Below are 46,604 nucleotides of genomic sequence, written 5' to 3' on the forward strand. Positions count from 1 at the left end.
TCGACGTCGTCTTTCCTATCCGGGTCGCCGCTATGTCAGCGTAGGCATCGGCTCACGCCCAGAGATGCCACACCAGCGGCAGCACGATGGCGGTGAAGGCGCCGGTCAGACTCATGCCCAGGGAGGCGAAGGCGCCGGCCTGGTGGCTGATCTCGAAGGCGCGCACCGTGCCCAGGGCGTGGCCGTTGATGCCCAGGGCGAGACCGATCAGGCGCTGATCGCGGATGCGCATCCAGCGGCTCAGCCACTCGACGCCGAAGATCGCGGTGATCCCGGTGGTCATCAGTGCGCCCATCAGCAGCGCCGTGGAGCCGCCCAGCTCCTGGGTCAGGCTCAGTGCGATCGGCGAGGTCACCGATTTCGGCGCCAGCGAGGCGAGCACCTCCCGCGGGGCGCCCAGCAGCCAGGCGATCAGCACCGCGTAGCAGGAGGCCAGCGTGGCCGACAGCGGCAGTGTCAGCACGATCGGCTTCCACAGCGCACGGATCTGCCCCAGCTGCTGGTAGAGCGGTACCGCCAGCGCCACCGTGGCCGGCCCGAGCAGCAGCATCAGCCAGGCGGCGCCGCGGTTGTAGTCGTCGATGCCGATCGGCAGCAGCGCGATCACCGCGGCGATCAGCAGCGCGGCGATGATCACCGGTGGGCACCAGCTGGGGTGGCGCAGCAGCTTGAACAGGTGCACACCGAGAAAGTAGGCGGCCAGGGTCAACGCGATGGCGCCGATCGGTGTGGCGAACCACGTCTGCGGCAGTGCCGCCAGGGACATGCCCAGCTCACTCATGCGGGGTCTCCGGCGGCAGGCAGCGGCGCATCAGCCACAGGCTGGAGGCGACGCTGGCGAGGGTACCCAGCAGCAGTGCGCTGAGAATGGCACCGGCCTGATCGGCGAAGCGCCCGGCGACGAAGAAGATCTCGACCACACCGGGCATGATCAGCAGCGCGAGCATGGCGATCAGCGGCTGGCTGATGGCGACCACATCGGTGTTCATGCCGCCGCGCTGGCAGAACCACAGCGTCAGCAGCAGCATGCCGATCACCCCCGCGGGCAGGGCGATGGGCAGCCACAGGGCGATAGTCTGGCCCAGCAGGAAAAAGGCGAGGAGCCACAGAAAACCCCGCAGCACGGACATGGTGCATCTCCGAAAAGGCGGAACAGCCGCTGGTAAAAGCCGCTAGCGTAGCAGATCGCGTCGTGATCCCACTTTCCGATGACGATTTTCAGCCCGCGTCGTCGCGCCGCTCGTGACACGCTATGGGGCCGTCGTTGCCAAGGCCCGCGCGGCGTCAGCGAATGGCGACAGCCGAGACAAGTCGTGCGCAAGGCGTGAACTGAGCCGCGTTGTCGCTTATTCTGGGCCCGTTCGACCGCGCTCGAGGCGTCGTGACGGAGAGGGGGCAGCCGTCGAGCGCGCGGTGGACGCCTCCGGCGGGGCGAGGAACCCGGCGGTCCGGCGTCGCCATCACCGTCTTGCGAGCCGTTGCCCCGGGCAGCGGCAGGGAAGCCGTACCCGTCGAGACTCCCCGACGTACCATCTGAGGACAGAGGAAACGCACCATGACCGATATTGCCAAGCTGCTGGGCGACGAGGCCGACAGCCTGCTGAGCTACACATGTAGCGGGTTCAAGAAAGAGGATCTGTACCTGCCCGGCCCGGACTTCGTCGATCGCGTCTTCGCCGACAGCGACCGCAGCCCGCACGTCATGCGCAACCTGCAGACGCTGTTCAACCATGGCCGCCTCGGCGGTACCGGCTACGTCAGCATCCTCCCGGTGGACCAGGGCATCGAGCACTCCGCCGGCGCCTCCTTCGCGCCCAACCCGGCCTACTTCGATCCCAAGAACATCCTCGAGCTGGCGCTGCAGGGCGGCTGCAACTGCGCCTGCTCGACCCTGGGCGTGCTCTCCTCGGTGGCGCGGCGCTACGCGCACAAGATCCCGCTGATGCTCAAGCTCAACCATAACGAGAGCCTGACCCTGCCGGCGATGTACGACCAGACCCTGTTCGCTCAGGTCGAGCAGGCCCACGACATGGGCTGCATCGCGGTCGGCGCGACCGTCTACTTCGGCTCGCCGGAGTGCCGCCGCCAGATCCAGGAGATCAGCGAAGCCTTCGAGCGCGCCCACGAGCTGGGCATGGTCACCGTGCTGTGGTCCTACCTGCGCAACCCGGCGTTCAAGAAGGATGGTGTCGACTACCACGTCGCTTCCGACCTCACCAGCCAGGCGGTGCACCTGGCGGCGACGATCAAGGCGGATATCGTCAAGCAGAAGCTGCCCGAGAACAATGGCGGCTACAAGGCGATCGGCTTCGGCCATACCCACGAGAAGGTCTACAGCGAGCTGACCAGCGATCACCCGATCGACCTGGCGCGCTACCAGGTCGCCAACGCCTTCATGGGGCGCGCCGGGCTGATCAACTCCGGCGGTGGCTCCAAGGGGCAGTCGGACCTGGGCGAAGCGGTGCGCACCGCGGTCATCAACAAGCGCGCCGGCGGCATGGGGCTGATCTCCGGGCGCAAGGCGTTCCAGAAGCCGCTCAAGGAGGGTATCGAGCTGCTCAACGCCGTTCAGGACGTCTATTTGTCGAAGGACGTCAGCATCGCCTGATCCGACAGGGCGCCTTCACGGCGCTGTCAGCAGTAGGAGCCCGGCCGACAGGCCGGGCTTTTGACGTTCTGGCGCCGGACATCTGCACGGTTCATCGACTTTGGTCTGCCGACCTAAGTTGAATTGTATGACAAAGCCTACCTCTTTTACCGTGGCTGTCGCGTTGAATGATAACGCTATCATTTTCATATCCCGCCGCTGGCGAGACGCCCTGCCTGGCGTTTCGACGCGAGAGCCGGCCGGGGAAAGGGGAGACGCAGCATGAAACCGATCTGGAGCAAAGCTTGCCTGGCGCTGCTGGCCAGCGCCGCCATCGGCCTGACGACCTCGGCCCAAGCCGCCGATGACTGCCCGTTACCGGGCAATCTGCGGGTGGTGATCGGCTCGACCTCGACCGGGGGCGACACCTATCAGAACTCGAGTATCGTGGTCGACCAGTTGGCCAAGAAGCTCGACATCAACGCCAAGGTCGATGCCGTCGGCGTGATGCCGGCCTTTCAGGCGCTCGAGCGCAGCCGTCACGGCAACACCATCATGATCTTCCACGATGGCGCCTATCTGGGGCATCTCTACGGGGTCAACGGCTATCCCGATATCTTCACCAAGTACCTCATCGGGCCGACCATCGCCATCAACCCGGGCAACGCCTATCTGGTGCCCAAGGATTCGCCCTACCAGACCCTCGACGACATCATGGCCGCGGCCGGCAACGGCAAGCAGATCCGAGTCGCGATCCAGCCCGGTGGCGTCTCCGAAATCGGCTTCTCGGCGCTCAAGAACGCGGTGCGCATGAAGTATCCGGGCAAGGAGGGCAATATCGTCGCGGTGAATACCGGCTCCCAGGCGGACAAGAACCAGCTGCTGTTCGATGGTGCCGCCGATGTGATCAACGGCTCGGTGCAGGCCAACGAGCAGTATACCCAGCTGCCGGCGGATGATCAGAAGGCGATGCGCTTCGTCTGGATTACCGCCCGCCATGACACTGTCGCCCAGACCGAAGCGGCGGGCATGGGTGATACCACCCGCGAGCAGCTGCTGCAGTATGTGACGCCCAACGTCGAGGTACCGATGGGCGAGGGCCAGGACTTCACCTTCGATAAGGAGTTCTTCTTCCTCTACAACAAGGACATGGACCCGGCCGCGGTCAAGTGCATCGACAATGCGCTGGCCGACATCTATGACCAGGGCGAGATCCAGAAGCAGCAGAAGCGCTCGTTCTTCATTCCCGACTTCAAGCCATCCGCGCAGGCGGCGACCTATCTCGAGAAGAAGAACGAGGAGTATCGCACCATCATCGACGACCTGAAGGGTTAGGCTTCACGCGAAAACGGCCGACGCTCGTCGACTTTTCGTGCAAACCCTAGGCTCGCTCCCTGGCGTCGGCCATGCCCGGCCGGCGCCTTCGATCCCTTGTCGATCCCACGCTAGACGCCGCCGGCGCATGACCCGGCACAGGAGCCACTCCTCATGGACAGCCACTGGCTATCGCTGTTCGATGTCACCATCGACTTCAGCCAATCCCATCTCTTCTTTCCGCGTATCGTGACCACGCTGCTGGGCATCCTGCTGGTGATGATCCTGGTGACCCGCTATCGCCGCATCATGCCTGCGCTGCGACATGCCGGGCGCGTGGTGGGGGGGCGCGAAGGCAGTTTCGACCGCAAGCGCTTCTTCGGCACCCTGGTGCTGGTGACGCTCTACTTCTATCTCATGGGGGTGCTGAGCGACGTCTTCCCCAATACCGGCTACAGCTTTCTGATCATGTCGGTGCTGTTCGTGTTCTCGCTCTCGCTGCTCTACGCCGAGCGCCTCTCCCGCCGGATCCTGCTGATCATCACCCTCAATGCGCTGATCGCTCCGGCCATCGCCTGGTACGTGCTGGCGCAGCTGTTCCGCATCACGCTGCCCTGACCCGGAGATCCGACCCATGGACATTCTGTCCCATCTCACACCGATGTTCTTCACGCTGATCGCCGCCGGGACGCTGATCGGCATCATCTTCGGCGCCATTCCCGGCATGACCGCGACCATGGCGGTGGCGGTGTGCCTGCCGCTGACCTATGCCTTCGGCCTGGTCAACGGTATTGCGCTGCTCCTGGGGCTCTACGTCGGCGGCATCTCGGGGGGGATGGTGCCGGCGGTGCTGCTCAACATTCCCGGCACGCCGTCATCGATCACCACCACCTTCGACGGTTACCCCATGGCCCAGCGCGGCGAGGGCGAGCGTGCGCTCAAGACCGGGATCGTGGCGTCGATCTTCGGCGGGCTGTTCAGCGCCGCGGTGCTGTTCTTCTTCGCCCCGGTACTGGCGGACTTCGCGATCAAGTTCTCCTATGTGGAGAAGTTCCTGATCATCCTGCTGGCGCTGACGGTGATCGCTTCGCTCTGCTCGAACATGCTGATGGGTATCTTCAGCGGGGTGCTCGGTGTCTGGCTGAGCCTGATCGGCACCTACTCGATCACCGAGGGCGGTAACGGTGAGCCGCGGTTGATGTTCGACTTCATGCAGTACTATCTGATCGATGGCTTCTCGCTGCTGCCGGTGTTGATCGGTATCTTCGGGCTGAGCACCATCCTGCTGGACGCCGAGAACGGCTTCGCCGATGCCCCCGGGCAGGGCCGGATCAAGCTCCAGGGCGGTGCGCGCTTCTCGTTCTCGATCTTCAAGGGGCAACTGGTCAACCTGATCCGCTCTTCCGGGATCGGCACCTTCGTCGGCATGCTCCCCGGGGTCGGTGGCAGCGCCGCCTCGGTGCTCGCCTACAGTCAGGAGAAGAACTTCTCCCGCGACTCGTCGCAGATGGGCAAGGGCGCGACCCAGGGCATCGTCGCCTCGGAGTCATCCAACAACGCGCTCACCGGCGGCGCGCTGGTGCCCCTGCTGTCGCTGGGCATTCCCGGGGACTCGACCACCGCGATCCTGATCGGCGCCTTCACCCTGCAGGGCATCCAGGTCGGCCCGCTGTTCATCGGCAACAACATGGACACCTGGTATCTGATGATCATCGCCCTGGTGGCGGCCAACGTCCTGATGTTCGGCATCATGTACTTTGCCATCCGCCATATCGCCAAGGTGATCGAGGTGCCCAAGTACATCCTCTACCCGCTGATCGTGATGATGTGCGTGGTCGGTGCCTATGCCATCAACTACGGCATCATGTTCGACGTCTGGACGCTGCTGATCTTCGGCGTGTTCGGCTATGTGGCGCAGAAAATCGGCCTGGAAGTGGTGCCGCTGATCATCGGCTTCATCCTCGGCAAGTCGGCGGAGGTCTACTTCGTCAAGAGCATCGAGTCCTACGGCAACCTGACGATCTTCTTCACCAAGAGCCCGATCGCCGTCTTCCTGTGGGTACTGATCGCGGTCTCGGTGGCCTTTGCGATCTATCTGCGGGTGCGCAACCGGCGCCGCGAGGCGAGCAGCCTGGTCGAGTAAGCAGGTCGAGAGAGCGGGGCGAGCCAGCGGTTCGAACTAGCCGCTGCGTCTCGTCTCGACGACGCGCCACATGACGACAAAGCCCACGCCGATGGCGTGGGCTTTGAGCTGTCATGGCGCCAGGCTCTGTGACGCCAGCGCGTAGCGAGTGGTCAGTCGACGCTCAGCTTGCGCACCTGATTGAGATTCTCCAGCGTCGCCAGGCACGCCTCGGCGGCCTCCGCGCCCTTGCTCAGGAAGTGCTCGCGGAAGAAGGCGGTGTGCGCCTCGTGCTCGTGGAAGTGGTGCGGGGTCAGCACCGCGGAGATCACCGGAATCTCCTGCTCCATCTGCAGCGCCATCATGGCGTCGATGACCGCGGTGGAGACGAAATCGTGACGATAGATGCCGCCGTCGACGACGAAGCCCGAGGCGACGATCGCGGCATAGCGGCCGCTCTTGGCCAGCAGCTTGGCCTGCAGCGGGATCTCGAACACGCCGGGTACGCTGAAGGTCTCCAGCTGGGCGGTATCGAAGCCGCGCTCATGGAGGCGCTCGACGAAGGCGGAATGGCAGTTGCCGACGATATCGTCATGCCACTCGGCACGGATGAAGGCAATGCGCTGGGCGCGCGTCTGCGCGGAGAGCTGCGGGGAGGTGGACTGATTCATGGTCGTTTCCTGTGATGGTCGAGGTAACCAGAATCAGGGCTGCGGCGCGCTTGGCGTACGCGAAAGACGGCAGGCACCGTAGCACTCGGCGTGTCAGCCGGGGGCGGTCGGTGGACCGAATCGACATGGGCAAGTGACACCGTTCTCTTTCATCCGGACTGTGACCGTCGGCTTCGGAATCGCACCGAATCTGCTGACCCGGGCAACCAGCGTGGCTCGCTGCCCGGCGCTCGCGGGCTTGGGCAGCCCGCAAGCGCGCTGCCATCACCGCCGGTGGGGACTTCCACCCCGCCCTGAGAACCGATGCCGGCGGGCGTACCCGTCGACATTCGCCCATAGTCTACGCCCTTCACCGCGGGCGCGGAAGGCCGTCGCCGGGGCGCGCTGTGGTATCGTGTGGCGGCATCTTTGGGCGTGCACCGTGGACTCGACCGCCGCCCGCCCCGACTCCCTGACACGCCACCCGGACCGAGACCGCATGAGCGAGCGTAACGACACCGCCGAGATCGCGCTGATGACCGAGATCGCGACCCTCTACTACATCGAGGGGGAGACCCAGGAAGCGATCGCCAACCGCCTGGGCATCTCGCGGGTCAAGGCCGGGCGGCTGCTCAAGCGAGCCCAGGGCGAGGGAATCGTCGACGTGCGCGTGCGCCAGCATCCGGCGGTGAGTGCTGAGATCGAGCAGGCGCTGATTCGCCGCTTCGGCATCAAGCGCGCGCTGGTCGCCCTCGACCACGCCGACCCCGAGGTGCAGCGCGGCAATGTCGCCAGCCTGGTCGCCGACCACCTCTCGCGCAGCCTGAGCGAGGGCGCCATCGTCGCCGTGGGCATGGGGCGCAACGTCGGTGCGGTGGCGGACAACGCCTTCGAACAGGGGCAGCGCAACTGCTCCTTCGTCTGCGCCATCGGCGGCTCGGTGCGGGCCGGCGAGTACATGAACCCGGACCATATCTGCCGGCGCCTGGCGATGAAGTTCGGTGGCGACAGCGAAACCCTCTACGCGCCGGCGCTGGTGCAGAATCTCGAGCTGCGCGACGCCATGTACGACAACCCCACCATCCGCCAGACCCTCGATCGCGCGCGGCGTGCCGATTTCGCCCTGATCGGCATCGGCGATCTGAGCGAGAACAGCAACATGGTGCGCATGGGCTGGTTCTCGCCTCAGGAGACCGCCGAAGCGCGCCTCTCCGGCACCGTCGGCGACATGATGGGCTACGACTTCATCGACATCTACGGACGCCCGTCGATGACGCCGATGCAGGGCCGCGTGATCGGCCTGACCATCACCGATCTGGCGCGGATCCCCGATGTCATCGCCATCGCCGCCGAGAACACCAAGGCGGCGGGTATTCTCGGCGCGCTGCGCACCGGGGTGATCGACACCCTCGCCACCAGCGTCACCAATGCCCACACCATCCTGCGTCTGGACGAGGCGACCCGGGTCGACGACGGCGAGGGCTGATCCGCAGCGCAGTCGCCTGCGCCACGTCACCTGCCGGCCGGCGCGAGATCGTCACCCACTACGAGGCCGAGGTGGCGACGTCGTGCCCTTGGATCCGGTTGCGTCCTTCGTGCTTGGCGCGATAGAGGGCGCGATCGGCGAGCACCATCAGATCGTGAAAGGAGCGGCAGGTGGAGGTGAGCTGGGCGACGCCGATGCTCAGGGTGACCGAGGCCTCGCCCTCGCCGTCATAGGTCGCGACGGTCATGTCGGCAATGCACTGGCGTATCCGCTCGGCGAGCGTCAGGCCTGCCTCCAGCGAGGTCTCGAGCAGCACGATGGCGAACTCCTCGCCGCCGATCCGACCCACCGTATCGATGGCTTCGCGTACCTGTTGCGCGCAGCACTCGGCGACGGCGCGTATCACCAGGTCGCCGGTGACATGGCCCCAGGTATCGTTGACCTGCTTGAAGAAGTCGATATCGATGAGCAGCAGCGTCAGCGGGTGCGCGAAGCGCCGCGAACGTTGGTATTCGCGCTCGCCGATCTCCATCAGGTGGCGTCGGTTGTAGACGCCGGTCAGCGAGTCGCGGGTAGCCAGGGCGTGGAGCTCGAGGTTCATGCGCTCGAGTTGAGCGTTCTGCTCGGTCAGCCGGGTATTCAGCGCCAGCAGCTCCTCCTCGTGGCGCTTCTTGTCGGCGAGACTGAAGCTGACACCGATGAAGCGATCACCAAAGACCGCGTCGTCGATCAGCTTGCCGTAGTTGGCATACCACACCCACTGACCATCCTTGGCAAGGATGCGGAACTCGCTGTAGTAGCGCTCGGTGCGACCCTTGATGTGCTCATCGATGGCCTGTTCGACCGAGGCAACGTCATCGGGGTGCATGAGGGCAAAGATGTCGCCGATTTCGTCGGCCTCTTCCTCTTTGTCATAGCCGAGGTCGGCAAAGATCTTGGTCAGCCCGAAGACCACCTCTCCCGTGGAGAGGTTGTTTTCCCACAGATCGAGCCCGCTGGCTTCGAGGGTCAATTGCAGACGCTTCTTGTAGAGGTCCTGTTCATCCACAGGAAAATCACTCATGCAGGGCCTTTGAGGGGGCCGCCGGCATAACCGATGCGTCGCAGCAGGCCGGCGAAGGAGTCGCAAACACCGGCGGCGTCGCGAAAGGCCGAGGCGGCGCGAATGCTGATGACGCTGACCGGCACACCGGTGCTCTTGCCGGTCTGCCGGTCATGATAAGGCGCCAGATCGTCGAAGGCATTGGAGAAGCCGCGGCCGGTGGCTTCCGAGTAGTAGCAGATCGAGTCCGGCGCGATGATCACGGGGGCGCCATCCTGGGCAGCGTACAGGATCAGGTTTTCATTCATGTTGTAGAGGTAGTGCGTGGAGGTGCTGTCGCGCGGATCGGGGGTGTCATCCAGGCGAATGATGCCGACATCGAGGGAGGCGCCGTTCGTCGACTGCGTGACCTCGGTGATATAGGCGTTGGTGAGCGCACTCGTCGCGCTTCGACCAGTGAGCGATTCGAGCTTGGCGACGATATGTTCGGTGGTGTGCGGGCCGTCGGCGTCCTCCATATACGCCCCCAGCGCTCGGACCTGCTCCAGCGTACCGGACAGATAGTGATCCGTGAGCGCGAAGCCATTGGCCGCGGTGGATGGCCACAGCATGATGCCGGCATAGCTGCCGAACGCAGCGACCACACTGCCCGCCAGGGATTCGACGTCGGCGGCCGTGGCGGCTTGCAGGCGCACCGAGCGTGCGTCCTCGGCACGCTGGGCGTTATCGGCCAGGACGCAGGGGCTGGCGGTGAGAGTCGCGGCTCCGCTATAGAGGGTTTGCGGCAATTCCGGCACCGCGCGTCCACTGCCGTCGCCGTTGACGACCCACTTGACCGGGGTGTCGCCGAGGGCGGCGATCAGTGGGACGAGTGAGTTGATCGGCCCGATTTCGACGGGAATCACACATGTCGGTGCCGTACCGCAGAGGGTCCGGAAGGCGTCTACGGTGTTGTTCATCGCCCGCTGTATCGCCGCCAGGGAGAGATCTTCGGCGGCATCTGGCGATCCCATCATGGCCAGCACGCAGGCGTCGGTGGCGCCGTCGTAATCCTTGATCTCCACGCTGCCGGACCAGCCGCTCGCCTCGAGTTGTTCCAGTACCCGCATCGCGTCGTGGTAACTGCCGCCGCCCCCGCTGGCCATTAGCGCGGCGCCGGTGACGACGTGACGAAAGTCGTCGAGTCCATATTGGAAAGTCATGCAGTTGCTCTCGCTAGGGTGGCGCCAGGCAGGGCCATGACGTTTGCCACGCTGAGTGTTGTTGTTGGTATGGGTGTCGGGGGCTCTGCCGGTCCCGACGCTAAGGCCAGTGGACTGGTCGACACACACGACAGCCATTTCAGGATGATCTAAAGCGATGAGGGAAAGCAAGACGAGAACGGGGCGGGACAGCGGCCGCACACGCAAACGCCCGGCCTTGGCCGGGCGTTTGCGCTGACGTTTCCCGCTCTGGGCGAGGTGACGCCCCGCACGGGAGAACCGGAGGGATCAGGCGTTGGCGAGCAGCTTCTCGGCGCGGGCGACGACGTTGTCGACCGTGAAACCGAAGTGCTTGAACAGATCAGCGCCCTTGCCCGATTCACCGTAGGTGGTCATGCCGATGACGTCGCCGTCGAGGCCCACATACTTGTACCAGGTGGAGGGGATGGCGGCTTCGATCGCCAGACGCTTGCGCACGTCGCCCGGCAGCACCGACTCGCGGTAGGCGGCGTCCTGGGCGTCGAACTCGGTGGTGCAGGGCATCGATACCACGCGCACGCGCTTGCCCTTGCCTTCGAGTTCAGCAGCGGCGTCCATCGCCAGGCCGACTTCGGAGCCGGTGGCGATCAGGATCAGCTCCGGCTTGCCGCCCTCGGCCTCCTTGAGCACGTAGCCGCCGCGACGGATCTGCTTGAGCTGCGCGTCGTCCCGCGACTGCGCCGCCAGGTCCTGACGCGAGAAGATCAGCGCGGTGGGACCCTTCTCACGCTTGAGCCCCTCGACCCAGGCCGCCGCCGTCTCGGTGGCGTCGCACGGGCGCCAGGTGGCCAGCCCCGGCAGGTTGCGCAGGTCGGCGAGCTGCTCGATCGGCTGGTGGGTGGGGCCATCCTCGCCGACACCGATGGAGTCGTGGGTGAAGACGTGGATGACCCGGGTGTGCGACAGCGCCGACATGCGCACGGCATTGTGCATGTACTCCATGAACACCAGGAAGGTGGCGTCGTAGGGGATGAAGCCGCCGTGGGTGGCGATGCCGTTGGCGATCGCGCCCATGCCGAACTCGCGCACGCCGTAGTGCAGGTAGCCGCCGTCGAAGTCCTCCTTGCTGATCGCCTTGGCGCCTTTCCACAGGGTCAGGTTGGAGGGGGCGAGGTCGGCGCTGCCGCCGAACAGCTCCGGCAGGTCCGGTCCGAGCTCATTGAGGACGGCCAGCGAGGCCTTGCGCGAGGCGAGCTTCTCGGACTTCTCCTGGGCCCGCTTGACCAGGGCATCACCGTCGAAGCCGTCGGGCAGCGTACCGCTGTAGCGACGCTTGAGTTCCTTGGCGAGTGCCGGATGGGCCTTTTCGTAGGCCGCCAGCCTGGCGTCGTAGTCGGCTTCCAGCTTGGCGCCGCGTTCCCGCGCATCCCAGGCCTGGTAGTACTCGTCCGGGATCTCGAACGCCGGCGACTCCCAGCCGAGCTGCTTGCGGGCAGCCGCGACTTCGTCTTCGCCCAGGGCGGCGCCGTGGCTCTCTTCCTTGCCCGCCTTGTTGGGCGAGCCGAAGCCGATCACGGTCTTGCAGATGATCAGGGTCGGCTTGTCGCTGACCGACTTGGCCTCTTCGATGGCGCGGTTGATCTGCTCGGCGTCGTGGCCGTCGACGTCACGCACCACGTGCCAGTCGTAGGCTTCGAAGCGCTGGGCGGTGTCGTCGGTGAACCAGCCCTTGACTTCGCCATCGATGGAGATGCCGTTGTCGTCGTAGAACACGGTCAGGTTGCCCAGACCCAGGGTGCCCGCCAGCGAGCACGCCTCATGGCTGATGCCTTCCATCAGACAGCCGTCGCCGGCGAACACCCACACCCGGTGATTGACGATCTCATGGTCGTCACGGTTGAACTGTGCTGCCAGGGTGCGTTCGGCGATCGCCATGCCGACCCCGTTGGCCAGGCCCTGACCCAGCGGCCCGGTGGTGGTCTCGATGCCGGGGGTGAGGCCGTGCTCCGGGTGGCCCGGGGTCTTCGAGCCGAGCTGGCGGAAATGCTTGAGCTCTTCCAGCGGCAGGTCGTAGCCGGTCAGGTGGAGCAGCGAATAGTGGAGCATGGAGCCGTGGCCGTTGGAGAGAATGAAGCGGTCACGGTCGGCCCAGTCGGGATTCGCGGGGTTGTGCTTCAGGTGATCGTTCCACAGCACTTCGGCGATGTCGGCCATGCCCATCGGCATGCCGGGGTGGCCGGAATTGGCCTGCTGCACGGCGTCCATGGAGAGCGCGCGGATGGCGTTGGCTAGCTGACGGCGAGATGGCATTGGCTATCGAATCCCCTAGATCGTAAATGGATGGTGGCGCGATGAATTCAGCGGGCCGCCACCAGCGAGCAGGCTTCGCCGACGACGGCCTCGAAGGCGGCCGGGTCGTGGGCGAAGCGCCCCAGGAAGAGGCCGTCGACCCGTCCGGCGAGCCGCGTCAGCAGGTCCGGGCCGGCACTGCCACCGTAGATCACGCTGGCTGCCGGGTGAGTGTCGAGCTGCTCACGCAGACCCTGGCAGACCGCCGCGATATGCGAAAGCGATGCCGGTTCGGCGGCACCGATCGCCCAGTGCGGCTCGTAGGCGATCACCAGCGGCTGGCGGCGCTGTGCCGGCGTGGCCTGGTCGAGCGCCTGCATGATCTGCTCGCAGCACGCCTCGACCGCGGCCCGCGGTGTACCGCGTTCGGCCTCGCCGACGCACAGCACCGGCGTCAGCGTGTGGTCGAGCGCCACCTGCATCTTGGCAGCGATGCTCGCGGCATCCTCGCCGAACAGGCGCTGGCGCTCGGCGTGGCCGATTTCGACATGGCGACAGCCCATCTCGGCCAGCATGGCCCCGCTCACTTCGCCAGTATAAGCACCGTTTGGCGCCGGATACAGGTTTTGCCCGCCGACGCTGACAGGGGTGTCGGCGAAGATCTCCAGCACCGGCGCGATGGCCGGGAAGCTGGGCAGCACGAACAGCGCTACCCGGCCGTCGGCGACGGCCGGGTAGCGCGGCAGGCAGGCCGCGATCTGCCGACACCAGGCGAGGGTCTGGGCGTAGCCGAAGTACATCTTGAAGCTGATGCCCAGGGTGATCGTCGGCGCGGCCATGGCGTCCTCAGTCGGCGGTGGCGATGACCCGATGCACCGCATCGAGGATCATCGCCAGGGAAATGGCGCCCGGATCGGGCGTGCCCAGGCTCTTCTCCGCCAGCGGGCGGGCGCGGCCGAGCTTGGGCTTCAGTGTCTGGGTGTCTTCGGCGGCGGCCTGGGCGGCCTGGGTGGCGGCGCCCCAGGCGTCGGCCAGATCATCACCGGCGGCGATCCGCTGGCTCAAGGCGTCGCTGAACGGCACCAGCGCATCGACCAGCGTCTTGTCGCCGAGCTTGGCCTTGCCGAATTCCATCACGTCCTGCTTGGCCTTGGCTACCCCGCGGGCATAGTGCTCGGCCTGCGGTGCGGCGTCGTCGCCCAGGGTCAGGCTCAGGGCGTCGAGCATGACGCCCCAGATCGCACCGGAGGTGCCGCCGGCGCGGTCCGACCACGCCTCGGCGGCCTGGCGCAGCAGGGTGCCGGCCCCGGCGCCGCGGGCCAGCGCCTGTTCGGCTGCCTCGGCGGCGGCCACTGCGCCGCGCTGCATGCCGATACCGTGGTCACCGTCACCGGCGATGGCATCCAGCTTGCCCAGCTTGTCGACATTGGCATCGATCACCTCGCGGGTGGCGCGCAGTGCCTGCTCGACACAGCGCGCCGCGGCCCTGGAGGCCTGGCTGGCGGCGGGAATCTCGTCGGCATCGGGAATGTCGAGCGCCGCGGTATCGATCGGCGGCGCCGGATTGAGGCTGCCCTTGCGATAGGCCGGGGTATCGGCGGGGGCGCGCCACAGCCGTTCGAGCTCGTCATCGAGCCAGAACAGGGTCAGCGAGGCGCCGGCCATGTCGAGGCTGGTGACCAGCTCCCCCACCTCGGGCTCGACGATCTCGATGCCCGCTTCCAGCAGCAGGGCATGGACCCGGCGATAGACCACGAACAGCTCTTCGTACTTGATCGCGCCGAGCCCGTTGAGCAGCACCGCGGCGCGGGCGCCGCGCACCGTCTCGATGCCGTCCGGCACCTCCTCGAGCAGATGCGAGACCAGCAGCTCCGCCAGGGCGTCGGCGCTGGGAACGTCCTGCTCGCTGATACCCGGCTCGCCGTGGATGCCCAGGCCCACCGCCATCTTGCCCGCGGGCACGTGGAACAGGGCATCGTCGGCTCCGGGCAGGGTGCAGCCGTCGAACGCCACGCCCATGGAGCGGGTGCGCAGATTGGCAGCGCGCGAGAGGCGGACCACCTCTTCCAGCGAGTATCCGGCCTCGGCCGCCGCCGCGGCCACCTTGAACACGGTCAGGTCGCCGGCGATGCCGCGGCGCTTGTGCAACTCCTCGCGGTCGGCGCTGGAGATGTCGTCGATCACGGCGACGATCTCGCAGGGGATGCCCTCGCGGATCAGGCGCTCCCGGGCCTGGCCGAAGTGCAGCACGTCGCCGGCGTAATTGCCGAAGCTCAGCAGCACACCGCCGCCGTTGTTGGCTGCCTTGCACACGTTGTAGACCTGCTGTGCCGAGGGTGAGGCGAACAGATTGCCCATCACCGCCCCATGGGCCAGCCCCTGACCCACCAGACCGGCGAACGCCGGGTAGTGCCCGGAGCCGCCGCCGATGACGACGGCGACGGTGCCCGGCTCGCTGCGGGTGCTGCGGATGACCCCGCCGGGTACCTGACAGACCCGCTGGGCGTGTGCGGCGACGAAGCCCGCGGTGGCTTCGTCGACGAAGTTCACTGGATCGTTGTAGAGGCGTGTCATGACCGACGCTCCCGAATTGGATGACTGGATAACGGTGCGGCTGGCTGGGCCGAAACGACCGCGGGATCAAGGGTGATATTTTGTTCTGTGTGTGCGCATATGGTTTGGTGCGCCGTTTCAGCTTCATCATAGCGGTGACAGAGGCGGCGGATATGCGACTTTGGTGGCGTTTTTGTGCGGCTTGACGGCCTTTTCAAGGCATATTCCTCGCGCCTAATGGACTGATTTTGCGCAGATGTTGGGAGTCTTTGATGCTTCCAGAGGGTCTATTTTCGATCATATGAATGGTGTTTGTTCATATGAGCGAGCTCGGTCTATGATGTCGCCGTCGACAACCGACGTCAGAGACGGCAACCGGAGGTGAGCGATGGCAGAGCAGTGGCGAGTGGCGGTGGGATGTGACGAAGCCGCCTATGAGATGAAGCAGGCGATGGTCGAGCATGTGCGTGCGCTCGGTCACGAGGTCGAGGATTTCGGCACCCACGATGGCAAGCCGGTCCTCTATCCGGACGTCGCCTTCGAGATCGCCCAGGCGATCGCCGAGGGGCGCTTCGACCGCGGTGTGCTGATGTGCGGCACCGGGATCGGTGTGGCGATCTCGGCCAACAAGGTGCCAGGCATTCGCGCGGCCCAGGCCCATGACACCTACTCTGCCGAGCGGGCGCGCAAGAGCAACGATGCCCAGATCGTGACTCTGGGGGCGCGGGTGGTCGGGGTCGAGCTGGCCAAGGTGATCGCCACGACCTTCCTCTCCAGCGAGTACGAGCCGGGTGGCCGCTCGCAGCCCAAGATCGACCGTATCGAGGCCTACGAGCGAGAGCGGCGCTGACCTCGAAGCAGGCACCTCTCCACTTCGATATCCGCAAGGATCCCGCGCCCGCGGCTCTACAGGAGTCGCGGGCGCTGTCGTTGTGGTTGTCTCCCTGTGGCCGCAGCTCGCTCTGGGTATTCGTGTCGGTATCGCTGGTTTGGGGCTTGGTGTGGCGCGCTTTTGAAAGCGTTATTGAACATATGATCTGTTGAGGATCATTTTGCGCGGCCTGAAATGCCGTTCTTGCTCAGGATCGATCGACAAACTCGCGTTGCAACTTTGGTCTCGGTCGATGGAGTAAGTGGTTTTTAAATCCTTCAATAACAATGGCTTGATTGGCGTTTGGCTAAAGTCTTATGCGCTGAAGCAGCCTCTGTCGTTGATGCGGTTTCGTCGATTGCGCTAAAAACATATGACCGAATGTTGATCATGTGTTTAAGCACCGGAGACGATCATGTCCGACGCTACCGCCACAGCCGCGCAGCACGACGCCAGCGACGCCATCCCCAAGACCATGAAAGCCGTGGTGGCTTACGCCCCTGGTGACTACCGCTATGAAGAGGTGCCGGTACCCGAGATCGACGACAAGGAGATTCTGGTCAAGGTCGAGGGGTGTGGCATCTGTGCCGGCGACATCAAGTCCTATGACGGCGCGCCCAGCTTCTGGGGCGACGAGACCCAGCCCGCTTACATCAAGGCGCCGATGATTCCGGGGCACGAGTTCATCGGGCGGGTGGTCAAGGTCGGCGCCCAGGTCGAGGGCTATCAGCCCGGCGACCGGGTGATCTCGGAGCAGATCGTGCCGTGCTGGAACTGCCGCTTCTGCAACCGCGGCCAGTACTGGATGTGCGAGAAGCACGATCTCTACGGCTTCCAGAACAATGTCAACGGCGGCATGGCCGAGTACATGAAGTTCACCAAGGAGGCGATCAACTATCACGTGCCCGAAGAGCTGCCGCTGGAGCAGGCGATCCTGATCGAGCCCTACGCCTGCTCGCTGCATGCGGTGCAGCGTGCTCGGATCGAGCTGGGCGATGTGGTGGTGCTCTCCGGCGCCGGCACCCTAGGCCTGGGTATGGTCGGGGCGGCCAAGAAGGCCGGTGCCGAGAAGCTGGTGGTGCTCGATCTGTTCGACGAGCGTCTGGAACTGGCCAAGCAGTTCGGTGCCGACCTCACCCTCAACCCCAAGCGCGATGACGTGGTCTCGATCATCAAGGAGATGACCGGCGGCTACGGCTGCGATGTCTATATCGAGGCGACCGGCCATCCCAAGTCGGTGGAGCAGGGGTTGTCGATGATCCGCAAGCTGGGGCGCTTCGTCGAGTTCAGCGTGTTCAAGGACCCGGTCAGTGTGGACTGGAGCATCATCTCCGACCGCAAGGAGCTCGACGTGCTCGGCTCCCACCTGGGCCCTTACTGCTATCCGCTGGTTATCGAGGGCATCCGCAACGGTGATTTCCCCACCGAAGGCGTGGTCACCCACAAGCTGCCGCTGGAGAAGTACGAAGAGGGCTTCGAGCTGATGAAGAGCGGGGCCAAGTCGCTGAAGATCGTGCTGATCCCCTGAACGTGAATGGCCGCCCGTCGGATCGGCGGGCGGCGGCGAACAGCGCCTGACAGGAGGGCTCTGGTCATGAGTACAACCGTTGCAGCCCGGCCGCGCAGGCCCGGCAAGACACGCAGGCGGGTGATTCTGGGGGCTGTGGTGGTGGCGGTCATCGCTGCCATGGCGTGGGATACCACGGTGGTCGAGATCGGCCACGAATCCGAGCTGGCCGGCGGCTTCTCCGCCGCTACCTACGGCAGCGAGCACTTCCCGGCGATCCAGAAGAGCGTGGAGCAGCGCGCGGTGCCGGCCGCTGAGCTTGCCACCGCGGTGCTCGAGGACGCCAGCGCCGCGGGGCAGAAGTATGGCGTCGGCGACGGCTTCGGCCCGGTGGTACCGGTGACCTTTACCGGGGTGGTAGGCGAGGCGCGTTCCGGTATCTACACGGTGGCGGCCGAGGGGGTGCCGGAGGCGATCACGATCCGTTTGCAGACCGGCCCGGCGATCAACGGCACCGACCTGCGCGACGCCACCGGCGAGATCAGCTTCGGCGAGTTCACCAACCAGATCGAGTACCAGAATGCCGGCGCCTCGATCAACGACGCCATGAAAGAAGCCGTGCTGGCGGACATCGATACCGCCGACCTGAGCGGCAGGACGGTGACGGTGACCGGCGTGTTCAAGTTGATCAATCCCAAGAACTGGCTGGTGACGCCGGTGAGGATGGACGTCGAATGAGTCACGTCAACGCCCCCGCGCCGACCTCTGGCGCCGAGACCGATGACGCCCGGCGCGACGACGAAGTGGTGCTCTCGGCGCGCAACGTGGCCAAGTCCTTCGGCAGCGTTCAGGCGCTGAAGACGGTCAACTTCGATGTCTTCCGCGGCCAGGTGACCACCCTGTTCGGCGAGAACGGGGCGGGCAAGTCGACCCTGATGAAGGTGCTCTCCGGGGTGATCCAGCCCACCTCCGGCGAGATCGTGCTCGACGGCGAGCCGGTGCGCTTCGCCTCGACCACTGACGCCACCCGGCTGGGCATCTCGATCATTCACCAGGAGCTGAGCCTGGCGCCCAATCTGAGCGTGCGCGACAACATCTTCATGGGGCGCGAGATCAAGGGCCCGACGGGGATCGACTTCGCCGAGGAGGTGCGCCAGACGCGGGCGCTGATGGAGGCGCTGGACGAGCCGATCGATCCGCTGACGCCGGTGGAGGATCTGCGTCTCGGCCAGCAGCAGATCGTCGAGATCGCCCGCGCGCTGTCGGTCAATTCGCGGATTCTGATCATGGACGAGCCAACCTCGGCACTCTCCGCCTCCGAGGTCGAGGTGCTGTTCCGGGTCATTCGCGATCTCAAGAGTCGCGGGGTGTCGATCGTCTACATCTCCCACCACCTGGAAGAGGCGCTGACCATCACCGATCACGCCGTGGTGCTGCGCGACGGCGTGATGACCGCCTACGCCAAGCGTGCCGACATCGATCTCGAGTGGATCGTGCGCAACATGGTGGGCGACAACTTCGACCTCGGTTCGCCGCCCACCGGGCACACCATCGGCGAGGTGGCGCTGGCGATCGAGGAGGTCAGCGTGGCCGACGTCAACGTGCCCGAGCGCTCGGTGGTCGACCGTCTCTCGCTCGCGGTGCGTGCCGGCGAGATCGTCTGCATCTACGGGTTGATGGGAGCCGGGCGCACCGAGCTTCTGGAGTGCATCGCCGGGCGCGTACCGCTGACCGGCGGGCGGGTGCTGCTGGAGGGGAGCGACATCTCCCGCCTGAGCATTGCCGAGCGCATCGACAACGGCCTGGTGCTGGTGCCCGAGGATCGTCAGCGCGATGGCCTGGTGCAGACCATGTCGGTGGGCGAAAACCTGTCGCTGGCGAGTATCAAGGCCTTCACCAAGGGGCTTCTGACCTCCGGCAGCCGCGAGCGCGGGGTCATCGACGAGTCGATCGCCAGCGTGCACATCAAGACCGACGGCCCCCGCGCCGACATCGGTTCGCTCTCCGGCGGCAACCAGCAGAAGGTGGTGATCGGCAAGATGCTGGCGACCCATCCGCGGGTGGTGCTGCTCGACGAGCCCAGCCGCGGCATCGATATCGGGGCCAAGGCCGAGGTGTTCAAGCTGCTGGCCGAGGGCGCGGCCCGCCAGGGCCTGGCGGTGATCTTCTCCACCTCCGAGGTCGGGGAGTGCTTGAGCATCGCCCACCGCATCGTGGTGATGAGTCGCGGACACATCGCTGCCGAGTTCGGCGCCGATGTCTCCAAGGAGCAGATCATGGCCGCTTCCGGGGAGTCGGTGGTCGCCTGAGCGTCCCACCGCTTCAGGGCTGCCCGGGTGCCGGGTAGCGCCGACAGACGTTCTGGATTTCATGAGGGAGTCGTTTATGTCCAACCATAGCCACACAGCGCGGCGTCAGGGCGGGGGCTTCGATCTGGGGCGCATGCTGCTCGAAGGGCGCGCCTTCTTCGCCCTGATCGCGATCATCGTGATCTTCTCGCTGCTGTCGCCGGTCTACTTCTCGACCGGCAACTTCCTGACCATGTCGTCCCACGTGGCGATCTTCGGGCTGCTCTCCATCGGCATGCTGCTGGTGATCCTGACCGGCGGCATCGACCTGTCGGTGGGCTCGACCCTGGGTCTGTGCGGGGTGGTCGCGGGCTTTCTGATGCAGGGCGTGACGCTGGATGCGTTCGGCGTCACCCTCTATCCGCCGGTGTGGGTGGTGGTGATCCTCACCTGCGCGGTGGGGGCCTTCATCGGCGCCATCAACGGCGTGCTGATCGCCTACTTCAAGGTGCCGGCCTTCGTCGCCACCCTGGGGCTGCTCTATGTCGCCCGCGGGGTCGCCCTGCTGATGACCGACGGCCTGACCTACAACAACCTCGGCGGCGATCCGGCGCTCGGCAATACCGGCTTCGACTGGCTCGGCTTCAATCGGCTGTTCGGCGTGCCGGTGGGGGTCTGGGTGCTGGCGATCGTGGCGGTCGTCACTCTGCTGGCGCTGGCGCGTACGCCGTTCGGACGCTGGGTCTACTCCACCGGCGGCAACGCCCGCGCCGCGGAACTCTCCGGGGTGCCGGTCAAGCGGGTCCAGGTCTCGGTCTATGTGCTCTCGGGTATCTGTGCGGCGATCGCCGGGCTGGTGCTGTCGTCGCAGCTCACCTCCGCTGGCCCCACCGCGGGCACCACCTACGAACTGACCGCGATCGCCGGGGTGGTGATCGGCGGCGCGGCGCTGACCGGTGGCCGCGGCAGCGTGCGCGGCACGCTGCTGGGTGCCTTCGTCATCGGCTTCCTCTCCGATGGCCTGGTCATCATCGGTGTCTCCTCCTACTGGCAGACCGTGTTCACCGGCGCGGTGATCGTGCTGGCGGTGCTGCTCAACAGCATTCAGTACGGCGGGCGGCGCAAGCAGGCCGCGCAGACGTCCGCGACTCCCTCTTCTCCCACTGCGTCTTCGGGGCAGCCCCCGGGCGATGGGAAAAGCCCAGCCGTCAAGCCGGCAACCCAGCATTGAGGCGGTGTTAGACCGCACCCCTCGACGCCACTGACTCAGATAACGACTCGTATAACGACAGACAACCGCAAAAGAAGGGTGACCATCATGCTCAAGACAGGAAAACGCCTGCTGATCGCAGCCCTCGCCCTGAGTGCGCCACTGCTTGCCGGTAGCGCACTGGCGCAGGACAAGGGGCTGATCTCGATCATCGTCAACGATCCCTCCAACCCCTACTGGCTGACCGAGGGCAAGGTCGCCCAGCAGACCGCCGAGGACCTTGGCTACTCGGCCAACGTCAGCGCGCACAAGGGCGATACCAACGCCGAGAGCCGCCAGATCGATACTGCGATCACCAACCAGGCCAAGGCGATCATTCTCGACCCGGCCAATGCCGACGGCTCGGTGGGTGCGGTGCGTAAAGCCGTCGATGCCGGCATTCCGGTGTTCCTGGTCAATGCCGAGATCAACCAGCAGGGCCTGGCCAAGGCGCAGCTGGTCTCCAACAACGCCCAGGGGGCGGCGCTGGGCGCCCAGCAGTGGGTCCAGGCGGTGGGCGACTCGGCCAAGTACGTCGAGCTCAAGGGCGCACCTTCGGACAACAACGCCGCCACCCGCTCCAACGGCTATCGCACCGTGCTGAGCCAGTACCCGGATCTGCAGAAGGTGGGTGAAGACGTCGCCAACTGGGACCGCACCCAGGGTTACAACAAGATGCAGAGCCTGCTGCAGGCGAACCCCGACATTCAGGGCGTGATCAGCGGCAACGACGAGATGGCCCTCGGCGCGATCGCCGCGCTCAAGGAGGCCGGCAAGCTGAAGGACGTCGTGGTCGGCGGCTTCGATGGCTCCCCGGATGCGGTGGATGCGGTCAAGTCCGGCGAGCTCGCCTACACCGTGCTGCAGCCGGTGGCGATCTTCTCCAAGGCCGCGGTGCAGATGGCCGACAAGTATATCCAGACCGGCAGCACCGGCCTGAAGGGTGAAAAGCACCTGTTCGACTGCATCCTGATCACCCCGGACAACGTCGACAAGTACGTCTCGCCCTTCGTACTCAAGCAGTGATCCCTGGCGGCCTGGCCGCCTGTCGTGACCTCTTCTCGCCGCGGGTGTCCCCCGCGGCGAGTTCGTTGTGGTGGCGGGTGTGGCGGCTTAGCGCCGAATCAGACGATAGCGAATTTCTGCTTCGTCCAGCGCCTCGCGCTGGGGGGGCGCCAGGCCTGAGTCGACCAGCACCAGATCGAACTCGGAGAGATCGGCGAGCCGGTGCAGTGCGCTGTGGCCGAACTTGGCGCTGTGCACCAGCAGGATGCGGCGCTCGGCGGCGGCCATCTGGGCGCGCTTGATCTGGGTCACCGCCGGGTCCTGCACGTAGGCGGTGGTGCCGAGGATCGCCGAGGCGGAGAGCACCGCGACATTGGCGCGCAGGCTGGCCAGGGTCTGCTCGCAGAGCAGGCCGAAGGTGGCGTTGAAACGCGGCTGGTAGTCGCCGCCGAGGGTGATCAGGCGGATATCGCTGGCCGTCTTGAGCCGCTCGATGCTCTCCAGGCCGTTGGTGATCACGGTCAGCGGCGTGCGCCCCGGCAGCAGCGAGGCGAGCGCGGCGCAGGTGGTGGAGTCGTCGAGAATCAGCGCCTCGCCGGCGGCGATCTCCTCCAGCGCGGCGCGCGCCAGGGCGCTCTTTTCGCCGGCGGCGAGCTGGGCGCGCAGGGCGAAGTTGCTCTCGAAGACGCTGGAGGCGCGGGTGGTGACGCCGCCGTGCTGCTTGTTGACCATGCCCTGGGCGGCGAGGGCATCGAGATCGCGGTGTACCGTCATGCGGCTGACGCCGAAGTGCGTGGCCAGCTCGTCGACCTGCGCCGCGCCGGCCTGGACCACGTAGTCGAGCAGCGCCTGACGGCGGGTGGTGGCGTCCCGCTGGCGTTTAGGGGTGTCAGGCATCCTGGGTCAGCACCACCTTGATCGAGTCGCGCTGGGCGGCGATCTCGAAACCGCGTGTGAAGTCGCTGATCGGCACGCGGTGGGTGACGATGCCCTGGGTGGTCACCAGGCCGCGAGCGAGCAGGTCGATCGCCACCGGATAGGTGTGGGGCGAGAGGTGCGAGCCGCGAATGTCGAGCTCCTTGCGGTCGCCGATGGTCGACCAGTCGACCTGGGTCGGCTCCTTGAACACGCTGAATTCGACGAAGCGCCCCAGCTTGCGCAGCGCCTCCAGCCCCTGGATCACCCCGCTGGGCGAGCCGGTGGCGTCGATGTAGACGTCGCAGCCGTAGCCGTTGGTGAGGGCGCGCACCTCGCCGGCGATGTCGTCTCGGTGCGGGTTGAAGACGTGCTCGGCGCCATACTCCCGGGCCAGCTCGAGGCGGTCGTCATGGGTGTCGACCAGGATCAGCCGCTTGGGCGTCTTGAGCCGGGCGAGCTGGACCATGGCCAGACCGATCGGGCCGCCGCCGGCGATCACCACGGTATCGTCGAACTGGATCTCGGCGCGGTTCACCGCATGGATACCGCAGGCGAGGGGTTCCAGAAAGGCAGCATCTTCCATCGACAGTCGCGGGTCCACCGGGTGCAGCACGGCATTCTCGGGCACGCGCAGATACTCGGCCATGCCGCCATCGGCGACGCCGCCCTGGAAGCCGAAGATATGGTGCACCTCGCACATCCAGTAGTGACCGCGCTGGCAGTAGAAGCACTGGCGGCAGGGAATGATCTGCTCCGGCACCACGCGCTGGCCCAGCGTCACGCCGCCGAAGTGTTCCGCCGCGCCCTCACCGAGGGCCACGATCTCGCCGGCGAATTCGTGGCCGACGATCATCGGCGGCTTGACGAAGGCGGCGAAACGCTCGCCGTCGCCCCAGTACATGGCGGCGCCGTCGCGGCACTTGAGATCGCTGCCGCAGATGCCGCAGGCGTGGATCTTGAGGACCAGCTCCCGTGGCCCCGGGCGCGGCGTGGCCACGCGCTCGAGCCGGTAATCGCCCGGCCCGTGGCAGACCACGGCGTGCATGGTGTCGGGCAGCGGGGTGGCGCTACGCGCGTCAGTACTAGGGGCGGGACTTGGCATGCGGCTCTCCCGGATGAATGAACGGGCAGGGGCCCTGGAAGTCGTTCCTTGAAGTCGTTCCCGGAAATCTACGCCCATTCATAACATTTTGACGTGATTTTTTGTTCCATGACTTTGGTCTAGCGGTCGGTGTCACCTGCGATAATTTTTTAATTATCTGAAAATAAAGAGTTTAATCAATACTTGCGTATGGAGTAACACCATCGTCTAACGCTGCTTCGTCACAATTCGATGTTAGAAATGCGGAAGTCGGTCGATCGTCGGCCGGCGCTCATCGCGTCTCTACAGAGTCAGGAGGCAGGCGTGGCGCAAGGCTATCTGATGGGGCTCGACGGCGGCTCGAGCTCGACCAAGGCGGTGATCTTCGATCTCGCCGGTGACGTCGTGGGGGTGGGGCGGCAATCCTGCCCGCTGGAACATCCCCAGGCGCACTGGGTCGAGCGCGACATGGAGGCGGTCTGGGCCGGTGCGGCGGCGGCCATCCGAGACGCGCTGGCCCAGGCCGATGTCAGCGCCAGCGAGATTCTCGCGGTCGGCGTGACCGCCCACGGCGATGGTCTCTACCCCGTCGACCGCCACGGCGAGGCGCTGGGCAAGGGCATCACCTCCCTCGACAGTCGCGCCGCCGGGGTGGTCGAGCGCTGGTGCCAAGAAGGCGTGCAAGATCAGGCGCTGGCGCGTCTCGGCCAGGTGCCGTTCGCGTTCTCGCCGGTAGCGCTGCTGGCGTGGATGCGCGCCGAGCAGCCCGAACGCTTCGCTGCCCTCGGCCACGTGCTGACCTGCAAGGACTGGCTGCGGCTCAAGCTGACCGGCGAGGTCGCCACCGACTTCACCGAGGCGAGCAGCGGCTACACCGATGTGCAGACCCAGCGCTACAGCCGCGAGGGGCTTTCGCTGCTCGGCATCGAGCCGGTCACCGAGGCGCTGCCGCCGATCCGCATGCCCGAGGAGATCGTCGGCCGGGTCACCGCGGCGGCGGCGCGCGCGACCGGCCTGGTCGCCGGTACGCCGGTGGCCGCCGGGCTGCACGATGTCACCGCCAGTGCGCTGGGACTGGGCAACGTCGACAGCGACAGCCTGACCATCGCCGCCGGCACCTTCAGTATCAACGAGGTGTTCTCCGATGCGCCGCGCCCCGATGCGCGCTGGGCCACACGCAACGGCCTGCGGCCGGGGCAGTGGCTCAACATGGCGATCTCGCCGGCGTCTTCGAGCAATCTCGAGTGGTTCCATCGCCAGTGGGGGCGTCCCGGGGATGGCGGCACGGCAGCGTTTCTGGCCGATATGGAGGAGGCGTTGGAGGAAGCCTTCGACAGCGACTCACGGCTGGTCTATCACCCCTTCCTGTACGGCTCGCCCTATGCGGAGCCGGCCAGTGCCGGTCTCTTCGGGCTGCAGGGGTGGCACCAGCGCGGTCATGTACTGCGCGCGATCCTCGAGGGTGTGGTCTGCAACCACCGCGTGCACGTGGATGCGCTGGCTTCGCGCTTTGCGATCCGGCGCACGCGGATCACCGGCGGCGGCAGCCACTCGCCGCGTCTGGCGCAGCTGTTCGCCGATACCCTGGGGCGCGAGATCGAGACTGCGCGGACCCAGGAAGCCGCCGCCTGGGGCGCGGCGATCTGTGCCGGCGTCGGCGCCGGGGTGTTTCCCTCGATCGCCGCGGCGGCGGCGCTGTGCGAGCCGCAGCAGTGCTACCGCCCCGACCCGCAGCGCCAGCAGGCGTGCCAGGTGCGTTTCGAACGCTACCAGCAGCTGGTCGAGTGCCTGCGCCCGCTATGGGGGATGCTCGATAGTGAGGCATCGGTGGATGCCTCCCAGACTGCCGCTGCCCAGGCGTCTGTCGCTGACAGCTCCGCTGCCCACACTTCTTTACCCGATCCGGGAGAGCGCCCATGAAGGCTCATGATGGCGATATACCGACCCGTCGCCAGGCCACGCGGGAGCGCCTGGCGAACGACCCCAACGTCGAGGTGCTGATCATCGGCGCCGGTATCAACGGTGCCGGGCTATTCCGCGATCTGGCGCTGCAGGGTGTCGATGTACTGATCGTCGACAAGCAGGACTTCTGCGCCGGTGCCAGCGCCGCGCCGTCGCGACTGATCCACGGCGGGCTCAAGTATCTGGAGACCGGCGAGTTCCGGCTGGTGGCGCAGTCGACTCGCGAGCGCAATCTGCTACTGCGCAATGCCCCGCATGTGGTCCATCCGTTGCGCACGGCGATGCCGACCCACAGCTGGTTCGGCGGTATCTGGCCCTCACTCAAGCGCTTCCTGCGGCGTCCGGCCAAGATCGACGACCGCGGTGTGCTGATCAGCGAAGTGGGGCTCACGCTCTACGACTTCTTCGGGCGCCATTTTCGCAGCATGCCGCGCCACTCGGTGCTCTTCGGGCGCCGGGTGCGCGAGTCGTTGCCGGACGTGCGTAACGACGTCAAGGCGCTGCACACCTACTACGACGCGGCGATCACCCAGGCCGAGCGGCTCGGCTTCGAGCTGATCGACGACGGCTGCCGCGCCCACCGCGGGGCATTGGCGCTCAACTACACGACCCTGGACTCCGTGACTCTGGGCTCCGCGGCCCCCGAGCCCGTGGCCGGCCAGCAGGCGGGGCAGGGCGGTACCGAGGGCGTCACTCTGCACTTCAGCGATGCCACGGGTGAGGCCTTCGAGGTGCGCCCGCGCATCGTGATCAACGCCGGCGGCGCCTGGATCGACGAGATCAACCGGCTGCTGGGGCGCGAGACGGCCTATATCGGCGGCACCAAGGGTGGTCACCTGATCGTCGATGTGCCCGAGATCCGGCGTCAGCTCGATGGTCGCATGATCTACTTCGGTACCCCCGACGGGCGGATCTGCCTGATCTATCCGTTCATGCAGCACGTGCTGGTGGGGGCGACCGATATCCGCTGCGACGACCCCGACCGGGCGGTGTGCGACGACGACGAGCGCGACTACATGCTGGAGGCGGTGCGCTATCTGTTTCCGGATCTGGATATCGGTGCCGAGCGGGTGCGCTACCGCTACAGCGGTGTCCGCCCGCTGCCGCGCAGCGATGCCGACGACCCCGGCCAGATCAGCCGCGACCACGCGGTGCGCGAGGATCGGCTCGGCGAGACGCCGCTGCTTTCGCTGGTGGGCGGCAAGTGGACCACCTTCCGCGGTTTCGCCGCCGAGGTGGCCGACGACGTGCTGGCACGGCTGGAGCGGCGGCGCGATCTGAGCACCGAGCAACTGGCGATCGGTGGCGGCCACGACTACCCCCATGACGAGGCCGCCCGCGATGTCTGGCTGAGCCGGGTGGCGGCAGCCTGCGCTGGCGACCGGCGCCGGGCGATCGTGCTGCTCGAGCGTTACGGCAGCCGTGGCGAAGCGGTGGCGGCGCACTGCGCGGCCTGTACCGAGGGCCAGCAGCCGCTGGCCTCGCTGCCCGACTACCGGGTGGGCGAGATCGATTTCGTATGCCGCTTCGAGCGCGTCGAGCGACTGGCCGACGTGCTGTTCCGGCGCCTGCCCATTGCGCTCTCGGCGCGGCTGACGGCCGCGGTGGTGGAAGACGTGGCGACGCACTGCGGAACGGCGCTGGGCTGGTCGGCGGCGCGTCGCGAGGCGGAGGTGGCACGGGTCCATACGATCGCCCGCGAGCAGCATGGGGTGGCGCTGGGCTCGGCCTGAGTCAGCACGGGAGAGGAGAGAGAGAATGAACCCGACGATGAGCCCCGCGCAGTTGCGCCGTGGTCGCCTGTTCCGCCGCGACAGCGGGCGCAGCTGCATGGTCGCGTTCGATCGTACCCTGCTGGCGGGGCCCGTGGATCACGCCCGCGACGCCCTTGGCGTGTGTGCGGCGATCACGGCGGCCGGGCCCGATGCGGTGCTGCTGTCGCCGGGGCTGCTCAAGCAGAATGCGGCGCTGTTCGCCTGCCGTGAGGCGCCGGCAGCGGTGGTGCGCATCGATTACCCCTGTGTGGGGGATTTCACCCTCGCCGGCGAGGAGCACCAGCGCCTGCTCGCGACCCCTGAGGAGGCCCAGGCACTGGGTGCCGATGCGGTGGTGATGTGCCTGATCTCGGGGTACGCCGATCCATCGCGGGAGGCCGACAATCTGGCCCGGGTGGCGCAGACCGCGCGCCGCTGTGAGGCGCTGGGATTGCCGCTGATCGTCGAGGCGGTGGTGTGGGGCGAGCGCGAGGGCGGCCGTCTCGATCCCGAGCGGATCGCGCGGGTGGCACGGATCGCCGCCGAGCTGGGGGCGGATCTGGTCAAGGCGCAGTTCACCGGCGAGGTCGCCGACATGCGCCTGCTGGCCGAGAGCTGCCCGGTGCCGGTGCTGATCCTGGGCGGTGCGGCGATGGGGGACGACGCGGCACTCGCGCGCTTCACCGACCAAGCGTTCGAGGGGGGCGCCCGCGGGGTGATCTTCGGGCGCAACGCCTGGCAGCGCGACGACCCTGAGCGGGGCATTCGCGAACTGGTGGCTCAGGTACATGGGGTGGGCTGCGAGGGGCATGGCGGATGATCGGGTAGACGCTGCGACGCCGGCGCCATGCCTGCCCCCGCGGCGCGTGCTTGGCTTATCCCCAGGGCGTCGCTATTCTGTGTGCAAACATTCGATCCTCTCCCGGCGCGGCCGGTGTGGGGATGCCGTGCGTCGTTTCCATCCGTTCATTCGAGCGACGACGCCGCTGTGTTGTCAGGCGGCCTTGCCCGCGAGCCGCAACCCGAGAACGAAGGGATCACCGTACGCATGAGCGAATACTCTCTATTTACCTCCGAATCCGTCTCCGAAGGCCACCCCGACAAGATCGCCGACCAGATATCGGACGCCGTGCTCGACGCCATCATCGCCCGTGACAAGCAGGCGCGTGTGGCCTGCGAGACGCTGGTCAAGACTGGCGTGGCGATCGTCGCCGGTGAGATTTCCACCACCGCCTGGGTCGATCTGGAAGAACTGGTGCGTCGGGTGATCCTGGATATCGGCTACACCTCGTCCCATGTCGGTTTCGACGGCGAGACCTGCGGCGTGATCAACCTGATCGGCAAGCAGAGCGTGGACATCGCCCAGGGCGTCGATCGCAGCAAGCCGGAGGACCAGGGCGCCGGCGATCAGGGGCTGATGTTCGGCTATGCCACCAACGAGACCGACTCCTACATGCCGGCGCCGATCCACTACTCGCACCGGTTGGTGGAGCGTCAGGCCGAGCTGCGCAAGAACGGCACCCTGGGCTGGCTGCGTCCGGACGCCAAGAGCCAGATCACCTTCACCTATGGTGAAGACGGCAAGCCCAACGGCGTCGATGCGGTGGTGCTGTCGACCCAGCACGATCCGGAGATCTCTCAGGAGGAGCTGCGCAAGGCGGTGGAGGAGCTGATCATCCGCGACGTGCTCCCGGAAGCCTGGATCCACACCGGTACCCGTTTCCACATCAACCCCACCGGCAAGTTCGTGATCGGCGGCCCGGTGGGTGACTGCGGTCTGACCGGGCGCAAGATCATCGTCGATACCTATGGCGGCATGGCGCGCCATGGCGGCGGTGCCTTCTCCGGCAAGGACCCTTCCAAGGTCGACCGCAGCGCCGCCTATGCCGGGCGCTACGTGGCCAAGAACGTGGTCGCCGCGGGGCTCGCCGACAAGTGCGAGATTCAGGTCTCCTACGCCATCGGCGTGGCCGAGCCGACCTCGGTGTCGATCAATACCTTCGGTACCGGCAAGATCGCCGAGGCCAAGATCATCGAGCTGGTGCGCGAGCATTTCGATCTGCGCCCCTATGCGATCACCCGCATGCTCGATCTGCTGCACCCGATGTATCGCCTCACCGCGGCCTATGGCCACTTCGGGCGTGAACCGTTCGAGACCAGCTATACCTGGACCGACGTCAACGGCGAGCGCCAGACAGAGACCTTCACCGCCTTCCCGTGGGAGAAGACCGACCGCGCCGAGGCGCTGCGCGCCGCCGCCGGTCTCTGAGTCTCGGGCGTCCGACGCTCTTAACCTGTGACGCAGACACGGGCCCGCTTCGGCGGGCCCGTTTACGTCGCGGGTATCATTTTTCACTCATGGCAATTCACGCATGGCAATTTACGTATGGCACTTCACGCATGGCTATTTACGTATGACTAGGAGGCCCTCGTGCTCGAACTCGCCGCGATCATTCTGACCGTGACCGCCGGGCTCGCCTGGTTCAACGAACGCTACATCCGGCTGCCGGCCACCATCGGCGTGATGCTGAGCGCACTGCTGCTGTCACTGGCGATGCAGGGTCTGGCAGCGCTGGGCTGGGAGGCACCCGCGGCACTGGCGCGGGGCTGGGTCGAGGCGCTCGACTTCGACAGCCTGCTGATGAACGGCATGCTGTCGTTTCTGCTCTTCGCCGGCGCGCTCCACGTCGATGTCGCCAAGCTGCGCGACTACTGGGTCTCGATCGGCGTGCTGGCGACCCTGGGTGTGCTCGCCAGCACGCTGCTGATCGGGGTCGCCTCGCACTGGCTGCTGGCCGCCCTGGGCGTGCCTGTGGCACTGCCCTGGTGCCTGGTGTTCGGCGCGCTGATCTCGCCCACCGACCCGGTGGCGGTGCTGGGGATCATGCGCGGTGCCGGCGCGCCGGTGGACATGGAGGTGCGCATCGTCGGCGAATCGCTGTTCAACGATGGGGTTGCGGTGGTGCTGTTCACGCTGCTGCTGGCGGCGGCGGAGAGTGGTGAGTCGCTGTTAGGCTGGCATGCGATCTGGCTGTTCGCCGAGGAGGCCGGAGGCGGCGCGCTGTTCGGGCTGCTGCTCGGCTACGGCGTGCACGCGCTGATGAAGCGGGTCGATCAGTATCAGGTCGAGGTACTGCTGTCACTGGCGATGGTACTCGGTGGCTATACCCTGGCCACGCATCTGCACGTCTCCGGCCCGATCGCCATGGTCGTCGCTGGGCTGGTGGTGGGCAACCACGCCTGGACCCATGCGATGTCACCGCAGACGCGCCAGCACCTCAACGATTTCTGGGAGCTGATCGACGAGATCCTGAATGCGCTGCTGTTCGTGATCATCGGGCTCGAGCTGCTGGCGCTGCCGTTCCGGGTCGACTACCTGTGGGTCGCGGTGCCGCTGATCCTGCTGCTGCTGGCGGTACGCTGGCTGGTGGTGGCGGTGCCGGTGACGCTGGCGCACACCCATTTCCGGCGCGGCTCGATTCCGGTGCTCGCCTGGGGCGGCCTGCGCGGCGGCATCTCGGTGGCGCTGGCGCTGTCGCTGCCCCCCAGCGAGGCGCGCGACGTGGTGCTCAATGTCACCTACCTGATCGTGCTGGTGTCGATCGTCGTCCAGGGGCTGACCATCGGCCGAGTGGTGGGCCGGGTACTGGCGGCGGGAGAGGCGCAGAAGGATTAGACTTTGGTCGTAGTCCTCGGGCCCGGCATGGTATCGCGGGCGGGCCTTGCTTACTCTGGGTGCCTGTCGCGCAGTGCCAGGCTGCGGATGACGGACCATGGAACCCAAGCCATGGACCGCAGGCCAAGAACAAATGCCCGCGAGTGGGCCAATGAGGGCGCCACGCGCGGACGCGACGCGATCACACTCAACAGACGGGGTATACCATGAGGCTACGTACAGGGATGCTGTTTGCCGCACTGGGTCTTTCCGGTGCGCTGCTGGCGGGCTGCGGCGATGACGCCGACGACAAGGCGAGCAGCGAGAGCCAGACATCGTCGACGTCGCAGCAGAGCGAGTCGACCCCCGCCCAAGGCGAGAACGCAAACCAGTCCTCCTCCAGCGACACCGCCTCGGCTGACCAGGCACAGCCGGTCAATCTGATCTTCGGTACCGGCGGTACCGGCGGCAGCTACTATCCGATCGGCGGCGCGCTCAAGAGCGTGTTCGAAGCCAGTGATCTGGTCGGCAATGTCCAGGTGGTCTCCACCGGTGCGTCGGTGCAGAACATCAACAACATTACCGACGGCCTCAACCAGATCGCTATCGTCATGAGCGATGTGGCTTATGACGCGATCAAGGGGCAGAACCAGTTCGATGGCAACCCGGCCGACATCAAGGCGCTGGCGGGTATGTATCCCAACGTGGTGCAGGTGGTAGCGACCGAGGACAGCGGCATCCACAGCATCGCCGATCTCAAGGGCAAGCGAGTCGGCGTCGGCAAGGTCGGCTCCGGGGTCGAGCAGAGCGCGGCCAAGGTGCTCGAGTCGGCCGGCCTGAGCTACGACGATCTGGCCCAGGTCAGCCATACCGGCTACGCCGACAGCGTCACCGGCATGAGCAACGGCAACCTGGACGCGGCGTTCTTCACCTCCGGCGTGCCCAACTCCAGCATCACCGGGCTGATGCAGAGCACCGACATCACCTTCGTGCCGGTGAGCGGCGATGTCGCCAGCAAGCTGCTGGAGAAGTACCCGTACTACGAGAACTACGAGATTCCGGCCGGCGCGCCCGAGCGCTATGACCTGGGCAACGCGGTCGATACCGTGGCGATTCGCAATCTGATGATCGTCGGCAGCGACATGCGCGACGACGTCGCCGAGGATCTGACCAAGCGCTTCCACGACTATCTCGAGTCGGGCAATGTCTCCGTCGGCGCGCTCAAGCAGTTCGATCCCGCCAGCATGAACCAGAACCTGGTGGTACCGCTGCATCCGGGCGCCGAAGCCTACTACGCCACCCTCGCCTCGCAGTCTGATGATGGCGCCGACGCCACCAAGTCGCAGAGCGACAGCGACGCCATGGGTAGCGAAGCGTCGACCAGCGACAGCATGGGCAGCGAAGCCTCGGGTAGCGATAACGCTCAGGACAAGGAACCGCAGTCCTGATGATGCTGCGTGCGGCGTGACGCCCGCGGTCGGGGCGTGATGCGCCGGCGCTGGCGCCTGGGGGCTGCGCGAAAAGTCGGCGAGCGAAGGCAAGACAAGGCAAAAATCGGCGAAGGAGCGGAGTTTACTCGGTGTAAATGAGTATCTTGAGCCGATTTTTAACGCCGTATTGCCGAGCGCAGGCAGTTGTCGTACGGCGCCTAGTGATGACGGTGGCGATCCTGCTCGGGATCGCCACCGTCGTGTATCCGCTTCCCTGGCTGGCGGTCAAGCAGGGCGCCGAGTGGCGCCTGGCACTGCCCGGGTGGGCCGGCACCACCTTCAAGATCCGCTGGATGCACTCGGTGGAGAAGGAGGATTGGGAAGAGTGGTACCGGATCACCGCCGACGGCGCGATCGAGATCACCGGTACCCGCTTCAAGACCTTCGGCGCGGGTGTGCCTGCCCATGCGGGGAAGGAGACCCATCTCGACAATGGCTGGGTGGTGATGACCGGCATCGATCGAGTGGTCGATCCGCTGGCGATCCAGGCGGCGGTGGAGGAGCACTACCGCATGATCTTCGCTGGCCACGTGATTCCGCTGTCGCGCCATGCTCCGCCCCCCATCCTGACCTTTTCTGTGATAAAAGCGCCTTTGTGGCAGGTACTCCCGGCGTTGCTGCGGCCGTGGGTACCCTGGCTCAACTAGACGTAGGGAATCGATATGTCAGAACAAAAAGTGGTGCTTTCCGCCGATGGTCCCGAGGACCCTTCGGTCAAGGAGGCGCTGGAGAAATTCGATCGTGAGAGTCTGGTGCGCGACCGGCTGCCGCTGGTGGTGGTCCAGTTCGTCACCGTGATCAGCGTGCTGCTGGCGCTGTTTCACCTCTACACCTCGTTCTCCGGGCCGTTGGTGGACGTGGCCCAGCGCAGTATCCACCTCTATACCCTGTTGGCTCTGGCCTTCATTCTCTATCCGCTGACGCGACGCGGCGCGCGTGACCGGGTGCCCTGGGGCGACGCGGCGCTGGCGCTGGTGGCGTTCGCCATCGGGGTCTACATGCTGGTGGTCTCGGACCGGGTGATCGCTTCCGCCGGGCGCATCAATCAGACCGACATGGTCGTCGGCTTCGTAGCGATCCTGCTGGTGCTCGACGCCACTCGGCGGGTCACCGGCTGGGGGCTGACCATCCTGGCCACGCTGTTCCTGCTCTACGGCTTCTACGCCAAGCTGTCGTTCTACCCGGTGCTCAACGAGAACATCATCCTCGCCACCTGTCGCCAGATCGCCTCGCATCTGGTGTTCATCACCGAGGGGTTGTTGGGGACCGCGATCGGGGTCTCGGCGAGCTATATCATCCTGTTCATTCTGTTCGGTGCCTTCCTCGGCAAGTCCGGGCTGGGCCAGCTGTTCAACGACCTGGCACTGGCGATCGCCGGGCACACCCGCGGCGGCCCGGCCAAGGTCGCGGTGATCGCCAGCGGCTTTCTCGGCTCGATCAACGGTTCGGCGATCGCCAACGTGGTGACTACCGGCGCCTTCACCATCCCGCTGATGAAGAAGACCGGGTACAAGCCCAACTTCGCCGGGGCGGTGGAAGCGGCTGCCAGCGTCGGCGGCCAGATCCTGCCACCGATCATGGGCGCGGCGGCTTTCATCATGGCCGAGGTGCTGTCGGTGCCCTACACCCAGGTGATCCTGGCCGGCATCATCCCGGCCCTGCTCTACTATCTCGGGGTGCTGTTCCAGGTCCATCTGCGCGCCATGCGCAACGGCCTCGAAGGGATTCCGCGCGATCAGCTGACACCGCTGAAGACGGTGATGCTCAAGCGCGGCCATCTGCTGGTGCCGATGGCGGTGCTGCTGTGGCTGCTGTTCGACGGCCGCGCGCCGTTCTTCGCCGCCTTCTGGTCGATCGCCGCCACCGTGCTGATCTGCGGTACCCGCCGGGTCACCGTGGGGCTCGCCCTGATCCTGGTGCTCCTGATCCTGGAGCCGCAACTGCGCGCGCTGTTCGCCGGCAACCCGCTGCCCAATTTCCCGGCCAGCCGCTGGACGCTGTTCCTGGTGATTCTGGTGCCGGTGGCGATCAATGCGCTGCGCGCCAAGCTCGGCATGGTGGCCGAGAAGATGGATGTCGCCGACTGTCGCGATGCCATGGCCGATGGCGTGCGCAACGCCATTCCGGTCGCCGTGGCGTGCGGCGCGGTGGGGATCATCGTGGGCATCGCCACCCTGACCGGTATCGCCCTGGACGCCGCCGACGCGGTGGTCACTCTGGGCCAGCAGATCCCGATCCCGATGATTCAGCTGCTGGTCACCCTGGTGCTGACCATGATCGCCTCGATCGTGCTCGGCATGGGGCTGCCGAGCATCCCCACCTATATCATCACCAGCACCATGGCGGCGCCGATCCTGCTCAACCTGCCGCTGTTCCGTGAGTTGGCCGGAAGCAACGACACTGCGATCTTCGTCGCCCACATGTTCGTGTTCTACTTCGGGCTGTTCGCCAACCTGACGCCGCCGGTGGCGCTGGCCGCCTATGCCGGTGCCGGCATCAGCGGTGGCTCGCCCAATGCCACCGGCTTCCAGGCGATGAAGCTCGCCATCGCCGGGTTTGTGGTGCCCTACATGTTCGTGTTCGCGCACAGCATGCTGATGATCGATGCCACCCTGTGGAACACGCTGTGGGTGATCGTCACCGGGGTGATCGGGGTGCTGCTGCTGGCGGTGGCGGTGGAGGGCTATCTACGCCGGCCGCTCAATCCCTTCTGGCGGATCCTGGCGGCGATCGGCGCGCTGGCGCTGATCTTCCCGGGGCTGGCCAGCGATGTCGTCGGCGCGGTGATCACCGTGGTGCTGTTCCTGCTGGCCAAGGCCAAGCCGCCCCAGCAGGCTCCGGTCGGCAACTGACGGCTGCTTGGCAGCGGTCTGCCACCACACGACGACGCCCGCTGATGCGGGCGTCGTCGTTTTCGTTCCGGGCTGGGCGCCAATGCCTGTAGGGCGGGGCCGGATGCGGAGCGCAAGCCTCTGTTCCTGCGACTCTTTCTCAGATACAAAAAATGACAGGGGTTATTGAACCGTTGTTCGGCTATAACTCCATGATTAAGGGAACTTAAGTATTGTTATTAGCAAAAGTGATGCGGGGATTATCATATTTGCCTTGGTTACCGCCCAGAGACGATGCATGCTGAGCGGGCTCACTTAGCCAAGCGGCGTGACCGCAAAGGACTGCGGGGTGAGCTCTGATGGGCGGCGTTCGCCACCCAATTCGCCTTCGATCTATCTTCCTGTCTGCCTCTTCTTTCCGATCTGCTGCCGGACCTTTCGTTCGTCTGCGTCTGGGGGGCTCCCTAGGGTGTCTCTCCCTTCCTTGACCATCTCTTCACGGCTGTCTCTTCAGGGTTGTCTCTTCATGACTGCCTTGCCCTGATGCTATCCCCTGGCTGTCTTCACCGTCGTCTCCCATGGCATCATGCGCCAGCTTTCCGTGTCGCGGAAGCGTCGATCCTTTCAGCGCAGCGCGCTCAGCGAAACGGAGGTCATATGCAGGGCTCTCTCATCGGCATCGTCGCCGGCATGGCAGTGTGGCTGGCCAGCGGCGAGTGGGGTTGGGGTATCGGTGTCGGTATCGCGGTGGGCATTGCCTGGGATCTTTGGCGCCAGCGTCCATGGCGCTGAGGCACGCCATCGTGCAGGCCGCCGGCACCGTTCGGTGCGCCGGCGACGCCGCTGACGGGGCGGGGGTGTAATACAATAGCGTCAGGGGTGTGCGCTACCCTTGCAGGACACGTTAGACGGACGCGCGCCATGCCCGCTCATCACGACCACGCCCACCATCATGATCATCATCACGATCATGGCGGCCATCACCATCATCACGACCATACGCCTGAAGTGACCGCCGACAGCGCCAAGCGGGTCAAATGGGCGATGCTGCTCACCGCTGGCTTCATGCTGGCGGAGGTCGTGGGTGGCTGGGTGTCCGGCTCGCTGGCGCTGCTGGCCGATGCCGGGCACATGTTCAGCGACAGCTTCTCGCTCGGCCTGGCGCTGTTCGCCTTCGCCATGGGCCGGCGTGCGCCGGATACCCGGCGTACCTTTGGCTATCAGCGTTTCCAGGTGCTTGCCGCTTTCGTCAACGGGCTGACCCTGTTCGGCATCGCAGTGTGGATCTTCATCGCCGCGGTGCAGCGTTTCACCCAACCGGTGGAGGTGCTGGCCGGGCCGATGATGGTCATCGCCGTACTCGGGTTGTTGGTCAATCTGGTGGTGTTCAAGATTCTCCACGGGGGCGATCAGGAGAATCTCAACCTGCGCGGTGCGCTGCTTCACGTACTCGGCGATCTGCTTGGTTCGGTAGCGGCGATCGTGGCCTCGGTGGTGATCCTGCTCACCGGTTGGACACCGATCGACCCGCTGCTCTCGGTGCTCGCCGCCGGGCTGATCCTGCGGGCGGCCTGGACGATCCTGCGGCGTTCCGCCCACACCCTGCTCGAAGGCACCCCGGAGGGGCTCGACGTGGATCAGATCCGGCAGGCGCTGCTGGCGGTCGAGGGCGTCAGCGGGCTGCACGACATGCACGTCTGGGGCCTCACGCCGCAGGACCCGCTGCTCAGCGCGCATCTGGTGATCGCCTCGGCCGATCAGCACGATGCGGTCATCGAGCGCGCCTATGGGGTGCTGCAGGAGCGCTTCGCGATCCATCACGCCACGCTCCAGGTCGAGACCGCCGCCTGCCGTACCGGTGGCGACTGCCACGCGGGTGTCCATCCCTGATTCCGCCCCTGACGCGGCCCGATCGAACGTCATGCGTGAAGGCGCTTGCATGACCGGTTTTCATGCCGGGCCGCGGAAAGTTTCATTGGCCGGGGCCCAGGGCGGCGGGCACAATGAGCCCATGTCGTAGAGAGGCTCGCGCGGGTCGTGACGGGCGTCCGCTGGCCCGAGCCGGCACCTCTCCCTCCTGATCCGATTTCGAGACGAAGGCGCGCATGAATCCGCATCTCCCCCTGGGTATCAGCTTCGAGTTCTTTCCCCCCAATACCGCGGCCGGGCGGGAAAAGCTCGCCGCCACGCGGGATGCGCTGAGTGCGCGTTCGCCGCGTTTCTTTTCGGTCACCTACGGTGCCGGTGGTTCGACCCAGGCGCGCACCCTCGATACCGTCGAGGCGCTGCGCCAGGGTGGCGTCTCTACAGCCCCCCATCTCTCCTGCGTGGGCAGCGACAAGGCCGCGATACGCGATCTGCTCGGACGCTATCGTGAGTCGGGCATCGAGAGCCTGGTCGCACTGCGCGGTGATCTGCCCTCGGGCATGGGCGGGGCGGGTGAGCTGCGTTATGCCAACGAGCTGGTCGAGTTCGTGCGCGCCGAGACCGGCGACCATTTCGAGATCGCTGTGGCGGCCTATCCCGAAGCGCATCCGCAGGCGGCGGACGTCGAGCGTGATCTGGAGAACTTCGCACGCAAGGTGAAGGCCGGCGCCGACTTCGCCATCACCCAGTACTTCTTCAACGCCGACGCCTACTTCCACTTCGTCGATCGGGTCCGCGCACTGGGCGTGGAGACGCCGATCGTGCCCGGCATCATGCCGATCACCAACTACAGCAAGCTGGCACGTTTCTCCGACACCTGCGGCGCCGACATTCCGCGCTGGGTGCGCAAGCAGCTCGAGGCCTACGGCGACGACCAGCAGAGCATCCAGGCCTTCGGGACCGAGGTGGTATCACGGCTCTGCCAGCGTCTGCTCGATGGCGGGGCGCCGGGTCTGCACTTCTACACCCTCAATCAGGCCGCCCCGTCGTTGCGCATTCTCGACAATCTGGCGTGAGATCGGGACGTCGCAGCGTCGCGCGACTTCGACTAGGTTGAGAGCGGCGGGCGAGCAATGGGCTGGCCCGTTCAGCACATCACGGTCGAATCGGAGGTGAACGATGCAACGGACGATGGCGAGCGCCCTGGGCGCGGGTATCCTGCTGACGCTGGCGGGGCTGGCACAGGCCGATACCCAGGTCGACATGCATAGCGTCTCCACCCAAGGGGTGGGTGAGTCCATCGGGACCATCACCGCCAAGGATACCGATTACGGGCTGCTGCTGACGCCCGAGCTTTCCGGTCTCGAGCCCGGTATCCACGGTTTTCACCTGCACACCAACGCCAGCTGCGATCCCAGCGAGAGCGATGGCAAGGTGACCCCGGCAGGGGCCGCGGGCGGCCACTTCGATCCCGAGCAGACCGACTCTCACCAGGGGCCGTACAGTGATGCCGGCCATCTCGGTGATCTGCCGGTACTGGCGGTGGATGCCCAGGGCGACGCCACCACCCCGGTGCTGGCGCCGCGCCTGAGCGAAGCGGATCTCTCCGGCCACGCCTTCGTCATCCACTCAGGCGGCGACAACTACAGCGATCAACCCAAGCTGGGTGGCGGCGGGGCGCGCGTTGCCTGCGGCGTGATCAAGTAACGTCGTACCGCTCGGCACCGGTACTCCTTCCACGGCCCCGCTTCGGCGGGGCCGTGGCGTGTGCGGGCTCATGCCGAATCGGCGGGGTATCGCCGGAATTCGGGTGCGGCATGGCTGATATCCGAAACGCCGCTGTCTAAGCTATTGTTTTCCATAGGTCGCAAGCCGCATAATCTGGCTATTTATCCAGTCTTGGAGCGGCGGCACCGATGGCCAACTTTCGCACCCACTTCGGGGTCGCCAGCGTGGGGGGACTCGTGGTCTCCCAGGCGGGATGGCAGGCGTCGCTCTATGGGCTGTGGCAGGCGGCGGCGATCGCCGGTCTGGTGACCTTCGGCGGCATTCTGCCCGACATCGATGCTGACAACTCCCGCGCGGTGCGCCTGATCTTTCAGATCCTGGCGTTGATCGCCATCGTCGTGGCGGTGCTGCTGCTGCAGCATCGGGTCACGCCGGCGCAGCTGTTCGCCGCCTGTGGGGCCACCTATCTGGCGGTGCGCTATCTGGCCAGCGCGCTGTTCGCCCGCTTCACCGTGCATCGCGGGCTGTGGCACTCGCTGCTGGCGGCGGCACTCAGCGGGCTGACGACGACAGCGGCGAGTTTCACCCTGCTCGGCCAGCCGGCGCCGCTGGCCTGGCTGCATGGCCTGGCGCTGACGCTCGGCTTTCTCATCCATCTGGCGCTGGACGAGCTCTACAGCGTCGATCTCACCGGGGCGCGGTTCAAGCGCTCCTTCGGCACCGCGCTCAAGCCGTTCGACTGGAAGGCCCCCGGCAGTTCACTGATGCTGCTGCTGACCTCGGTGCATCTGATCGCCTGGCTGCCGCCGCTGGCGGTACTGCGAGAGGTGCTGACACACGGCCTGGGACTGGGATGGGGATTGGGGCGCTAGGCGGCCACGCCTTTAGGCATTGCGTTCTACACTGAGGGGCCAACCACCCAAGGGAGAGGCCCTGTGCATCTGGTCTTCGACGTCAATGAAACGCTGCTCGACACCGCCGCGCTGGACCCGCTGTTCATGCGCTGGTTCAGTACCGAGGCGCGCCGCGGCGAGTGGTTCCTGATCCTTCAGGAAACCTGGATGACTGCCAATCTGGTCGGGCATTTCGCGCCCTTCGCCGAGCTGGCCAAGAGCGCGCTGCGTCAGCTGGGCGCCAAGCATGGGGTTTCGATCGCGCCCGCCGACGAGCAGGCGCTGGTCGACGGCGTACTCGGCATGCCGGCGCATGCCGATGCCGTCGAGGCGCTGGCCGGGTTGCGCCAGCAGGGTCATACGCTCACCGCCCTGACCAACAGCGCCAGCGCGGCGGCGCAGCATCAGCTGGCCCAGGCGGGGCTGGCAGCCTACTTCGATGCCATTCTCAGCGTCGATCAGGTCGAGCGCTACAAGCCGGCACCGGAGCCCTATCGTGCGGCGGCGGCGCACTGGTCGGTCGCGCCCGAGGCGATGGTGATGGTGGCGGCACATGGTTGGGATCTGATCGGCGCCCAGGCGGTGGGCATGCGTACCGCGTTCGTGGCGCGCCCGGGCAAGGCCATGGACCCGGCACTTGAGCAGGTGCCCACCTGGCGCAGTGACGATCTGAGCCAGTTGATGGCCCAGGTCGTCGCGGCGGGATGAGGCGATCCAGGCCGGTCAGCACCTAGTGCCTAGTGGCGGGTACCGGGGTCGATGATCTTGACCGTGCTGATCTCCTCGCGCGCCGGTTTCTGCGTCTCACGCGGCTGGTTGACCCGGGTCGGCAGTTCGTTCTGGGCGCTGTCTTCCACCGGTAACTGCTCGAAGAAGTCGCAGCTGACACAGTCGCGGTAACGGATACCGTTCTGCTCCCAGCTGCGTATGCGATCCATGGCCGCACAGCGCGGGCAGATGGCGCCGGCGATGAAGCGTTTGGGGGTATGAGTCATGGCTGACCTCGCTGGCGACGCGGGCGGGGCTGGCCGGCCCGCGTCGCAGGGTGCGTGTCGGCGACGTCCGTCAGGCGGCGTCGCGGGGTTCGATGCCGGTATGGCGCAGCAGCGGTTCGATGCTCGGCTCGCGACCGCGGAATGCCTTGAACAGCTCAGCGGCATCGCGCGAGCCGCCGCGCTCTAGTATCTCGCTGCGGAAGCGCTGGCCGGTCTCGGCGTCGAAGATGCCGGCCTCCTCGAAGGCGCTGTAGGCATCCGCCGAGAGGACTTCGGCCCACTTGTAGCTGTAGTACCCCGCCGCATAGCCGCCGGCGAAGATATGCGAGAAACCGTTCTGGAAGCGGTTGAAGTCGACGCTGGGGACAACCGATACCTGGTCGCGCACGGCATCGAGCAGGGCCTGCACGTCGGCGGCGCTGGGGGTAGCGAGCTCATGGTGCAGTCGCAGATCGAACATCGAGAACTCCAGCTGGCGCATCATCTGCATCGCCGACTGGAAGTTGCGTGCCGCCTGCAGCTTGTCGAGCAGCGCATCCGGCAGCTTGTCGCCGCTGTCGACGTGGCCGGCGATCAGGTCGAGTCCCTCGCGCTCCCAGCAGAAGTTCTCCATGAACTGGCTGGGCAGCTCGACGGCGTCCCAGGCCACGCCGCTGATGCCGGAGACGTCGGCCACCGTCTGCCGGGTCAGCATATGGTGCAGGCCGTGACCGAATTCGTGGAACAGTGTCAGCACCTCGTCGTGGGTCAACAGCGCCGGCTTGCCGCCCACCGGCGGCGTGAAGTTGCAGGTCAGGTAGGCGACCGGCAGCTGCAGCGAACCATCCTCACGCTGGCGGCGGGTACGGCAGACATCCATCCAGGCGCCACCGCGCTTGCCTTCACGGGCGTAGAGATCGAGATAGAAGCCAGCGATCGGAGTGTCGCCGTCGAGCACGTCGAAGTAGCGCACGTCCGGGTGGTAGCGCGGCGCGTCGGGGTTCTCGGCCATGTGGATGCCGTAGAGCTTGCCGACCACGCGGAACAGGCCGTCCACCGCCCGCGGCGCGGGAAAATAGGGGCGTAGCTGCTCCTGCGAGATGTCATAGCGCGCCTGGCGCAGCTTCTCGCTGACGAAGCCGATGTCCCAGGGTGCCAGCTCGTCCATGCCGAGGGTGTCGCGGGCATAGGTCTCGAGTTCGCCGATATCGCGTCGCGCCTGGGGCTGGGCGCGCTCGGCGAGATCGTCGAGAAAGCCCAGGACCTGGCCGGGGGATTCGGCCATCTTGGTTTCCAGCGAGTAGTCGGCGTAGGTGGCAAAGCCGAGCAGCTGGGCCAGCTCGTGACGCAGCGCCAGAATTTCCTCGATCACCGGAGCGTTGTCGTTGGCTCCGGCGTTGGGACCCTGGTCGGAGGCGCGGGTGACGTAGGCGGTGTAGACCTCCTGGCGCAGCTCGCGATCCTCGGCAAAGGTCATGATCGGCAGGAAGCAGGGCACATCGAGGGTGATGCGGTAGCCCGACTCGCCCTTGGCCTCGGCGTTGGCGGCCAGCATCTCCAGCGCACTCTCGGGCAGGCCGGCCAGGCGCGAGGCGTCGGGCAGGGTCTTGTGCCACGCCTGGGTGGCGTCGAGCAGCTGGTTGGAGAAGGTGTTGCCGAGTTCGGAGAGCCGCGCCTGGATCTCGCCGTAGCGGCGCTTCTGCTCGCTCGGCAGATCGACACCGGCAAGGCGGAAGTTGCGCAGGGTGTTGTCCACCGCCTTGCGCTGTGCCTCGTCCAGCGCGGTGAAACCCTCACTCTGGGCCAGGCGCTCGAAGGCCTGGAACAGCGCCGTGTGCTGGCCGACCCAGGTGCTGTACTCCGAGAGCAGGGCCAGACACTGTTGATAGGCGTCGCGCAGGGCGTCGCTGTTCATTGTCGAGTTGAGATGCGATACCGGCGAGAAAGCCTGGGAGAGGCGGTCGTCGAGCGCCTCCAGCGGCGCGGCGAGAGAGTCCCAGGTGACCGTCTGCTGATTGGCCAGGGCGTCGATCGCGGTGCGGTTGTCGGCGATGATCTTCTCGATCGCGGGAACGGCGTGCTCGGGGCGAATCGCCTCGAACGGCGGCAGCGTGCAGGAGTCGAGCAGCGGATTGTGCGACATGATCACCTCGGACGAAGAATCGGTGCCACAGTATATGGGGGGGATGGCCTTGCCTTTCAACGCGGCGGCCGGGGTGGCAGTCAGAGCGGCGGTCAGCATTCTCGCCACCGCGCGATGCCAGGATTGGCCGCTGCGGTGAGCCCTGATAGGCTCGCCTCCTTTATCCGTGAAGATGGCCCCGTATGGATGGCCCGGTAGAGACGGTGCCCCGCCAAGATGAGGTGACGAGACGATGAGCGAAACCCTGGAGCGCTGGCACTCCCGCCGTGCTTTCATTCTGGCGGTGACCGGCGCCGCGGTGGGGCTGGGCAATATCTGGCGTTTTCCCTACATGACCGGGGAGAACGGTGGCTCGGCCTTCCTGCTGCTCTACATCCTGTTCGTGGTGGTGCTGGGCCTGCCGATGATGATGGCGGAGATCCTGATCGGGCGCGCCGGCCGGCGCAGCCCGATGCAGGCGCTGGCGTATCTCGCCAGCGAGGCCGGGGTCAGCCCGCACTGGCGCTGGGTGGGGCTGTTCGGGGCGCTCACCGTGTTCTTCATCCTCTCGTTCTATTCGGTGGTCTCCGGTTGGTCGATCGAGTATCTGGTCGATTCGGTCAACGGTGGCTTCGTCGATCGCACGCCAGCGGAGATCGGCTCGGCATTCGACACCTTCCTCGCCGATCCTCTGCGCATGACCTTCAATCACACGCTGTTCATGCTGTTGACCATGTCGGTGGTTGCCGCCGGGGTCAGCAACGGATTGGAAAAGCTCAACAATGTGATGATGCCGCTGCTCTACGTGATCCTGATCGTGCTCGGGGGATATGCCGTCACCACTGCCGGTTTCGGTGCGGCGATGGCGTGGCTGTTCACGCCCAATCCGGCGGCGATCGATCTCCATGTGGTGCTCAACGCCATGGGGCACGCCTTCTTCACCCTCGCCGTGGGCGCCTGTGCGTTGATGGCCTACGGCGCCTACATGCCCGATGAACAGAGCCTGCCGCGGGCGGTTTGCGCGGTGGCCCTGCTGGATATTGCGGTGGCGCTGCTCTCGGGTATCGCCATCTTCTCGGTCGTGTTCACCCACGGCCTCGATCCGACCGAGGGGCCGGGGCTGATGTTCGTGACGTTGCCGATCGCCTTCAGCGAGCTGCCGGGTGGCCAGATCTGGCTGGGAGCCTTCTTCCTGCTGCTGCTGGTGGCGACCTGGACCTCTTCGATCAATCTGGCCGAGCCGATGGTGGCGATGCTGATCGGTGCCGGCTGGCGCCGCGGGCGGGCGGCGCTGCTGATCGGTGCTCTGGTGTGGGGCGTGGGGCTGCTCTCGGTGCTCTCGTTCTCGACCCTGGCCGACGTGCACTGGATCGGCGAGATGAACTTCTTCGCCCTGGTCTCGACCGTGCCCCCGGACATTTTCCTGCCCATCGGTGGGCTGCTGATCGCGATCTTCGCCGCCTGGCGCATGCTACCCGAAGCCGCAGCCTCGGCGCTGGGGGCGCCGGCGACGGGGTTTCGGCTGTGGCGCGGCGTGGTGCGCTACGTGTCGATCCCGTTGACGGCGGTCGTGCTGTTGTCGAGCCTGATATAGAAACCAACCACGGCCCTCGGCGCCGGGCGGCGTCGAGCGAAGAGAGGCGTGCAATCCATGGCAATGAGAACCTATCAGGGCATGAGCCCGAGTCTGGGCGAGCGGGTCTTCATCGACGAGACCAGTGTGGTGCTCGGTGATGTGGCGCTGGGAGACGACAGTTCCGTGTGGCCGATGGCGGTGATTCGCGGCGATGTCCATCGCATCCGCATCGGCGCGCGCACCAGCGTGCAGGATGGCTGCGTGCTGCACTGTACCCACGCCAGCGACTATAACCCCGGCGGGCATCCGCTGATCATCGGCGACGAGGTGACCGTGGGGCATCAGGCGACGCTGCACGGCTGCACCGTGGAGGATCGGGTGCTGGTCGGCATGGGCGCCATCGTGCTCGACGGCGCCGTGGTCGAGTCCGAGGTGATCATCGCTGCCGGCGCGCTGGTGCCGCCGGGCAAGAGGCTGGCGAGCGGCCATGTCTATGCCGGCAACCCGGCCAAGCCGCTGCGCCCGCTCAAGCCCGAGGAGCGCGAGTTCTTCGCTTACACGGCGGGGAACTACGTCAAGCTCAAGGACCGCCACCTGAGCGGTGAGTGATCAACGTGGTGGCGTGCCCTTGAGCAACTGGGTGCGGCGCTCGGCGCGCTGGGCACGGAACTCGGCGCGCTGCATCTCCATCAGCCCCTCCTTGACATAGCCGAGATGCTCATGGGCGAGATGCCGGGCATCCTCGGCGCGGCCCTCCAGAATCGCCTCCAGCAGTGCACGATGCTGATCCATCAGCAGGCTGCGCGCGTTGGGGCGCTCGAACAGATGCGCCAGATTGGCGACGATACTCTTCTCCAACAGTTGGAACAGGCCTCGGATGGTGTGCAGCATCAGCACGTTGTGCGCCGCCTCGGCGATCGCCAGGTGGAAGGCGGCATCGGCCTTGGCCTCGCGCAGGGCGTCACTCTGCTGGCCGGGGTCGGTATAGCTGTCGCGCAGGGCCTGGAAACGCTGCTGCAGCATCTCCTTGTCCGCCGGAGTCGCGCGCATCGCCGCGTGATAGGCGGTAATACCCTCCATGGCATCTCGGAACTCGAGCACGTCGAGATAGAACTCGTCATGACGCGACAGCATCTCGAGGATCGGATCGCCATAGCTGTCGCTGAGACGCTCGTTGACATAGGTGCCGCCGCCCTGGCGGCTGGTGAGTAAACCACGGGCCGAGAGCTTCTGGATCGCTTCGCGCAGCGACGGGCGCGAGACACCGAAGCGTTCGGCGAGCTCACGCTCCGATGGTAGGCGATGGCCCGCCTTGAGGCTGCCTTCCAGGATCAGCGTCTCCAGACGCTGAGTGATGACGTCGGCCAGGCGCGGCTGGCGCAGGGATGATGGCGGCACGCGCGACCTCCTTGCAGGCAAGTGGTTTTACCAATTATGGCGCGGCCCGCACGCGCTGACCAAGTTCTCCTATCACTGCTCGCACGGCTGGAGCGCAATGGTCAGGAAAAACGCATGATCGATGACCACGACCAGCATGGTGGATGGCGTCAGAGCCTGTCACTCGGGCCTCAGGGGCCAGCAGCCTCGAAGCGGCACAACTTTTTTGCCGC

The 46,604-nt window shown here is 66.1% G+C and carries 40 protein-coding genes and 1 riboswitch; of the genes, 27 read left to right on the forward strand and 13 right to left on the reverse strand.

What is annotated here, in order from left to right; translation table 11 throughout:
* Positions 1-52 precede the first annotated feature (52 nt).
* Both DOM66_RS18005 and DOM66_RS18010 read right to left on the reverse strand, forming a co-directional pair.
* Positions 53-781, reverse strand: coding sequence for an LrgB family protein (locus DOM66_RS18005; protein WP_110691083.1), 729 nt, complete (start codon positions 779-781; stop codon positions 53-55).
* Positions 774-1,130: a CidA/LrgA family protein gene (locus DOM66_RS18010; RefSeq protein ID WP_110677221.1), complete on the reverse strand. Its 357-nt coding sequence runs from the start codon at positions 1,128-1,130 to the stop codon at positions 774-776. Before DOM66_RS18010 ends, DOM66_RS18005 begins: the two co-directional genes overlap by 8 nt.
* Positions 1,131-1,555: 425 nt before the next feature.
* On the opposite strand from DOM66_RS18010, the gene DOM66_RS18015 reads away from it, so the two are divergent.
* The 4 genes from DOM66_RS18015 (at position 1,556) to DOM66_RS18030 (ending at position 6,044) form a co-directional block, all read left to right on the forward strand.
* Positions 1,556-2,608 carry a class I fructose-bisphosphate aldolase gene (locus tag DOM66_RS18015; RefSeq protein ID WP_110677224.1) on the forward strand — a complete coding sequence of 351 codons (1,053 nt, stop codon included), beginning with the start codon at positions 1,556-1,558 and terminating at the stop codon, positions 2,606-2,608.
* A gap of 261 nt (positions 2,609-2,869) precedes the next feature.
* On the forward strand, positions 2,870-3,922 hold the full coding sequence (locus tag DOM66_RS18020) for a type 2 periplasmic-binding domain-containing protein (protein ID WP_110677226.1): 1,053 nt from the start codon (positions 2,870-2,872) through the stop codon (positions 3,920-3,922).
* A 153-nt stretch (positions 3,923-4,075) separates the two neighbouring features.
* Positions 4,076-4,519, forward strand: coding sequence for a tripartite tricarboxylate transporter TctB family protein (locus DOM66_RS18025; RefSeq protein ID WP_110691084.1), 444 nt, complete (start codon positions 4,076-4,078; stop codon positions 4,517-4,519).
* 16 nt (positions 4,520-4,535) lie between these two features.
* Positions 4,536-6,044 (forward strand): tripartite tricarboxylate transporter permease, encoded by a 1,509-nt coding sequence (locus tag DOM66_RS18030; protein WP_110677230.1) that lies wholly within the window; start codon positions 4,536-4,538, stop codon positions 6,042-6,044.
* A gap of 152 nt (positions 6,045-6,196) precedes the next feature.
* Here the strand turns inward: DOM66_RS18030 and DOM66_RS18035 are convergent, their stop codons facing one another.
* Positions 6,197-6,694: a 6,7-dimethyl-8-ribityllumazine synthase gene (locus DOM66_RS18035; RefSeq protein WP_110677232.1), complete on the reverse strand. Its 498-nt coding sequence runs from the start codon at positions 6,692-6,694 to the stop codon at positions 6,197-6,199.
* A 137-nt stretch (positions 6,695-6,831) separates the two neighbouring features.
* A riboswitch (FMN riboswitch) is annotated at positions 6,832-6,999 on the reverse strand.
* A 173-nt stretch (positions 7,000-7,172) separates the two neighbouring features.
* On the opposite strand from DOM66_RS18035, the gene DOM66_RS18040 reads away from it, so the two are divergent.
* On the forward strand, positions 7,173-8,159 hold the full coding sequence (locus DOM66_RS18040; protein WP_110691085.1) for a sugar-binding transcriptional regulator: 987 nt from the start codon (positions 7,173-7,175) through the stop codon (positions 8,157-8,159).
* A gap of 58 nt (positions 8,160-8,217) precedes the next feature.
* On the opposite strand, the gene DOM66_RS18045 is transcribed toward DOM66_RS18040, so the two are convergent.
* The 5 genes from DOM66_RS18045 to DOM66_RS18065 form a co-directional block, all read right to left on the reverse strand.
* Positions 8,218-9,222 carry a sensor domain-containing diguanylate cyclase gene (locus DOM66_RS18045; protein ID WP_110691086.1) on the reverse strand — a complete coding sequence of 335 codons (1,005 nt, stop codon included), beginning with the start codon at positions 9,220-9,222 and terminating at the stop codon, positions 8,218-8,220.
* On the reverse strand, positions 9,219-10,604 hold the full coding sequence (locus DOM66_RS18050) for an S-methyl thiohydantoin desulfurase domain-containing protein (protein ID WP_223162065.1): 1,386 nt from the start codon (positions 10,602-10,604) through the stop codon (positions 9,219-9,221). The genes DOM66_RS18045 and DOM66_RS18050 overlap by 4 nt, the downstream gene beginning before the upstream one ends.
* A gap of 87 nt (positions 10,605-10,691) precedes the next feature.
* Positions 10,692-12,692 carry a transketolase gene (gene tkt, locus DOM66_RS18055; RefSeq protein WP_110691088.1) on the reverse strand — a complete coding sequence of 667 codons (2,001 nt, stop codon included), beginning with the start codon at positions 12,690-12,692 and terminating at the stop codon, positions 10,692-10,694.
* Between the two features lie 47 nt (positions 12,693-12,739).
* Positions 12,740-13,510 (reverse strand): triose-phosphate isomerase family protein, encoded by a 771-nt coding sequence (locus DOM66_RS18060; RefSeq protein ID WP_110691089.1) that lies wholly within the window; start codon positions 13,508-13,510, stop codon positions 12,740-12,742.
* 7 nt (positions 13,511-13,517) lie between these two features.
* Positions 13,518-15,245: a dihydroxyacetone kinase family protein gene (locus DOM66_RS18065; RefSeq protein WP_110691090.1), complete on the reverse strand. Its 1,728-nt coding sequence runs from the start codon at positions 15,243-15,245 to the stop codon at positions 13,518-13,520.
* Between the two features lie 367 nt (positions 15,246-15,612).
* Here DOM66_RS18065 and rpiB point away from each other — a divergent pair, with 367 nt between their 5' ends.
* The 6 genes from rpiB to DOM66_RS18095 all read left to right on the forward strand — a co-directional run bounded on the left by rpiB (position 15,613) and on the right by DOM66_RS18095 (position 22,165).
* Complete coding sequence (rpiB, locus tag DOM66_RS18070) at positions 15,613-16,074, forward strand: ribose 5-phosphate isomerase B (RefSeq protein WP_110677247.1); 462 nt, start codon at positions 15,613-15,615, stop codon at positions 16,072-16,074.
* A 436-nt stretch (positions 16,075-16,510) separates the two neighbouring features.
* Positions 16,511-17,623 carry an MDR/zinc-dependent alcohol dehydrogenase-like family protein gene (locus tag DOM66_RS18075; protein ID WP_110691091.1) on the forward strand — a complete coding sequence of 371 codons (1,113 nt, stop codon included), beginning with the start codon at positions 16,511-16,513 and terminating at the stop codon, positions 17,621-17,623.
* Between the two features lie 66 nt (positions 17,624-17,689).
* Entirely contained in the window at positions 17,690-18,340 is a 651-nt protein-coding gene (locus tag DOM66_RS18080; RefSeq protein ID WP_110677252.1) for a DUF2291 family protein, read from the forward strand.
* The gene (locus DOM66_RS18085; protein ID WP_110691092.1) at positions 18,337-19,911 is read left to right on the forward strand and encodes a sugar ABC transporter ATP-binding protein; all 1,575 of its coding nucleotides are present in this window, start codon (positions 18,337-18,339) and stop codon (positions 19,909-19,911) included. Before DOM66_RS18080 ends, DOM66_RS18085 begins: the two co-directional genes overlap by 4 nt.
* Before the next feature lie 76 nt (positions 19,912-19,987).
* Positions 19,988-21,121, forward strand: a complete 1,134-nt coding sequence (locus tag DOM66_RS18090; RefSeq protein WP_110691093.1) for an ABC transporter permease — start codon at positions 19,988-19,990, stop codon at positions 21,119-21,121.
* An 87-nt stretch (positions 21,122-21,208) separates the two neighbouring features.
* Positions 21,209-22,165, forward strand: coding sequence for a D-ribose ABC transporter substrate-binding protein (locus DOM66_RS18095; RefSeq protein WP_110677318.1), 957 nt, complete (start codon positions 21,209-21,211; stop codon positions 22,163-22,165).
* A gap of 87 nt (positions 22,166-22,252) precedes the next feature.
* Here DOM66_RS18095 and DOM66_RS18100 read toward each other — a convergent pair whose 3' ends face one another.
* Both DOM66_RS18100 and DOM66_RS18105 read right to left on the reverse strand, forming a co-directional pair.
* A complete protein-coding gene (locus DOM66_RS18100) occupies positions 22,253-23,041 on the reverse strand; it encodes a DeoR/GlpR family DNA-binding transcription regulator (RefSeq protein WP_110691094.1) in 789 nt (262 codons plus the stop codon).
* Positions 23,034-24,164: a zinc-binding dehydrogenase gene (locus DOM66_RS18105; protein ID WP_110691095.1), complete on the reverse strand. Its 1,131-nt coding sequence runs from the start codon at positions 24,162-24,164 to the stop codon at positions 23,034-23,036. Before DOM66_RS18105 ends, DOM66_RS18100 begins: the two co-directional genes overlap by 8 nt.
* Positions 24,165-24,467: 303 nt before the next feature.
* Between DOM66_RS18105 and DOM66_RS18110 the strand changes: the two genes are divergently transcribed.
* The 14 genes from DOM66_RS18110 to DOM66_RS18170 all read left to right on the forward strand — a co-directional run bounded on the left by DOM66_RS18110 (position 24,468) and on the right by DOM66_RS18170 (position 41,030).
* Positions 24,468-26,063 (forward strand): FGGY-family carbohydrate kinase, encoded by a 1,596-nt coding sequence (locus tag DOM66_RS18110; protein WP_223162067.1) that lies wholly within the window; start codon positions 24,468-24,470, stop codon positions 26,061-26,063.
* Entirely contained in the window at positions 26,060-27,838 is a 1,779-nt protein-coding gene (locus tag DOM66_RS18115; protein WP_110691097.1) for a glycerol-3-phosphate dehydrogenase/oxidase, read from the forward strand. Before DOM66_RS18110 ends, DOM66_RS18115 begins: the two co-directional genes overlap by 4 nt.
* Positions 27,839-27,863: 25 nt before the next feature.
* Entirely contained in the window at positions 27,864-28,679 is an 816-nt protein-coding gene (locus DOM66_RS18120) for a class I fructose-bisphosphate aldolase (protein ID WP_157959096.1), read from the forward strand.
* A gap of 228 nt (positions 28,680-28,907) precedes the next feature.
* Positions 28,908-30,128 carry a methionine adenosyltransferase gene (gene metK, locus DOM66_RS18125; RefSeq protein ID WP_110691099.1) on the forward strand — a complete coding sequence of 407 codons (1,221 nt, stop codon included), beginning with the start codon at positions 28,908-28,910 and terminating at the stop codon, positions 30,126-30,128.
* A 162-nt stretch (positions 30,129-30,290) separates the two neighbouring features.
* Positions 30,291-31,535 carry a cation:proton antiporter gene (locus DOM66_RS18130; protein WP_110677270.1) on the forward strand — a complete coding sequence of 415 codons (1,245 nt, stop codon included), beginning with the start codon at positions 30,291-30,293 and terminating at the stop codon, positions 31,533-31,535.
* Positions 31,536-31,741: 206 nt separating this feature from the next.
* Positions 31,742-32,962 (forward strand): TAXI family TRAP transporter solute-binding subunit, encoded by a 1,221-nt coding sequence (locus tag DOM66_RS18135; protein ID WP_110677272.1) that lies wholly within the window; start codon positions 31,742-31,744, stop codon positions 32,960-32,962.
* A 206-nt stretch (positions 32,963-33,168) separates the two neighbouring features.
* The gene (locus DOM66_RS18140; protein ID WP_110691100.1) at positions 33,169-33,651 is read left to right on the forward strand and encodes a DUF1850 domain-containing protein; all 483 of its coding nucleotides are present in this window, start codon (positions 33,169-33,171) and stop codon (positions 33,649-33,651) included.
* 15 nt (positions 33,652-33,666) lie between these two features.
* Positions 33,667-35,856 (forward strand): TRAP transporter permease, encoded by a 2,190-nt coding sequence (locus DOM66_RS18145; protein ID WP_110691101.1) that lies wholly within the window; start codon positions 33,667-33,669, stop codon positions 35,854-35,856.
* Between the two features lie 636 nt (positions 35,857-36,492).
* Complete coding sequence (locus tag DOM66_RS20035; protein ID WP_280951068.1) at positions 36,493-36,627, forward strand: hypothetical protein; 135 nt, start codon at positions 36,493-36,495, stop codon at positions 36,625-36,627.
* 129 nt (positions 36,628-36,756) lie between these two features.
* Positions 36,757-37,725: a cation diffusion facilitator family transporter gene (locus DOM66_RS18150; protein ID WP_110691102.1), complete on the forward strand. Its 969-nt coding sequence runs from the start codon at positions 36,757-36,759 to the stop codon at positions 37,723-37,725.
* Positions 37,726-37,940: 215 nt separating this feature from the next.
* Complete coding sequence (gene metF, locus DOM66_RS18155) at positions 37,941-38,777, forward strand: methylenetetrahydrofolate reductase [NAD(P)H] (RefSeq protein ID WP_110677280.1); 837 nt, start codon at positions 37,941-37,943, stop codon at positions 38,775-38,777.
* 103 nt (positions 38,778-38,880) lie between these two features.
* Entirely contained in the window at positions 38,881-39,408 is a 528-nt protein-coding gene (sodC, locus tag DOM66_RS18160; RefSeq protein ID WP_110677282.1) for a superoxide dismutase family protein, read from the forward strand.
* 209 nt (positions 39,409-39,617) lie between these two features.
* Positions 39,618-40,301 (forward strand): metal-dependent hydrolase, encoded by a 684-nt coding sequence (locus DOM66_RS18165; RefSeq protein WP_110691103.1) that lies wholly within the window; start codon positions 39,618-39,620, stop codon positions 40,299-40,301.
* Between the two features lie 63 nt (positions 40,302-40,364).
* Positions 40,365-41,030 carry a haloacid dehalogenase type II gene (locus tag DOM66_RS18170; RefSeq protein ID WP_157959097.1) on the forward strand — a complete coding sequence of 222 codons (666 nt, stop codon included), beginning with the start codon at positions 40,365-40,367 and terminating at the stop codon, positions 41,028-41,030.
* 29 nt (positions 41,031-41,059) lie between these two features.
* Here DOM66_RS18170 and DOM66_RS18175 read toward each other — a convergent pair whose 3' ends face one another.
* Positions 41,060-41,317: a YheV family putative zinc ribbon protein gene (locus DOM66_RS18175; RefSeq protein WP_110677288.1), complete on the reverse strand. Its 258-nt coding sequence runs from the start codon at positions 41,315-41,317 to the stop codon at positions 41,060-41,062.
* A gap of 70 nt (positions 41,318-41,387) precedes the next feature.
* Positions 41,388-43,439 (reverse strand): oligopeptidase A, encoded by a 2,052-nt coding sequence (prlC, locus tag DOM66_RS18180; protein ID WP_110691105.1) that lies wholly within the window; start codon positions 43,437-43,439, stop codon positions 41,388-41,390.
* A 232-nt stretch (positions 43,440-43,671) separates the two neighbouring features.
* Here prlC and DOM66_RS18185 point away from each other — a divergent pair, with 232 nt between their 5' ends.
* Positions 43,672-45,012 (forward strand): sodium-dependent transporter, encoded by a 1,341-nt coding sequence (locus DOM66_RS18185; RefSeq protein ID WP_110677292.1) that lies wholly within the window; start codon positions 43,672-43,674, stop codon positions 45,010-45,012.
* Positions 45,013-45,069: 57 nt separating this feature from the next.
* A complete protein-coding gene (locus tag DOM66_RS18190) occupies positions 45,070-45,603 on the forward strand; it encodes a gamma carbonic anhydrase family protein (protein WP_110677294.1) in 534 nt (177 codons plus the stop codon).
* Here DOM66_RS18190 and DOM66_RS18195 read toward each other — a convergent pair whose 3' ends face one another.
* Complete coding sequence (locus DOM66_RS18195; protein ID WP_110677296.1) at positions 45,604-46,392, reverse strand: GntR family transcriptional regulator; 789 nt, start codon at positions 46,390-46,392, stop codon at positions 45,604-45,606. It abuts the gene before it with no gap.
* Between the last annotated feature and the right edge of the window lie 212 nt (positions 46,393-46,604).

It is taken from the genome of Salinicola endophyticus (assembly GCF_003206575.1).
Classification (GTDB): Bacteria; Pseudomonadota; Gammaproteobacteria; order Pseudomonadales; family Halomonadaceae; genus Salinicola; species Salinicola endophyticus.

Coding starts and splice junctions, on each gene's coding strand:
- DOM66_RS18150 (WP_110691102.1), top strand. CDS start 36,757: ATGCCCGCTCATCACGACCACGCCCACCATCATGATCATCATCACGAT.
- DOM66_RS18075 (WP_110691091.1), top strand. CDS start 16,511: ATGTCCGACGCTACCGCCACAGCCGCGCAGCACGACGCCAGCGACGCC.
- sodC (WP_110677282.1), top strand. CDS start 38,881: ATGCAACGGACGATGGCGAGCGCCCTGGGCGCGGGTATCCTGCTGACG.
- DOM66_RS18115 (WP_110691097.1), top strand. CDS start 26,060: ATGAAGGCTCATGATGGCGATATACCGACCCGTCGCCAGGCCACGCGG.
- DOM66_RS18060 (WP_110691089.1), bottom strand. CDS start 13,510: ATGGCCGCGCCGACGATCACCCTGGGCATCAGCTTCAAGATGTACTTC.
- metF (WP_110677280.1), top strand. CDS start 37,941: ATGAATCCGCATCTCCCCCTGGGTATCAGCTTCGAGTTCTTTCCCCCC.
- DOM66_RS18090 (WP_110691093.1), top strand. CDS start 19,988: ATGTCCAACCATAGCCACACAGCGCGGCGTCAGGGCGGGGGCTTCGAT.
- metK (WP_110691099.1), top strand. CDS start 28,908: ATGAGCGAATACTCTCTATTTACCTCCGAATCCGTCTCCGAAGGCCAC.
- tkt (WP_110691088.1), bottom strand. CDS start 12,692: ATGCCATCTCGCCGTCAGCTAGCCAACGCCATCCGCGCGCTCTCCATG.
- DOM66_RS20035 (WP_280951068.1), top strand. CDS start 36,493: ATGCAGGGCTCTCTCATCGGCATCGTCGCCGGCATGGCAGTGTGGCTG.
- DOM66_RS18145 (WP_110691101.1), top strand. CDS start 33,667: ATGTCAGAACAAAAAGTGGTGCTTTCCGCCGATGGTCCCGAGGACCCT.
- DOM66_RS18035 (WP_110677232.1), bottom strand. CDS start 6,694: ATGAATCAGTCCACCTCCCCGCAGCTCTCCGCGCAGACGCGCGCCCAG.
- DOM66_RS18040 (WP_110691085.1), top strand. CDS start 7,173: ATGAGCGAGCGTAACGACACCGCCGAGATCGCGCTGATGACCGAGATC.
- DOM66_RS18100 (WP_110691094.1), bottom strand. CDS start 23,041: ATGCCTGACACCCCTAAACGCCAGCGGGACGCCACCACCCGCCGTCAG.
- DOM66_RS18165 (WP_110691103.1), top strand. CDS start 39,618: ATGGCCAACTTTCGCACCCACTTCGGGGTCGCCAGCGTGGGGGGACTC.
- DOM66_RS18010 (WP_110677221.1), bottom strand. CDS start 1,130: ATGTCCGTGCTGCGGGGTTTTCTGTGGCTCCTCGCCTTTTTCCTGCTG.
- DOM66_RS18140 (WP_110691100.1), top strand. CDS start 33,169: ATGACGGTGGCGATCCTGCTCGGGATCGCCACCGTCGTGTATCCGCTT.
- DOM66_RS18190 (WP_110677294.1), top strand. CDS start 45,070: ATGGCAATGAGAACCTATCAGGGCATGAGCCCGAGTCTGGGCGAGCGG.
- DOM66_RS18065 (WP_110691090.1), bottom strand. CDS start 15,245: ATGACACGCCTCTACAACGATCCAGTGAACTTCGTCGACGAAGCCACC.
- DOM66_RS18025 (WP_110691084.1), top strand. CDS start 4,076: ATGGACAGCCACTGGCTATCGCTGTTCGATGTCACCATCGACTTCAGC.
- DOM66_RS18080 (WP_110677252.1), top strand. CDS start 17,690: ATGAGTACAACCGTTGCAGCCCGGCCGCGCAGGCCCGGCAAGACACGC.
- DOM66_RS18005 (WP_110691083.1), bottom strand. CDS start 781: ATGAGTGAGCTGGGCATGTCCCTGGCGGCACTGCCGCAGACGTGGTTC.
- DOM66_RS18175 (WP_110677288.1), bottom strand. CDS start 41,317: ATGACTCATACCCCCAAACGCTTCATCGCCGGCGCCATCTGCCCGCGC.
- rpiB (WP_110677247.1), top strand. CDS start 15,613: ATGGCAGAGCAGTGGCGAGTGGCGGTGGGATGTGACGAAGCCGCCTAT.
- DOM66_RS18120 (WP_157959096.1), top strand. CDS start 27,864: ATGAACCCGACGATGAGCCCCGCGCAGTTGCGCCGTGGTCGCCTGTTC.
- DOM66_RS18085 (WP_110691092.1), top strand. CDS start 18,337: ATGAGTCACGTCAACGCCCCCGCGCCGACCTCTGGCGCCGAGACCGAT.
- DOM66_RS18095 (WP_110677318.1), top strand. CDS start 21,209: ATGCTCAAGACAGGAAAACGCCTGCTGATCGCAGCCCTCGCCCTGAGT.
- DOM66_RS18030 (WP_110677230.1), top strand. CDS start 4,536: ATGGACATTCTGTCCCATCTCACACCGATGTTCTTCACGCTGATCGCC.
- DOM66_RS18020 (WP_110677226.1), top strand. CDS start 2,870: ATGAAACCGATCTGGAGCAAAGCTTGCCTGGCGCTGCTGGCCAGCGCC.
- DOM66_RS18105 (WP_110691095.1), bottom strand. CDS start 24,164: ATGCCAAGTCCCGCCCCTAGTACTGACGCGCGTAGCGCCACCCCGCTG.
- prlC (WP_110691105.1), bottom strand. CDS start 43,439: ATGTCGCACAATCCGCTGCTCGACTCCTGCACGCTGCCGCCGTTCGAG.
- DOM66_RS18045 (WP_110691086.1), bottom strand. CDS start 9,222: ATGAGTGATTTTCCTGTGGATGAACAGGACCTCTACAAGAAGCGTCTG.
- DOM66_RS18015 (WP_110677224.1), top strand. CDS start 1,556: ATGACCGATATTGCCAAGCTGCTGGGCGACGAGGCCGACAGCCTGCTG.
- DOM66_RS18185 (WP_110677292.1), top strand. CDS start 43,672: ATGAGCGAAACCCTGGAGCGCTGGCACTCCCGCCGTGCTTTCATTCTG.
- DOM66_RS18135 (WP_110677272.1), top strand. CDS start 31,742: ATGAGGCTACGTACAGGGATGCTGTTTGCCGCACTGGGTCTTTCCGGT.